The organism is Streptomyces sp. NPDC046122, assembly GCF_056429965.1.
This window is the reverse complement of sequence record NZ_JBWKLQ010000002.1, coordinates 146,353-204,023: the sequence shown is the minus strand read 5'-3', so window position 1 is coordinate 204,023 and position 57,671 is coordinate 146,353. Positions and strand designations below refer to the sequence as shown.

Annotated in this window: 50 protein-coding genes (2 of these 50 only partly in view); 33 read left to right on the top strand and 17 right to left on the bottom strand. The window is 71.6% G+C overall.

Annotated elements, in window-relative coordinates; all coding sequences use genetic code 11:
• Nucleotides 1–729, top strand: partial view of an SWIM zinc finger family protein gene (locus AC07FK_RS05800; protein ID WP_479102902.1) — the 3' portion only. The gene continues 486 nt to the left of window position 1, outside the view; 729 of the gene's 1,215 nt are visible here — the last part of the coding sequence; its start codon lies beyond the left edge, outside the window; its stop codon occupies nt 727–729.
• 124 nt (nt 730–853) lie between these two features.
• Here AC07FK_RS05800 and AC07FK_RS05795 read toward each other — a convergent pair whose 3' ends face one another.
• The 3 genes from AC07FK_RS05795 to AC07FK_RS05785 form a co-directional block, all read right to left on the bottom strand.
• Complete coding sequence (locus AC07FK_RS05795; RefSeq protein WP_479102900.1) at nt 854–1,012, bottom strand: hypothetical protein; 159 nt, start codon at nt 1,010–1,012, stop codon at nt 854–856.
• 3 nt (nt 1,013–1,015) lie between these two features.
• Nucleotides 1,016–3,058 carry a TerD family protein gene (locus tag AC07FK_RS05790; protein WP_479103900.1) on the bottom strand — a complete coding sequence of 681 codons (2,043 nt, stop codon included), beginning with the start codon at nt 3,056–3,058 and terminating at the stop codon, nt 1,016–1,018.
• Nucleotides 3,059–3,307: 249 nt separating this feature from the next.
• On the bottom strand, nt 3,308–3,997 hold the full coding sequence (locus AC07FK_RS05785; protein ID WP_479102899.1) for a DUF2293 domain-containing protein: 690 nt from the start codon (nt 3,995–3,997) through the stop codon (nt 3,308–3,310).
• A 129-nt stretch (nt 3,998–4,126) separates the two neighbouring features.
• On the opposite strand from AC07FK_RS05785, the gene AC07FK_RS05780 reads away from it, so the two are divergent.
• The 4 genes from AC07FK_RS05780 (at nt 4,127) to AC07FK_RS05765 (ending at nt 6,839) form a co-directional block, all read left to right on the top strand.
• The gene (locus tag AC07FK_RS05780) at nt 4,127–4,858 is read left to right on the top strand and encodes a DUF7873 family protein (RefSeq protein ID WP_479102898.1); all 732 of its coding nucleotides are present in this window, start codon (nt 4,127–4,129) and stop codon (nt 4,856–4,858) included.
• A gap of 595 nt (nt 4,859–5,453) precedes the next feature.
• A complete protein-coding gene (locus AC07FK_RS05775) occupies nt 5,454–5,981 on the top strand; it encodes a cupin domain-containing protein (RefSeq protein ID WP_479102897.1) in 528 nt (175 codons plus the stop codon).
• A 10-nt stretch (nt 5,982–5,991) separates the two neighbouring features.
• Nucleotides 5,992–6,198 (top strand): hypothetical protein, encoded by a 207-nt coding sequence (locus tag AC07FK_RS05770; RefSeq protein WP_479102896.1) that lies wholly within the window; start codon nt 5,992–5,994, stop codon nt 6,196–6,198.
• Nucleotides 6,199–6,200: 2 nt separating this feature from the next.
• Nucleotides 6,201–6,839: a nucleoside/nucleotide kinase family protein gene (locus AC07FK_RS05765; protein ID WP_479102895.1), complete on the top strand. Its 639-nt coding sequence runs from the start codon at nt 6,201–6,203 to the stop codon at nt 6,837–6,839.
• 346 nt (nt 6,840–7,185) lie between these two features.
• On the opposite strand, the gene AC07FK_RS05760 is transcribed toward AC07FK_RS05765, so the two are convergent.
• Nucleotides 7,186–8,151: a carbohydrate kinase family protein gene (locus tag AC07FK_RS05760; RefSeq protein WP_479102894.1), complete on the bottom strand. Its 966-nt coding sequence runs from the start codon at nt 8,149–8,151 to the stop codon at nt 7,186–7,188.
• Nucleotides 8,148–9,068 carry a pseudouridine-5'-phosphate glycosidase gene (locus AC07FK_RS05755; protein ID WP_479102892.1) on the bottom strand — a complete coding sequence of 307 codons (921 nt, stop codon included), beginning with the start codon at nt 9,066–9,068 and terminating at the stop codon, nt 8,148–8,150. Before AC07FK_RS05755 ends, AC07FK_RS05760 begins: the two co-directional genes overlap by 4 nt.
• A 90-nt stretch (nt 9,069–9,158) precedes the next feature.
• Between AC07FK_RS05755 and AC07FK_RS05750 the strand changes: the two genes are divergently transcribed.
• Complete coding sequence (locus tag AC07FK_RS05750) at nt 9,159–9,584, top strand: VOC family protein (RefSeq protein ID WP_479102890.1); 426 nt, start codon at nt 9,159–9,161, stop codon at nt 9,582–9,584.
• A 1-nt stretch (nt 9,585) separates the two neighbouring features.
• Here the strand turns inward: AC07FK_RS05750 and AC07FK_RS05745 are convergent, their stop codons facing one another.
• Nucleotides 9,586–11,046: a WGR domain-containing protein gene (locus AC07FK_RS05745; protein WP_479102888.1), complete on the bottom strand. Its 1,461-nt coding sequence runs from the start codon at nt 11,044–11,046 to the stop codon at nt 9,586–9,588.
• Nucleotides 11,047–11,166: 120 nt separating this feature from the next.
• Here AC07FK_RS05745 and AC07FK_RS05740 point away from each other — a divergent pair, with 120 nt between their 5' ends.
• A complete protein-coding gene (locus AC07FK_RS05740; RefSeq protein ID WP_479102886.1) occupies nt 11,167–11,529 on the top strand; it encodes a cupin domain-containing protein in 363 nt (120 codons plus the stop codon).
• On the opposite strand, the gene AC07FK_RS05735 is transcribed toward AC07FK_RS05740, so the two are convergent.
• The 4 genes from AC07FK_RS05735 to AC07FK_RS05720 form a co-directional block, all read right to left on the bottom strand.
• Nucleotides 11,519–12,901 carry an MFS transporter gene (locus AC07FK_RS05735; protein ID WP_479102885.1) on the bottom strand — a complete coding sequence of 461 codons (1,383 nt, stop codon included), beginning with the start codon at nt 12,899–12,901 and terminating at the stop codon, nt 11,519–11,521. The genes AC07FK_RS05740 and AC07FK_RS05735 overlap by 11 nt on opposite strands.
• Entirely contained in the window at nt 12,898–13,221 is a 324-nt protein-coding gene (locus tag AC07FK_RS05730) for a hypothetical protein (RefSeq protein ID WP_479102883.1), read from the bottom strand. The genes AC07FK_RS05735 and AC07FK_RS05730 overlap by 4 nt, the downstream gene beginning before the upstream one ends.
• 151 nt (nt 13,222–13,372) lie before the next feature.
• Nucleotides 13,373–13,927, bottom strand: coding sequence for a methylated-DNA--[protein]-cysteine S-methyltransferase (locus AC07FK_RS05725; protein ID WP_479102882.1), 555 nt, complete (start codon nt 13,925–13,927; stop codon nt 13,373–13,375).
• A gap of 44 nt (nt 13,928–13,971) precedes the next feature.
• Nucleotides 13,972–14,847: a glycerophosphodiester phosphodiesterase gene (locus AC07FK_RS05720; protein WP_479102881.1), complete on the bottom strand. Its 876-nt coding sequence runs from the start codon at nt 14,845–14,847 to the stop codon at nt 13,972–13,974.
• Between the two features lie 252 nt (nt 14,848–15,099).
• Between AC07FK_RS05720 and AC07FK_RS05715 the strand changes: the two genes are divergently transcribed.
• The 5 genes from AC07FK_RS05715 to AC07FK_RS05695 all read left to right on the top strand — a co-directional run bounded on the left by AC07FK_RS05715 (nt 15,100) and on the right by AC07FK_RS05695 (nt 22,224).
• Nucleotides 15,100–15,909, top strand: a complete 810-nt coding sequence (locus tag AC07FK_RS05715) for an MHYT domain-containing protein (protein WP_479102879.1) — start codon at nt 15,100–15,102, stop codon at nt 15,907–15,909.
• A gap of 49 nt (nt 15,910–15,958) precedes the next feature.
• Nucleotides 15,959–18,088 (top strand): excinuclease ABC subunit UvrB, encoded by a 2,130-nt coding sequence (gene uvrB / locus AC07FK_RS05710; protein WP_479102877.1) that lies wholly within the window; start codon nt 15,959–15,961, stop codon nt 18,086–18,088.
• A gap of 186 nt (nt 18,089–18,274) precedes the next feature.
• Nucleotides 18,275–18,841 (top strand): TerD family protein, encoded by a 567-nt coding sequence (locus tag AC07FK_RS05705; RefSeq protein ID WP_069930790.1) that lies wholly within the window; start codon nt 18,275–18,277, stop codon nt 18,839–18,841.
• 171 nt (nt 18,842–19,012) lie between these two features.
• Nucleotides 19,013–21,001 (top strand): TerD family protein, encoded by a 1,989-nt coding sequence (locus AC07FK_RS05700; protein WP_479102875.1) that lies wholly within the window; start codon nt 19,013–19,015, stop codon nt 20,999–21,001.
• 224 nt (nt 21,002–21,225) lie between these two features.
• Nucleotides 21,226–22,224 carry a TerC family protein gene (locus AC07FK_RS05695; protein ID WP_479102873.1) on the top strand — a complete coding sequence of 333 codons (999 nt, stop codon included), beginning with the start codon at nt 21,226–21,228 and terminating at the stop codon, nt 22,222–22,224.
• A gap of 84 nt (nt 22,225–22,308) precedes the next feature.
• Here AC07FK_RS05695 and AC07FK_RS05690 read toward each other — a convergent pair whose 3' ends face one another.
• From AC07FK_RS05690 to AC07FK_RS05680, 3 genes are all read right to left on the bottom strand, one after another.
• The gene (locus tag AC07FK_RS05690) at nt 22,309–23,586 is read right to left on the bottom strand and encodes an MFS transporter (RefSeq protein WP_479102871.1); all 1,278 of its coding nucleotides are present in this window, start codon (nt 23,584–23,586) and stop codon (nt 22,309–22,311) included.
• 133 nt (nt 23,587–23,719) lie between these two features.
• Nucleotides 23,720–24,376 carry an MBL fold metallo-hydrolase gene (locus tag AC07FK_RS05685; RefSeq protein WP_479102869.1) on the bottom strand — a complete coding sequence of 219 codons (657 nt, stop codon included), beginning with the start codon at nt 24,374–24,376 and terminating at the stop codon, nt 23,720–23,722.
• 9 nt (nt 24,377–24,385) lie between these two features.
• Complete coding sequence (locus tag AC07FK_RS05680; RefSeq protein ID WP_479102867.1) at nt 24,386–25,072, bottom strand: maleylpyruvate isomerase family mycothiol-dependent enzyme; 687 nt, start codon at nt 25,070–25,072, stop codon at nt 24,386–24,388.
• A 189-nt stretch (nt 25,073–25,261) separates the two neighbouring features.
• Here AC07FK_RS05680 and uvrA point away from each other — a divergent pair, with 189 nt between their 5' ends.
• A complete protein-coding gene (uvrA, locus tag AC07FK_RS05675) occupies nt 25,262–28,267 on the top strand; it encodes an excinuclease ABC subunit UvrA (RefSeq protein WP_479102865.1) in 3,006 nt (1,001 codons plus the stop codon).
• Between the two features lie 96 nt (nt 28,268–28,363).
• Here uvrA and AC07FK_RS05670 read toward each other — a convergent pair whose 3' ends face one another.
• Nucleotides 28,364–29,275: a carbohydrate kinase family protein gene (locus tag AC07FK_RS05670; protein WP_479102863.1), complete on the bottom strand. Its 912-nt coding sequence runs from the start codon at nt 29,273–29,275 to the stop codon at nt 28,364–28,366.
• A 109-nt stretch (nt 29,276–29,384) separates the two neighbouring features.
• On the opposite strand from AC07FK_RS05670, the gene AC07FK_RS05665 reads away from it, so the two are divergent.
• The 15 genes from AC07FK_RS05665 to AC07FK_RS05595 all read left to right on the top strand — a co-directional run bounded on the left by AC07FK_RS05665 (nt 29,385) and on the right by AC07FK_RS05595 (nt 47,402).
• A complete protein-coding gene (locus AC07FK_RS05665) occupies nt 29,385–29,831 on the top strand; it encodes a Rieske (2Fe-2S) protein (RefSeq protein WP_479102861.1) in 447 nt (148 codons plus the stop codon).
• 111 nt (nt 29,832–29,942) lie between these two features.
• A complete protein-coding gene (gene uvrC, locus AC07FK_RS05660; RefSeq protein WP_479102860.1) occupies nt 29,943–31,985 on the top strand; it encodes an excinuclease ABC subunit UvrC in 2,043 nt (680 codons plus the stop codon).
• Entirely contained in the window at nt 31,982–32,944 is a 963-nt protein-coding gene (gene rapZ, locus AC07FK_RS05655) for an RNase adapter RapZ (protein ID WP_450259717.1), read from the top strand. Before uvrC ends, rapZ begins: the two co-directional genes overlap by 4 nt.
• Nucleotides 32,941–33,975, top strand: coding sequence for a gluconeogenesis factor YvcK family protein (locus AC07FK_RS05650; RefSeq protein ID WP_479102857.1), 1,035 nt, complete (start codon nt 32,941–32,943; stop codon nt 33,973–33,975). Before rapZ ends, AC07FK_RS05650 begins: the two co-directional genes overlap by 4 nt.
• A complete protein-coding gene (gene whiA / locus AC07FK_RS05645; RefSeq protein ID WP_028813910.1) occupies nt 33,966–34,955 on the top strand; it encodes a DNA-binding protein WhiA in 990 nt (329 codons plus the stop codon). Before AC07FK_RS05650 ends, whiA begins: the two co-directional genes overlap by 10 nt.
• A 141-nt stretch (nt 34,956–35,096) precedes the next feature.
• On the top strand, nt 35,097–38,057 hold the full coding sequence (locus AC07FK_RS05640; RefSeq protein ID WP_479102855.1) for a M14 family metallopeptidase: 2,961 nt from the start codon (nt 35,097–35,099) through the stop codon (nt 38,055–38,057).
• Between the two features lie 222 nt (nt 38,058–38,279).
• Nucleotides 38,280–39,284: a type I glyceraldehyde-3-phosphate dehydrogenase gene (gene gap / locus AC07FK_RS05635; RefSeq protein ID WP_479102854.1), complete on the top strand. Its 1,005-nt coding sequence runs from the start codon at nt 38,280–38,282 to the stop codon at nt 39,282–39,284.
• A gap of 104 nt (nt 39,285–39,388) precedes the next feature.
• Nucleotides 39,389–40,600, top strand: coding sequence for a phosphoglycerate kinase (locus tag AC07FK_RS05630; RefSeq protein ID WP_479102853.1), 1,212 nt, complete (start codon nt 39,389–39,391; stop codon nt 40,598–40,600).
• A 6-nt stretch (nt 40,601–40,606) separates the two neighbouring features.
• Complete coding sequence (gene tpiA / locus AC07FK_RS05625) at nt 40,607–41,383, top strand: triose-phosphate isomerase (protein WP_479102852.1); 777 nt, start codon at nt 40,607–40,609, stop codon at nt 41,381–41,383.
• A gap of 121 nt (nt 41,384–41,504) precedes the next feature.
• A complete protein-coding gene (gene secG, locus AC07FK_RS05620) occupies nt 41,505–41,735 on the top strand; it encodes a preprotein translocase subunit SecG (protein WP_028813905.1) in 231 nt (76 codons plus the stop codon).
• A gap of 201 nt (nt 41,736–41,936) precedes the next feature.
• Nucleotides 41,937–42,272, top strand: a complete 336-nt coding sequence (locus AC07FK_RS05615; protein ID WP_479102850.1) for an RNA polymerase-binding protein RbpA — start codon at nt 41,937–41,939, stop codon at nt 42,270–42,272.
• Between the two features lie 111 nt (nt 42,273–42,383).
• On the top strand, nt 42,384–43,616 hold the full coding sequence (locus AC07FK_RS05610) for an MFS transporter (RefSeq protein WP_479102849.1): 1,233 nt from the start codon (nt 42,384–42,386) through the stop codon (nt 43,614–43,616).
• Between the two features lie 58 nt (nt 43,617–43,674).
• Complete coding sequence (pgi, locus tag AC07FK_RS05605) at nt 43,675–45,330, top strand: glucose-6-phosphate isomerase (RefSeq protein ID WP_479103898.1); 1,656 nt, start codon at nt 43,675–43,677, stop codon at nt 45,328–45,330.
• Between the two features lie 24 nt (nt 45,331–45,354).
• Nucleotides 45,355–45,864 (top strand): PH domain-containing protein, encoded by a 510-nt coding sequence (locus AC07FK_RS05600; RefSeq protein ID WP_479102847.1) that lies wholly within the window; start codon nt 45,355–45,357, stop codon nt 45,862–45,864.
• Complete coding sequence (locus tag AC07FK_RS05595; protein ID WP_479102846.1) at nt 45,861–47,402, top strand: PH domain-containing protein; 1,542 nt, start codon at nt 45,861–45,863, stop codon at nt 47,400–47,402. The genes AC07FK_RS05600 and AC07FK_RS05595 overlap by 4 nt, the downstream gene beginning before the upstream one ends.
• Nucleotides 47,403–47,464: 62 nt before the next feature.
• Here the strand turns inward: AC07FK_RS05595 and AC07FK_RS05590 are convergent, their stop codons facing one another.
• Genes AC07FK_RS05590 through AC07FK_RS05580 form a run of 3 tightly spaced genes read right to left on the bottom strand, consistent with a single transcriptional unit; the run spans nt 47,465 to nt 51,109 of the window.
• Complete coding sequence (locus AC07FK_RS05590) at nt 47,465–49,756, bottom strand: ABC transporter permease (RefSeq protein ID WP_479102844.1); 2,292 nt, start codon at nt 49,754–49,756, stop codon at nt 47,465–47,467.
• Between the two features lie 4 nt (nt 49,757–49,760).
• Nucleotides 49,761–50,606: an ABC transporter ATP-binding protein gene (locus AC07FK_RS05585; RefSeq protein ID WP_479102842.1), complete on the bottom strand. Its 846-nt coding sequence runs from the start codon at nt 50,604–50,606 to the stop codon at nt 49,761–49,763.
• Nucleotides 50,603–51,109 carry a PadR family transcriptional regulator gene (locus AC07FK_RS05580; protein WP_479102840.1) on the bottom strand — a complete coding sequence of 169 codons (507 nt, stop codon included), beginning with the start codon at nt 51,107–51,109 and terminating at the stop codon, nt 50,603–50,605. The genes AC07FK_RS05585 and AC07FK_RS05580 overlap by 4 nt, the downstream gene beginning before the upstream one ends.
• A gap of 191 nt (nt 51,110–51,300) precedes the next feature.
• On the opposite strand from AC07FK_RS05580, the gene AC07FK_RS05575 reads away from it, so the two are divergent.
• The 5 genes from AC07FK_RS05575 to AC07FK_RS05555 form a co-directional block, all read left to right on the top strand.
• Nucleotides 51,301–52,578: an ABC transporter substrate-binding protein gene (locus AC07FK_RS05575; protein WP_479102838.1), complete on the top strand. Its 1,278-nt coding sequence runs from the start codon at nt 51,301–51,303 to the stop codon at nt 52,576–52,578.
• A gap of 197 nt (nt 52,579–52,775) precedes the next feature.
• Entirely contained in the window at nt 52,776–54,446 is a 1,671-nt protein-coding gene (locus AC07FK_RS05570; protein ID WP_479102836.1) for a glycoside hydrolase family 13 protein, read from the top strand.
• A 34-nt stretch (nt 54,447–54,480) separates the two neighbouring features.
• Nucleotides 54,481–55,812 (top strand): ABC transporter substrate-binding protein, encoded by a 1,332-nt coding sequence (locus tag AC07FK_RS05565; RefSeq protein ID WP_479102835.1) that lies wholly within the window; start codon nt 54,481–54,483, stop codon nt 55,810–55,812.
• Nucleotides 55,813–55,823: 11 nt separating this feature from the next.
• The gene (locus tag AC07FK_RS05560; RefSeq protein ID WP_479102833.1) at nt 55,824–57,197 is read left to right on the top strand and encodes an ABC transporter permease; all 1,374 of its coding nucleotides are present in this window, start codon (nt 55,824–55,826) and stop codon (nt 57,195–57,197) included.
• Nucleotides 57,194–57,671, top strand: the 5' portion of a protein-coding gene (locus AC07FK_RS05555) for a carbohydrate ABC transporter permease (protein ID WP_479102831.1). It continues 395 nt past the right edge of the window; 478 of the gene's 873 nt are visible here — the first part of the coding sequence; it begins with the start codon at nt 57,194–57,196; its stop codon lies off the right edge, out of view. Before AC07FK_RS05560 ends, AC07FK_RS05555 begins: the two co-directional genes overlap by 4 nt.

Genomic DNA, 57,671 nt, shown 5'->3' with positions numbered 1-57,671 from the left:
ATGCGGGGCCGGACCGAGCGCGAGCTCCTCGAGGACCTCGCCCGCCGCAACGCCGCGCACTCCGCCCGCGAGAAGCCGGCACCGCCGCCCTTCCCGGGCGTACCGGCCGCCGACGCGCTGGCCCCGCGCACGCTCCCGCCCCTGCCGGGCCCGCTGCCCGTACCCGCACACCCGGGCCACGCCTCGGGCGCGTACCCGGGCACGCGGGGCGCGCCGGACCCCCTCTCCCTCGACCTCCTCGTCACGGACGCGGCGGCCCGCGCCCACACGCTCCTCACCACCGGCGCCGACCCCGTCGCCCCGCTCACGTCCTGGCAGGACGCGGTCCGCCTGGCCGCCGCCCAGCCGGGGTCGGGCCTGACGTCCGCGACCCGCAAGCTGTACGCCACCCTCGCCTCGGCGCACGACCGCAGCCCCACCGACCTGGCCCGCGCCGTGGCGGCCTGGCAACAGGGTGGCCTCACCGGCCTGTCCGTCCTCGAAACGCACTGGGACCCACCGGCGGGCCCCTTCGACCGGGCCCGTCCCGCCCTGGCCGCCACCGGCCTTCCCCGCCTGCGCCCCCACCGCAACCGCCTGAGCGACGAGGAACGAGGCATCCAGCTCCGCCTGGGCCACGACGACCTCTGGTACCCCTACGAAGCGGACCCCGGCACGGACGACTGGTGGCCCACAGGCACCCCGGATGCTGACCCGGTGGGCGCCCTGACCGCCCTGCTGGACGGCTGAGCCCGCAGCCCCTGCGCCCGGAAGCCGCTCGACGCCTCACCACCCTCCGGACACCGACGCCCCCGACCCGAAAGGTGAGCCGCATGCGCACCAAGCGATACGGCCGCTTCACCGCCGCCGACTTCTAGCACGGCCACGCCGGAACGACCGGCGGCCCGTCGCCGGAGGTCCCCATGTCCCGTACGACCCACCACGGGCCCCTGAAGCACCGCGACACGAGCTGGTGGTCCACCGGCTCCAGCCGTTCCGCCGGCTCCAGCCGCTCCGCGGAGTGGACGGCCACGCCCTATCGGCGCCCGGCCCGGGGATCCAAGTGGACGATCACACTCGAATAGAAACGGTCCACGGCGTCGTCGACGCTGCGAATGAAGCCGGACTCGGCGTTGCCACGGGAGCTGCCGACGCTCTTGGAAAGAGACAACCGGAAACCGGAGATCTGCCCGGGGTTCCTCGGCACGAGATCGCCGGGTTCCGGCCGCAGCTTCTCCAGCGTGCCGCGGGGCCCTGCCCCCTGACCGTCCAGGAGGGTCTGGACGTGCAGGTCGGCCGGTGCTTCCACGAGCTGCTTCAGCATGCGTTTGACCCTGCTGAGGGGATACACGTGGTCGGGAGCGGCGACGTCGATGGAGGTGCGCAGCTTGCCCAGCCGGAGATCGGCGGTGACCGCCAGAACTCCGGCCGCGCCCTCGATGCGGATCTCGGCGTCCAGCCGCCCGTCCTCACAGAAGCGTTCTGCCAGCGCGGTGCGGCGGGACTGCGGGTCCGTGCCCCGCTTCGCGCGCTGCACCGGCATGACCTTCTCCCCGAGCTCGCCGCCCAACCGCAGGCAGACCTGCCGGATGAGGCGCTCCCAGCTCTCGACGACCAGCACGGCGCGCTCGTCACCCGGGCAGAGGGTCTCCTGGTCGATGCCGTTCCGTACCGGCACCCAGGCCGGTCCCATGTTCTGGAACCCGTGGCAACCGGAATTCTCGTGCTGCAGGTACTGGAGGAGCTCCTGGAGCATCCAGGCACGGATCTCGTTCCGTACGCCTTCGTGGCGGATCAGCATCTGCGCCTGATGGGTGACCTCGGCCCAGGACAGGTGCCACAGGGCCACCTTGTGCTTGCGCCGGCCGTCCACCTTGACGTGGACCAGAGGACTGCCCTCCAGAGCCACGTCGTTGGAGAGGGTGATCACCGCTTCGTACCCGCGCCGGGCGGCGATGTCCATGTAGTCCTGTACCTGCTGGGCCTTGAGCGGATTTCCGTTGGTCTTGGTCTCCACGAGCGCCGTCCAGAGCTTTCCCGCGCGCTCGATGCGGATGATGCCGTCCGGGCGCCTGGGATGCCCGCCGTTCGGCAGCGCGACTTCCGTGAACGTCTCGATGTGGCCGGACGGCGCGCCGAAGCCCGCCGTGAGCCGTCGGCCGAACTCCGGTACGTGGGCCATCACGGACAACAGAATGGAGGTCGCCCTGATCTCGCGTTCCCTGTCGTTCTTGAGGGAGGAAGCGGGGAAGAGCCGGGCGCTGCGCCACGAGTCGTTCTCCGCCAGCGACTTCCTGGGCGCCCTGGGAAGCGTGACCTTCTTCCTCGCGGTACGGAGCCGGCGGGCGGGGGCAGCGGGAGCCGCAGCCGCCTGAGCCGGGACGGCCGGGGGAGCGGCGACCACGGGAACGTCCACGACGGCGGCGGGCGGCCTCGGGGCCGGCACGGTGGCCGGGGCCGGCGTCGCGCCGGCGACGTCCTCGGCCTCCGCCCGGTCGTCACCCGTGGCGCCTGTGGCCTCACCGGCCCCGGCGTCCTGCTCGTCGTCGTCGATCTCGATGCCGTAGTCGGTGGCCAGCCCGGCCAGCCCGGTGTCGTAACCCTGCCCGACCGCCCGGAACTTCCACTCGTCGTTGCGCCGGTACATCTCGCCGAAGACGAAGGCGCTCTCCACGCTCGCCCCGGAGATCGAGAAGCCGAGGAGAGGCTCGCCGCCCGCGTCGGTCAGCGTGATCCGAAGGTTCTCCAACTGCCCGAACGCGGCCCGCTGGTGCCGGCTGGCCGCGACCACGGCCCGCTCGACGTCGGAGGGTAAAGCGGCCAGGTCCAGCTGGATGCGGTCCTCGTTGCCGTTGCCGGTCGGCGTCTGGCCGAGGAGCTGCACGCTGCCGTTGGCCGCGGCCGGGTTGTTGTAGAAGAAGAAGTCGGCGTTGCTGCGCACCTTCCCGTCCGCGCCCAGCAGCAGTACGGAGACGTCCGCGTCGCCGTCCCCGTCCGGGCTGCTCCACCCCAGGCTGACGGTGACGGGTCCGGTGTTGTCGCCGAGCGCCGCCAGACCGACGTTGGCGCCCTTGCTCATCTCGTGCACGTGAAGCCCCCCAGGCAGTGCAAGGGCTGCGCGGCGGAGCCCGGACAGCCCTCCCTGAACGCTTCCGGGATGCCCACGGAAGCGGAATGAGAGCGTATCGGCCAACCGGGTTCCTATGGCATATGTCTGCACTAACTGTCTCGACCCGGTACGAGGGTGGAACACGGCGCGGAGCCGGCCATCCCGGGCCAGAAGGGAAGGGGCCGTACGGCGAGGCCGCACCGGACCCCGGCACCCCGGTCACGCGTCACGTGGCAGGTGGTCCGGAGGCGGCAACGCCGCCCGCCAGATCGTCAAGACCATCTCCATGGCCGGCGCCACGCTCGCCCGTGCCGCCCCTCTCGGGACGCCGCTCATCAGCAGGGCGTCGTACGGAGTGTCCTCGTGGCGGATCGCGGCTCGGACCGCCGCCGTCACCGCGCCCTCGTCCAGTGAGCGGCCCGCCGCCGTGCGGCCCACACGCCCGCTGCCGCGCTGCGAGGTGTGGGCGGCGATGGCCCGGGCCCGGGGGAGCGGGCAGGACGGGAACAGGCGGAGGATCTCGGTGGTCAGCGTGGCCGTGAAGCGAACGTCCTCGGCCGCGCGGCGTGCCGCGTCGCGCTCGCGGCGGCGGGCCCGGGCATCCGCGTCGGCCAGGCAGGCGACCTCGGCACGGGCCAGGGCGGGAGCCTCGACGAGGAGGCCCTGGCGTTCGTAGCGCTTGCGGCGCCGGCTGTGGCGGATCACCACCGCCCACAGCGCACTCGCCTCGCGGGCTCGGCGGGTCAGGGCCGCGTTGCCCCGCGGGAGGTAGACCAGGTGGGCCAGGTCGGCGCAGTCGAGGCAGATGACCGCGTTGAACTCGAGCGTGTGGAAGCGCAGCGGCCCTCGTCGGCACTCGGCGCAGTGCCTGCGCCGGCGTGGTTCCGGTTCGATCGCCACCAGGTCCATACGGGGAACGTACCCAGCCGTAGCGCCCGGGCAGTCACCGCGCGCGGGCCACTCGGGTCGGCGCGCACGTACCCCGCCTCGCGAATAATCGTTCGAGTTCGGCCCGTTGATGTTGCTAGCGTCACGGACGTGGCGAAACTCAATCAGATCATCGCAGTCGAGAAGGGCGTCAAGTCCAGGGCCCAGCAGGACCTGACGACAGCTCAGCACAGCCTCCAGAAGCCGGCCCTGCTCGCGGGCATCTCGCGTACGTACCAGGCGAAGGACGAGGAGGGCGAGCAGCTTCCGCCCGAGTCGACGCGCGTGCAGGTCAGGGCCGAGGACGTGCTGCGCGAGACCGCGAAGTCGCTGACGCGGCTGTTCGACGTGACCGCCACCAAGGACTGGGCCAACTGCACCGCCCGCGCCGACGTGACCGTCGACGGCCGGGTGCTCGTGAGCGAGGCGCCCGTGTCCTACCTGCTCTTCCTGGAGAAGCAGTTGGCGGACATCAACGCCTTCGTACGGAAGCTGCCGGTGCTGGACGCCTCCGAGGGGTGGACGCTGGACCCCTCGACCGACGACTGGAAGACGGACGCCGTACGGACACTCCGTACGAAGAAGGTGCCGCGCAACCACGTGAAGGCGGAGGCGACCGACAAGCACCCGGCCCAGGTCGAGGTGTACTACGAGGACATTCCGGTCGGGTACTGGACGACCGTGAAGTTCTCCGGCGCGCTGACGGCCCGCCGCGTGAACGAGCTGCTCGAGCGGGTCGAGAAGCTCCAGCAGGCCGTGAAGTTCGCTCGGGAAGAGGCGAACGGCGCGGAGGTCACGGACCGGCGCGTGGGCGACGCCGTTTTCGGCTACCTGTTCGGGTAGCCTCATTGACTCCCCGGCCGCCATCGTGCGGCCGGGGTGCGCGAGGAGCGCAAGCTGAAACTGAAGTTCGTCGTGACTGCCGCGGAGCGTAACCGGATCCGGATACGGGCCGCGATCAATCTCAGACTCTTGCTCCAGACTCAGCATTCGCCGCCGATCGCCGGTTCGACCGGGCCCAGGCCCATGCACGTCGAGATGCCGGTTCAATTCCGGCCCGTGGAGCTCGGTCCGCGGTGGTCTAAAGGCATGACACGGCGACATAACGACTGACCTGGTCCCTCACTGGACGGCGTGCCAGATGGGCGGCATCACAGGGCTCGGGGGCCGGCTACGCCCCCGGGCCCGCTTCCGTACTCCCGGCAGGCGCGCGCCCCTGCCCCGGAATCTTCAGCTCCGAACGACGGATCGCAGTTCAGCGCCCTTCATGAGGCGCGAAGGGGGGACGGTCCGCCGAATGACCGGCTCCGGCAGGCCCGATCGTCGCGCACCCTCTGGGGCGTGGCTCGACTCTCGGATACGGTGAGCCCGTTTCGGCGGTTCGGTGATCACTTTGGGCCGAACCCCCGGTCCACGCGCGTGAATTGGAGGGGGACCCATGAGGTTTTCTGCATGGCGGCGGCTGGTGCGCGGCGGCGAGCGGCGTCGGGGGCGCAAGGGCATGGTCCTCGGTGGGTGCGTCGCGGCGCTCGGCATCGTGCCGTCCGCCGCTCTCGCGACGCCCGGCAGCGGCGTGAGCGGCACGGTGCTGGCCACCGGCACGTCAGCGGGGACGATGAAGGTGGAGGCCAAGGGCGTCACCGACGTGGTCGTCCGCACGATCACCATAGCCCCGGGCGGCTCGACCGGCTGGCACCACCACCCCGGGCAGCTCATCGCCGTCGTACAGCAGGGCACGCTGTCGCGGACGCTCGAAGACTGCTCCGTCGAGACGACGACCGCCGGTCAGTCCTTCATCGAGCCGTCCGGGCCCGAGCACCGGCACATAGGACGCAACCTCGGGACGGAGCCGGTCGTGCTGTACGTGACCTACATGCTGCCCGCCGGCAGCCCGCTGTCCGTCGATGCCGAACCGCCGGCCTGTGCGGCGGGCGAGCGGGAAGGGTCGGCCGATACGAGCGACTAGGGTCGGTCGTATGACTTCCGATCTCTGGTCCGCGCTTCCCGCCGCCGTACGCGACAAGGTGGACGAACTCGTCGCCGAGGAGCGTTCGGTCCAGGCCGTCTTCGCCGTCCGTTCCTCGGGCGTCGAGCCGAGGCCCGGGCTGCGGGCCTGCCAGGACCTGGTCGCGGAACGCGCGGCGGTGCTCGGCCGGTCGGACCCGCCCGCCCACACGGGGTGAGCGTGCGGTTCGAGGCGATCACCTGGGAACGGCTCAGCGCCGCCCTCGCCGACCGGCTCAGCGGTGCGAACGAGCAGGCGTCGCCGTGGCTCAAGGCGGCTCTGGACGGCGCCCCGGCCGCCGGCACCGGTGAGCTGGCCGAGCGGCTGGCCGACGAACTGCGGCTACGCGGCCGGACGGTCCTGGTGGTCGGCACGCAGGGCTTCCTCCGCCCGGCCTCGCTGCGCTACGAGTCCGGCAAGGAGGACCCCCACTCCTACTACGACGGCTGGTTCGACACCGGCGCACTGTGGCGGGAGGTCTTCGCACCCCTGGATCCCGGCGGTTCCGGACGTGTGCTGCCCGACCTGTGGGACCCGGCCACCGACCGGGCGACGCGCAGTCCGTACGTCGAGCTGCCGCCCGGCGGCGTACTGCTGCTGCACGGCCCGATGCTCCTGCGGCACTGGTTCCCCTTCGACCTCACCGTGCACGTGAGTCTGTCTCCGGGGGCATTGCAGCGCCGAACCGGAGCGGAAGCCCGGTGGACGCTCCCCGCCTTCGCCCGCTACGAGCGGGAGGCCGCCCCGAGCGAGGCAGCCGACGCCGTCGTACGCGCCGACGACCCCCGCCATCCCGCCTGGACGGGCCTAAGGGCCTGACAAACTCCGGCCGCCGCCTACCCGACCCCGCTCCCGGACGCGCCACCGGTGCTCTTCTGGGCTTAGCCAGGGCCCCTGCTCCGCCGTGCAGGTTGCCTGAGGGGGCGTGCGGCGGTGCTCCCCGCAGGGTGTCGAACACTGTCCCGCCGAACGACCTGAGTGGCCGCCCGTTCGGCACCCGAGGAGACGCCGCAGCGCGACAACGCCCCAACGCTCCGGCGTGAGGCACCAGCCCCAGTGCCCCTGGCGGAGCAGCACCGCCGCCCCCGACGCCTCCGCCGCAGCACGGCACCCCTGCCGTGATGCTCGCCGGCACCTTCCCCGCCCCGGCGGCCGCGCCCCCGGGTCACGGAAGCGGCGGCCGCCCGCCCACCAGGGTCACCGCACGCGCCCCCGCCCCACACCCCGCCACCACCGCCCCCACGTCGTCCGCACCCGCGAGGCGGGCCGCCAGGAACCCGCCCGTGAACGCGTCCCCCGCCCCCGTCGTGTCCACCGCCTCCGCCGGCACGGCCGGCACCCGCTCCCGCACGCTCCCACCGGCGGCGATCAACGCCCCACCCGCGCCCAGCGTGACCGCGACCAGCGGAAAGTGCCGGCTCAGCTTGGCCGCCGCGTCCCCCGCGTCCGGCAGCCCGGTGAGCAGCCGCGCCTCGTCCTCGTTGGGGAGCAGCACATCCGCCCCCGCCACCGCCTCCAGGAAACGGTCCACCCCCAGCCCGGCGATGAACCCCGCCGACGCCGGATCCACGCTCACGCACACGCCCCGCTCCCGCGCTGCCCGCAACGCCAGACGGGCCGTCTCCCGGCTCGTGCCACCGAAGAAGAGGTAGCCGGACAGATGCAGATGGCCGACGCCGTCCAGCAGCGCAGGGGACCAGTCGCCGGGGGAGAGCCGCAGGACGGCGCCGCTGTCCGTCAGGAACGTACGCTCGGCGGCCGCGTCGACCAGGGAGATCACTGTCGCCGTCGCCGCCTCCCCGTCGAGCACGATCTGCGGACGCACGCCCGCTCTCCGCAACCGCTCCGCGTGCCAAGCACCCGCGTCCGTACCCACGCGCGCCAGGAGCCGTACGTCCGCCAGTCCCGTGTACGCCGCCCAGCAGGCCACGTTGGCGCCCGCCCCGCCCGGCAGCGTCCGGATCTCCGCCGGGGTGTCGGTCGCCCGGGCCAGCGGCCGGCGATGGCGGGCCACGACGTCGGTGACCACATCACCGACCACCAGCAGCGCGCCGCCCGAGCCACCGCCACCGCCACCGCCACCGCCTTCGCGCGAACGCGCACGCGTGCCCCCTCCCGCGTCCGGGCTCATGCCCGGGCCCACGCATCGGCGATCCGCGCCGCCAGCCGCACGTTGCCCCGCACCGCCGCCAGGTTGGCCTCCAGCGATGCCCCTTCCGTCCGGCGCGCGAGGAAGTCCAGCAGGAACGGGGTGACGCCCTGCCCCGTGATCCCGCGCCGCGCGCACTCCTCCAGCGCCTCGGCGAGCACCCGGTCGTGCAGCGCCGGGTCGAGCTGCTCGGCCTCCGGTACCGGGTTGGCCACGAGCAGCGCCGTCTCCGGCCCGCCGAGCGCGTCCTGGGCCCGCATCACCGCCGCCACCTCCCCGGGCGTCCGCACGGTCCAGTCGACCGTCTCTCCCGAACTGCTCAGGTAGAACCCCGGAAAGTCCCCGGTGCCGTACCCGAGCACGCCCACCCCGAGCGTCTCCAGCCGCTGCAGCGTCGCCGGCACGTCGAGGATGGACTTGACCCCCGCGCACACCACCGTGATCCGCGTCCGCGCCAGCAGCCCCAGATCCGCCGACTCGTCCTGCGTCTCGGTCCACTCCCGGTGTACGCCGCCGAGCCCGCCGGTGGCGAAGACGCGCAGCCCCGCCCGTGCGGCCAGGAACGCGGTGGCCGACACGGTCGTCGCCCCGCTCGCACCCGTCGCCAGCGCCGGCGCGAGGTCACGATGCCCCAGCTTGCGCACGGAGTCGTCGTTGGCGACCCGCTCCAACTGCGCCTTGTCCAGCCCGATATGAGCGAGGCCGTCCAGGACCGCGATGGTGGCGGGAACGGCCCCCTCGGTACGCACCACCTCCTCCAGTTCCTCGGCGACCCGCAGATTGCGGGGGCGCGGCAGACCGTGCGCGATGATCGTGGACTCGAGGGCTACGACCGGACGGCGCTGCTCCAGCGCTTCCCGGACCTCCCCGGACATCTGCGGTGCGGCGGTGTCAGGCATGTCCCCATTCCTGGCGCGCCGCGCGGGCCCTCAAACGTTCCGCGGCGCGCCCCTTGTGCACGGCGACGATCAAGCAGGAGCCTGGTCCGCATGACACATACACATCTCGATCACGTCGTCCTGTGGGTCGACGAACCCCTCGCCTCAGTGGAGTTCTACGAGAAGACCGTCGGCCTGACCGGTGTACGAGCCGCCGAGTACGCGGAGGGCAAAGCGCCCTTCCCCTCCGTGCGCGTCTCCACCGACTCCCTCCTCGACCTCGTCCCGCGCACCATGGCGGACTCCATGAACGCCGTCCTGGGCGCCGAGGCAACCGCCGGTCACCCGGTCAACCATGTCTGCCTCGCCATGGACAAGGAGGCGTTCGAAGCCCTGCACGGCCGGCTGGAGGCGAGCGGCGTCACCGTCTCGCGGTTCTCCCACAACAGCTTCGGAGCCCGCGGCGCCGCCCCCCGCTCCTTCTACTTCCGCGACCCGGACGGCAACATCGTCGAGGCCCGCCACTACGACGAGTGACCTAGACCAGACGCTTTATCTCGCCCCGCACCCGGTAGAAACCGCCCTGGGAGCTGTGCAGCGCGTCCACCACATACCGGGCGCCGGCCTGGCGTACGGCGCGTGGGAACTGGACGTTCCACGAGGGGTCGTACCCGTGCGACACCACATGCACCCGAAGCCGCCCGCCTGCTCCCTGGACGCATTCGACGACCACTCCGGACCCCGGTGCGGGCGCCGAACTGACCGTGGCGACGGTCGCCGTCGGCACATAAGTGGGCAGCGCGGCGGCCTGCTTGACGTCGAGGGCGACCGGCACGGAACCCGCCTGGGCCGCCGAGATCGCCGCCTCGCTCGCGTCGACGCAGGCCAGCGAGCCGTCGGTGGTGACGATGTAGAGCTTCTCGTCGCGGTACTGCATGGAGAGCGCCGAGCCGTTGCCCGTGCGGAGCTTCCACAGCCGGGTGCCGTCCGCGTCGAAGCAGTACACGGACGAGGACGAGTCGCCCGCGAAGACGTAGCGGCCGCCCGGTGAGGTGGCGCAGGAGTACACCGCCGCGTCGCACTGGTAGGTCGCCTCGATCCGGCCCGTCGCCTTGGACATCCGCTGGACGACGCGCCGGCCGGTGCCCGCGTACACGGCGGTGTCCTCCTGCCAGCCGAACAGGACGTTGCCCGTGGTGGCCGTGTGCCACAGCTCTCCGCTGCCGTCGGTCGCGTAGGCGGTCACGCCCCGCGTGTGCCCGTGGTAGACCGCCTCCTCGTCCGCCCGCACCATCCAGGCGCTGCCGCCGGTCGAGCGGCGCGACCACTGGAACTCGTCCTCGTGGTCGATCACGGTCAGGCCGCCGGCGCGGTCCGCGACGTTCAGCACGCCCTGGTGGATGTCGAGCCAGAAGATGTCGACGTCCTCGGCGATCTCGTAGGCGGCGAACGGCAGTTTGGAGGACAGGTCGTACACCCGGCCGTCGTCGCAGCCCGCGTAGATCCAGAAGTCGTCCGCGACCAGGCACTTCACGCCCTCCGGCAACTGGTACCTGGCCAGCACCTCGCCGTCGTGCCCGAGGGTGTAGACGTCGCCGTTCTGGTTGCCCACCCAGCAGCGGTCCTCCTCGATGTGGATGCCGAGAGCCGTCGCCCCCGTACGGAAGCGCCACAGCACCGGGGCCGTCGCCCGGGCCGTCGACGGCTCGGAGGTCACCTGGCGCCGTGTCACCGCGCGCGCCGCGCGCTGTCCCCGGACGGCGGGCGCGTACCCCTTGCGGACCTTCTCGCCGACCTTCTTCGCCGCGGCGGCCTTCGCCTTCTCCACCGTGGGGAAGGACGAGGTCTGCCGCTGGCCGTCAGCCCCGATGCGTCCGTACCGCACGGCAACGGTCGTCCCGTCGACGGTCACCTCGTAGAACTTGTGCGCACTGCCGTCGTCCTGGGACAGCTCCAGGTAGGTCGTCTCCTGCGTTCCCCGCACACCGGCAGCGGACATGGCGCACCCCTCCCCGAGGACCGGCCGCGGTGGCCGGTTCCACTGATCCCAAAGTAGAGGTCACCACTGACAACGCCCCTCGGCGAAGCTCGCCCGAGGCCCCCGCTAAGGTGACGCGCCATGACGACAATCGATCAGACGCCTGCCTCGTTCTCCGTGCACATACCGGACGCCGGCCTGGAGCCGGAGCCCCTCGACCCGGACCAGATCGTGTCCGGCGAACCGGAGGTGACGGGCAAGCTGCTGTGGGAGTCCCCCGACGGCAAGCAGCTGCGCGGCATCTGGCAGATCACGCCGGGCGTGGTCACGGACACCGAAGCGAACGAGCTCTTCGTGGTGGTCAGCGGGCGCGCCACGGTGGAGGTGGAGGGCGGCGACACCCTCGAGATCGGCCCCGGTGACGCGTGCGTGCTGCGCGAGGGGGACCGTACGACCTGGACCGTGCACGAGACGCTGCGCAAGGCGTACCACATCAGCCTTTAGCGGCCGGTTCCGTCGCGTCGGCGGGGCCCGCGGGGTCGGGAGGGACGACGGTGCCGGCGATGACGCCGGGGTCGTCGGCCGGGCCGGCCGCCCGGGCTTCGGCTCGACCGCCGCGGGTGGCCAGCAGGGCCAGCACGGCCATCGGCAGCAGCAGACAGGCGCCGATCGCGTTCAGCCAGCCGTAGCCCGCCTGCGCGACGATCAGACCGGCTGCCGCGCCGCCGATGCCCGCCGCCGAGTTCATGGTCAGGTCGGACAGCCCCTGCACGGCGGCGCGCGCCGGCTGCGGCACCGAGTCCGTGAGCAGGGCGGAGCCCGACACCAGGCCGGCGGACCAGCCGAGACCGAGGACGAAGAGCCCCGCGGCGGTCTGGGCGTGGCTCGGTCCCGCCGTACCGGCGAGCAGCGCGGCGAGGCAGAGCAGACCGGCGGCCAGGCCGATGACCGCCAGACGCCCCACCCGGTCGGACAGCCAGCCCATGACCGGCGAGAAGGCGTACATGCCGGCGATGTGGCCGCTGATGACGAGGCCGACGAGTTCGAGGTCGGCGCCGTGGTGACCCAGGTCGACAGGGGTCATGACCATGATCGAGACCATGACGGTGTGACTGACGGCCACGGTCACCAGAGCGAGCCGGGCCCGCGACGAAGCGGCCACCGCGGCAAGGCCGGCGCGCAGCGAGCGGCTCTCCGCGGACTGCGACTCCTCCGGGGCCAGTGCCCGCGCCGTGAGCAGCGGGTCGGGGCGCAGCAGTACGGCGACGATCAGACCCGTGACGAGGAAGATCCCGGCGGCCCACAGGAAGGGGCCCGCCGTCTCCGGTATGGAGGTGCCGGTGAAGGCACGGCCCGCCGGGGCCGCGATGTTGGGACCGAAGACCGCGCCGATCGTCGTGGCCCAGACGACCGTCGAGATCGCCCGGGCGCGCCGGTCCGGCTCGGCCAGGTCGGCCGCGGCGAAACGTGCCTGCAGGTTGGCCGACGACGCGGCGCCGAACCCGGCCATGCCCAGCAGCAGCAACGGGAAGCTCCCGACGACGGCGGCGACGACCACCAGTCCCGCGCCGAGCGCGCCGATCAGGTACGCGAGGACCAGTCCGGGCCGTCGCCCGCGCGAGGTCATGAGGGAGGCCAGCGGGATCGACAGCAGCGCGGTGCCGGCGACGGACGCGGTCGGCGCGAGCCCCGAAACGGCTTCGGTGCCGCTGACTTCGACCGCCAGCACGGGCGCGAGCGCGATGCCGATGGGCACTCCCAGCCCGCCGAGGATCTGGCTCACGACGAGTACGACGGAGGTACGCCGCCTCAGGGCGCGCAGCGCCTCGGGGGTGGGCACGGACGCCGCCGCAACCGTCTTGCCGGGAGTGGTCACAGCGCGTACGCCCTTCTCCCGTCGGAACCCACCGCGGCGGCGCACCGCCGGCTCGGCAGGCGGCGCTCTCCGTGGGGCACCCGGGGGAGCAGGGCGTCCCGGCGGACGGAGTGCACCGCGCCGGGCGCCCGCAGGGCCCCGGCGCGCGGACGATTGGCCGGGACGGGTGCCCGGAGGGCCTTGACCCGCGTCTCTCCCGCCGCCGGGAAGACGTGCCGGGCCGCAGGGGAGCCGTCGGACATCGGCAGGCACCCACCGATCGGCGAACGGTCGACGAGGGAGCCGGGGGCGGGCTCGCGCGCAGCAGGAGTGGTAGTCACCGCCGCAGTGTGCCAGTCCTTACGCAGCGACGAAACCGAGAATGCTCACCCGGGTCCCCGGTCCCGCGTCTCCGTCCAGCCGGGCCTCATGGCGGTTCGGTCGCCCGGCCGTTCGCCGGTGCGGCTCCCCGCGCCGCCTCCAGGCCCGGTGTCAGAACAGCGGCTGCGGCAGCACCCCTTCGAGCGCCAGCAGCGCCCGCTTGGTCTCCAGGCCGCCGCCGAACCCGCCGAGTCCACCGTCGCTGTCCACCACCCGGTGGCAGGGCACCACCACCGGCAGCGGATTCGACCCCATGGCGGCCCCGACCGCCTGCGCCGCCCCCGGCTGGCCGACCCGGCCCGCCAGGTCGCCGTACCCGACGACCGCGCCGTACGGAACCCCGGTCGCGAGCTCACGGAGCACCTGCCGGTTGAATCCGGAGCTGAGCGACCAGTCCAGCGGCAGGGCGAAGTCGCGGAGCTCGCCGGCGAAGTACGCCGCGAACTGCCGTATGGGCTCGGCCAGCCTCGGCGAGCCGGGCGCCTCGCGCACCTCGGCGGCCAGGCGTGTCCGCAACTGGGCGACCACCCTCTCCCGTATCGCCGGCGTGGCATGGAAGGCCACGCAGACCAGACCCGCGTCGGTGGCCGCGACGAGCAGCGGCCCCACGCCGCTGTCGCCGCTGCCGATGACCGCCCACTCCACGATCCGCCCGTCACTGTCCATGCGCCCACGGTACGACCGCGCACTGACAACGCCCCGGGCCGGGGTTACCCGCCCACCGCGTCCCGCACGATGTCGGGGTTGTTGGAGATGATCCCGTCGACGCCGAAGTCCTCCACCCGGACAGCGCCGGCCGCCGTGTTCACCGTCCACGTGTTGACCTTCAGCTGCTTGCCGTGCGCGCCCTTCAACCGGTGGACCGCCGCGACGTAGTCGGCCGTGAGCGAGGTGTGCGTCGGATTGATCTGGTCCGTGAACCGGGCGTACCGCGGCAGCTCGGCGACCGGGGGCGTGCCGAGGAAGCCGGTCGTGAGATCGGGCCGCTGCTTGTGCACGGCCTTCACGCTGTCCGCGCCGAAGCTCTGGATGACGAGCCTGTGCTTGACGTGATGGCGGTTCAGCCAGCCCGCCTTGCGGAGCACGCGCAGGGTGTCCTTCTCGATGCCCGGGTAGAGCTCGGGCTTCTTGATCTCCAGGAGAAGCTTCTGGTGGTTGCGCTCGACCCGGTTCACGTACTGCTTCAGGGTCGGCACGCGCGCGCCGGCGAACTTGCGCCCGAACCAGCTGCCCGCGTCCAGCCTGGCGATCTCCGCCGCGGTGAAGTCCTTGACCTTCCAGGGGGAACGGCCGGGGAAGATCTGCTCGACGTTGGTCGTCCTGGCCAGGCTGTCGTCGTGGACGACGACCAGTTCACCGTCCTTGGTGCGCTGTACGTCGTTCTCCACCCAGTCGATGCCCATCCGGTCGGCCAGGTCGATCGCCGCCAGCGTGTTCTCGGGCGCGTAGGCGGACGCGCCCCGGTGGGCGATGACGGCGGGGCCGTCCTGGTGGGCGGCGGGAGCGAATGCCGGGGTGGCCGGGGCGGGCAGCAGCAGTGCGGCGGCGCCCACGAGCGCGGCGGCCGAGACGGTGCGTGCGTACACAAGGACTCCTCGCGTGGAGCGATCACTGACGGTCCGAGAGTGACAGCACATAGTCAACGACGGGCAGGCGAAGGATGGCCACGAAGTGAACGAAACCGGCGTGGCGGCGTCACGTGTCAATTTCCCGGCAACTGTTTTGCCGGAAAAACGTGTACTGATCACCCGGCTCCGCCTACTCTCGCCAAAAACGGCCTCCGTACCACGAGTGGGGCCCTTTCCACCTGGTGACGGCAGCTGAAGGGCGCAAAAGGCATGCAGGGCACTGGCACTGTCGACGGATTCAGCTACGGTCTCGTCACCCCGGTCGCGGCCTACCTCATGGCTTGCCTCGGCGGCGCGCTGGGACTGCGCTGCACCGCGAGAGCACTCATGGACGAACGGCGCGGCCGGCGGGCCGGCTGGCTTGCCCTGGCGGCCGCCGCGATCGGCTCCGGCATCTGGACCATGCACTTCATCGCGATGATGGGCTTCGCGGTGAAGGAGACCCCGGTGGGCTACGACGCGGCCCTGACGTACGCCAGTCTCGGCGTCGCCGTCCTCATGGTCGGCGTCGGCGTCTTCATCGTGGGGCACCGGGGAGTCACCCCGATGGCGCTTGTCACGGGCGGCACGATCACCGGCCTGGGGGTCGCCTCCATGCACTACCTCGGTATGGCCGGAATGCGACTGCGCGGGCAGCTCCAGTACGAGACGCTCACCGTCGCTCTGTCCGTGGTGATCGCGGTGGTCGCCGCGACGACGGCGCTCTGGGCGGCCGTGTCGGTCCGGGGGTTCCTGCCGAGCCTCGGCGCGAGCCTGGTCATGGGGCTCGCGGTGAGCGGCATGCACTACACGGGCATGGCGGCGCTCAGCGTCCACCTTCACGAGCCCGTGGGCGCCGCGGGCGGCGCGTCGGCCACTCCGGCCCTCGCGCCCATGCTGATCGGCCCGCTGATCTTCCTGATCGTGGCGGGCGTGGTCGTGCTGCGCGATCCGCGGCTGGTCGGCGGCCGGCCGCGGGAGCGACGGAGGTCCACGGCCGGCATGCCGCAGCCGGCCGCGGAGGTCTCGTGGCGCCGGTGACCCGGGCGGTCACCACGTGAGTGTCAGTGCCGGGTCGTACGGTTGATGCATGCGGCCCGTTTCAAGCATCGAACGTACGGTGGCGCCCTTCGAGGTCGTCAGCTCCTACCAGCCCAGCGGTGACCAGCCGGCGGCCATCGCCGAGCTGGAGCGGCGTATTCGCGCAGGTGAGAAGGACGTCGTCCTGCTCGGTGCGACCGGCACCGGCAAGTCGGCGACTACGGCCTGGATGATCGAGAAGCTCCAGCGACCCACGCTCGTCATGGCGCCGAACAAGACCCTGGCGGCCCAGCTGGCGAACGAGTTCCGCGAGCTGCTGCCCAACAACGCCGTCGAGTACTTCGTCTCGTACTACGACTACTACCAGCCCGAGGCGTACGTCCCGCAGTCGGACACGTACATCGAGAAGGACTCCTCGATCAACGAGGAGGTCGAGCGGCTGCGCCACTCCGCGACGAACTCGCTGCTCACCCGCCGCGACGTCGTCGTGGTCGCCTCCGTCTCCTGCATCTACGGCCTCGGTACGCCGCAGGAGTACGTGGACCGCATGGTGCCGCTGAAGGTCGGCGAGGAGATCGACCGCGACCAGTTGCTGCGCCGCTTCGTCGACATCCAGTACACGCGCAACGACGTGGCCTTCGCCCGCGGCACCTTCCGGGTGCGCGGCGACACCATCGAGATCTTCCCGGTCTACGAGGAGCTGGCCGTCCGGATCGAGATGTTCGGCGACGAGATCGAGGCGCTCTCCACGCTCCACCCGCTGACCGGCGAGATCATCAGCGAGGACCAGCAGCTCTACGTCTTCCCCGCCAGCCACTACGTCGCCGGACCCGAGCGCATGGAGAAGGCGGTCCGGGGCATCGAGAAGGAGCTTGAGGACCGGCTCGCCGAGATGGAGAAGCAGGGCAAGATGCTGGAGGCCCAGCGTCTGCGCATGCGCACCACCTACGACTTGGAGATGATGCGCCAGATCGGCAGCTGCTCCGGCATCGAGAACTACTCGATGCACATGGACGACCGAGCCCCCGGCACCGCGCCGCACACCCTCCTCGACTACTTCCCCGAGGACTTCCTGCTGGTCATCGACGAGTCGCACGTCACCGTCCCGCAGATCGGCGCGATGTACGAGGGCGACGCGTCCCGCAAGCGGACCCTGGTCGACCACGGTTTCCGGCTGCCGTCCGCCCTGGACAACCGCCCGCTGAAGTGGGAGGAGTTCCAGGAGCGCGTCGGTCAGGCGGTCTACCTCTCCGCCACCCCGGGCGCGTACGAACTCTCGCGCTCCGACGGCTTCGTGGAGCAGATCATCCGCCCCACCGGCCTCATCGACCCCGAGGTCGTCGTCAAACCCACCGAGGGGCAGATCGACGACCTGGTGCATGAGATCAGGAAGCGAACCGAGCGGGACGAGCGCGTCCTCGTCACCACCCTGACCAAGAAGATGTCAGAGGACCTCACCGAGTACTTCCTCGAGCTCGGCATCCAGGTCCGCTATCTCCACAGCGACGTCGACACGCTCCGCCGCGTCGAGCTGCTGCGCGAACTGCGTTCCGGCGAGTACGACGTCCTGGTCGGCATCAACCTGCTGCGCGAGGGCCTCGACCTGCCCGAAGTCTCGCTGGTCGCCATCCTCGACGCCGACAAGCAGGGTTTCCTGCGCTCGGGCACCTCCCTGATCCAGACGATCGGCCGCGCGGCGCGCAACGTCTCCGGGCAGGTGCACATGTACGCCGACAAGGTCACCCCGGCGATGGAGAAGGCCATCGACGAGACCAACCGGCGCCGGGAGAAGCAGATCGCGTACAACACGGCGCACGGAGTCGATCCGCAGCCGCTGCGCAAGAAGATCAACGACATCGTCGCCTCGATCGCACGCGAGCAGGTCGACACCGAGGAGCTGCTCGGTTCCGGCTTCCGGCAGGCCAAGGAGGGCAAGGGCGCGAAGGCCCCGGTGCCCGTACTCGGCAACAAGGCCGCCAAGGGCGCCAGGGCGGCCAAGAAGGGCGACGTGCTCACCGACCGTCCCGCCGCCGAACTGGCCGCCCTCATCGAGGAGATGACGGAACAGATGCGCGGCGCCGCCGCCGAGCTGCAGTTCGAGGTGGCCGCTCGCCTGCGGGACGAGGTGGGCGAACTGAAGAAGGAACTGCGACAGATGAGGGAGGCGGGTCAGGCCTGACGCACCGGGCGCCCGGTGTGTTGCAAGACCGACACAAAGTACGCCGCGACTGTGCGGCCCGGGCCCGACTGCGTAGGGTTCTTGGCAGCCGCACGCACACGGGCGGACCGCGGGGTATGTAAGGAGAGGGGACAGCGCGTGGTGGACGTATCCAAGGGCAGCGCGCCCGGGGGACCTGGCGTCAATCTGACCAAGGGTCAGGCCATCAGCCTGGAGAAGAAGGGCGGCGGCACGCTGACCGCCGTCCGGATGGGGCTCGGCTGGCAGGCGGCGCCCCGGCGCGGTCTGTTCGGCTCGCGCACCCGGGAGGTGGACCTCGACGCCTCGGCCGTCCTGTTCGCGGACAAGCAGCCGGTCGACGTCGTCTTCTTCCGTCACCTCGTCAGCGACGACGGCTCCGTCAAGCACACCGGTGACAACCTGGTCGGCGGCGCCGGTCAGGGCGGGGACGACGAGGCGATCCTCGTCGACCTCCAGCGCGTGCCGGTGCACATCGACCAGATCGTCTTCACGGTGAACTCCTTCACCGGCCAGACGTTCCAGGAAGTGCAGAACGCGTTCTGCCGCATCGTCGACGAGACCAACGGCCAGGAGATGGCCCGTTACACGCTCGACGGCGGCGGCCAGTACACCGCCCAGATCATGGCGAAGGTGCACCGCGCCGGCGCCGGCTGGCAGATGACGGCCATCGGCACCCCTGCCAACGGCCGTACCTTCCAGGACCTGATGCCGTCGATCCTGCCGCACCTGTAGCAGGCGACTGCCGAAGCACGCGCAGCTCCCGGGGGCATCGGCCCGCCGGGAGCTGCACCACATGCGCACCGCGCAGCACACACGCGCACCACGCGGTGCACGCGCACCGGGCACCAGCCACCACCGGCCACCGCTGTGGCCGTCGACGAAGCGACGCGGGGGAGACAGGCGATGACGGCCGAGCTGGTCCGGGGGCAGAACCACCCCTTGCCCCAGGCCCGTTTGGAGATCCGGGTGTCGGCCGGCACGCCGGTCGTGGCCGGAGCCACGCTCTGCGACGAGCAGGGCGCCGTACGCGGCACGGAGTGGGTCGCCCACCCCGGCTCGCCCAGCCTCCCCGGGCTCGAGGTGTCCAAGCAGGCCGCAGCCGACCACCGGCTGGCCGTGGACCTCGGGGCGCTGCCCGAGACGGTGCACCGGCTGAACGTCCTGCTCGCCCTCCCGACGGGAGTGGGCAGCGGTCCGGCGCGCTTCGGCGCCGTCGCGGCCCCCTTCGTCTCCGTCACCGGACTCGACGGCTCCGAAGTGGCCACGTACACCGTGACCGGCCTGGACAGCGAGTCCGCGGTCGTCGCCCTCGAGCTCTACCGCAGGCAGGGCATGTGGAAGGTGCGCGCCGTCGGTCAGGGGTACGCGGGCGGCCTCGCCGACATGCTCCGCGACCAGGGCCTCCCGCAGGCGCGGGAACTCGCCGCCGCCATCCAGGCCGCCGTCAGCAGCGGGATGGCCCGCTCCGTCGCCCCGGCCCCGCCGCGCGCCCATGACGACGACCGGGCACGGCGCACGGCGTCCCACGCCACGAACGGCGGACGCGACGCCCAGAGCGACGCCGCGCCGCCCCACGCGCCCGGCCCCACCCCGGGCCCCACGCCCGTCCCGCCGGTGACCGCGTCGCCGCCCGGCCCGGAGGGTGCTGCCTCCCCGTCCCCGCAGGGTGGTCCCATCGACTACGCGCACCCGCGCCGCCGCGCCGCCGCGCCGCCGCCTCCGCCGCCCACCGCGCCGCCCGTCCCGCCGGGCGGACACCCGCAGCCCGTCGCCGGTGACGCGACCGGCTGGTCCATGGACGAGCGGCTGTACAACCAGGTGTGGGGCATGTTCGAAGACCTGGCCCGCACGGTCTCGGCGTACCGCAGCGCGGTCGACTTCGCCGAGTCCCGCATGGACCAGGAGCTCGACAAGGCCCTCTCCGACCCGCGTAGCCGCATCGGCACCGCGGGCGACACCGCCCGCGCGGCGGCCCAGGCCAAGCACGACCAGCTCGTCGGCCGGGCCCGCGACGTACTGGAGCGCGACCTGACGCAGCTCGTCGCGGAGGCCGACGTCGTCGAGCCCGCCCTGCCGCCCGCCTTCGCCGCGTGGAGCAATCCGGTCTGGCACGGCTACCGGGTGCCCATGGAGATCCCCATGGCCCTGCGTGTCGGCGACCTCCACCTCCCCGAACGGCCCGACCTGCGCATTCCCATGCTGGTGCGGCTGCCGCTGGACCGCGGTCTGTGGATCGACAGCGGCCGTTCCCGTTCCGAGGCCGCGCTCATGATGCAGTCCGACCAGCTGCGCAGGGCGGCCCTGGAGACCGCTGCCGCGCACGCCGCACGGCTGTTCGCGGTCTACCCCGCGGGCGAGTTCACCGTCCACGTCATCGATCCGGCGGGCACCGGCGCGACCGCGCTCGCCCCGCTGACCGAGTCCGGCGTGCTCGCCGCGCCGCCTGCGGCCGGCGCCCAGGGCGTGACGGCGGTGCTGGCGAAGCTCACTCAGCGGGTGGAACTGGTGCAGATAGCGGTCCGCGGCGGAGTCAGCGACTCCCTGCCGCCGGATCTGGACACGGCGGAGCAGCTCCTGATCGTCAACGACTTCCCGCACGGGTTCGACGACCGCGCCGTGACCCAGCTCCGCTACCTGGCCGACGAGGGACCCTCGGTCGGCGTGCACCTGATGGTGGTCGCGGACCGCGAGGACGCGAGCGCCTACGGTCCCGTGCTCGATCCGCTGTGGCGCTCGATGCTGCGCGTCACGCCGGTGCCCGACGACCACCTGATCGACCCGTGGGTCGGTCACACCTGGACGTACGAGCCGCAGCTGCCGCCGCCGGGCAGTCAGGTCGTGCGGCAGGTGCTCGCGCAGGTGGCGGCGGCGAGGCGGTCACTGCCCCGCTGACCCGCGCTTTTGGGAGTGCTTTACCCATCCCTTTACCTGCTCTTGGGTTTTCCTGTACCCTTCGAGGAGCGGAGGGGAGTACTCCCGGCTGCGACGTACCCGTCAATACGGACCGCCATCGGTCCCGGGGCGTCGGCCCGATCGTGCGATTCGCGCTTGGGTGGAAGAGACCTCCGGCAGCGACGACGCTGAGTGAGTTGCCGTAGCTATCTGCCGGAGGCGCAGTGGACGTTTCAATGACCCTTTGGGCGCTGACCATTCTCGGTCTGGTCGCCCTGATCGCCGTCGACTTCCTCATCGGGCGCAAGCCGCACGATGTGTCGATCAAGGAAGCCGGAATCTGGACGGTCGTCTGGATCGTGCTTGCGGTTCTCTTCGGGATCGGCCTGCTGATCTTCGGTACCGCGCAGGCGTCCGGTGAGTTCTTCGCGGGCTTCATCACAGAGAAGTCGCTCAGCGTGGACAACCTGTTCGTCTTCGTCCTGATCATGGCGAAGTTCTCGGTGCCGTCCCAGCTCCAGCAGCGCGTACTGCTCATCGGTGTGCTGATCGCTCTGGTGCTGCGCGCGATCTTCATCGCGGCCGGTGCCGCGGTCATCGCCAACTTCTCGTGGGTCTTCTACATCTTCGGCGCGTTCCTCATCTACACCGCCTGGAAGCTCATCCAGGAGGCGCGGGCCGACGAGGAGGACGAGGCGTTCGAGGAGAACCGTCTCCTCAAGTCGATCGAGAGCCGCTTCGGCGTCGCGGACAGGTACCACGGCACGAAGCTCTTCATCCGGAACAACGGCAAGCGCGTCCTGACGCCGCTGATGGTCGTCATGCTCGCCATCGGCACCACCGATGTGCTGTTCGCGCTCGACTCCATCCCGGCGATCTTCGGCCTCACCCAGGACCCGTACATCGTCTTCACCGCCAACGCCTTCGCCCTCATGGGTCTGCGGCAGCTGTACTTCCTCATCGGCGGGCTGCTCAAGAAGCTGGTCCACCTGAGTTACGGCCTGTCGGTCATCCTGGGCTTCATCGGCGTCAAGCTGGTGCTGCACGCCCTGCACGAGTCCGGGGTGCACGTCCCCGAGATCTCCATCCCCTTCTCGCTGACGGTCATCTGCGGCGTGCTGATCATCACCACGATCACCAGCCTCATCGCCAACAAGAAGACGGAACAGCGCGCCGAGGCAGAGGCCGCCGAGGCCGCGGACAAGGAGAGCGTCGAGTCCTGACCGACCGGCGAAGCACGCAGCACACCGGCCGGTGCGAGCGGACGACCCGCTCGCACCGGCCGGTGTCGCGTCGTACGCCGGTGATCACGCCGGAGCGGGTTCCGCCACCGTGCCGGGCGCCGGCCGTGTCTCCGGCAGCAGAGCGAAGCACCCCAGACTCAGCAGGGCGATGGCGGTGAGGTACACCGCGACCCCCCACGGCGGCCCGCCGCCGTGCGCCACCGCCGTCGCCACCACCGGGGTCAGCGCGCCGCCCAGCACCCCCGCCAGGTTGTAACCGACGGCCGCGCCCGTGCAGCGCACCTTCGGCTCGTACAACTCCGGCAGGTACGCGGCGATCACCGCGAACATGGTGACGAACGACAGCAGCGCTCCCAGCAGGCCGAGGAACATCAGCAGCGGCTCGGCGGTCACCAGCAGGGCGACCATCGGGAACATCGACAGCGCCGCCGCCGCGCACCCCGCCAGGCACAGCGGCCTGCGCCCGTAGCGGTCGCCCAGCATCGCGACGAAGGGGGTGACGACGCCCGTCACCGCCACGGCCGCCATGATGCAGGCGAGCATCACCGTGCGGCTGACGCCCAGGTGTTCCGTCGCGTAGGCGAGCGACCAGGTGGTCACGGCGTAGAAGACGGCGTACCCGACGGCGAGCGCGCCGGCCGTGAGCAGCACCAGCCTCCAGTGGTCGCGTGCGACCTCGACGAGGGGGACGGGGGCCCGCTCGTCGGTCTCGGCAAGCCGCGTGAACTGCGGCGTCTCCGCCAGGGACGTACGCAGGAGGAGCCCGCCCGCCGCGAGGAGGCCCGCCGCCCAGAACGGCACACGCCATCCCCAGGACGCGAACTGCGCGTCGGTCAGCGAGGCCGAGAGGGCGAGCACGGTGCCGTTGGCGAGGAGGAAGCCGACCGGCGGGCCGATCTGCGGGAAACTCGCCCACAGTCCGCGCCGGTTCGCAGGGGCGTGTTCGGCGGTCAGCAGGACCGCGCCGCCCCACTCGCCACCGAGCCCGAGCCCCTGGAGGAAGCGGAGCACGAGAAGGAGCGCGGGCGCCGCCACTCCGATCGACTGGTACGTCGGTACGCAGCCGACGGCGACGGTCGCGATTCCCGTGAGCAACAGGGAGGCGAACAGGACAGGACGGCGCCCATAACGGTCGCCGATGTGCCCGAAGACGACAGATCCGAGCGGTCGTGAAATGAAACCGACAGCGAAGGTGCCGAACGCGGCGAGCGTTCCCGCGAGCGGCGAAAAGGTCGGGAAGAAGAGGGGCCCGAGAACGAGCGCGGCCGCTGTTCCGTAGACGAAGAAGTCGTAGAACTCGATGGCTGTTCCGGCGAGCGACGCGGTCGCGAGGCGGGGCATGGAGGGAGGTCGTTCCTGGCGCATGCGGCCACAACTACCCGGCCGGGCCGGCGGTTACGGGACCCGCCGAAGTAGTCGTACCGGCCCGCCCGGCACGTCACCCTCAGGGCGAAAGCGCACGGTACGGCGCTCCCTACCAGCCGCGCTCGCGCCACTCGGGCAGGTGCGGGCGCTCGTTGCCGAGCGTGGTGTCATCGCCGTGCCCGGGGTAGACCCACGTCTCGTCGGGGAGCGCGCCGAAGAGCTTCTCCTCGACGTCGCGGATGAGGCTCGCGAACGCCTCCGGGTCCTTCCAGGTGTTGCCGACGCCGCCCGGGAAGAGGCAGTCCCCGGTGAAGGCGTGCGGATGCCCGTGCGGGTCGTCGTAGACGAGGGCGACGGAGCCCGGGGTGTGGCCGACCAGGTGGCGGGCCGTGAGTTCGGCGCGTCCGACGCGGACGGTGTCGCCGTCGTCCAGCAGCACGTCGGTCGGCACCGGGATGCCCTCCGCGTCGTACCGGCCCGCGTACGTGCGCGCCCCGGTCGCCGCCACGACGTCGGCGAGAGCCTGCCAGTGGTCGCCGTGGCGGTGGGTGGTGACGACGGACGCGATGCCGTCGTCACCGATGAGCCTCAGGAGGGTGTGCGGCTCCGCGGCCGCGTCGATCAGCAGCTGCTCCCCGGTGTGGCGGCAGCGCAGCAGGTACGCGTTGTTGTTCATGGACCCGACCGCGACCTTGGAGATCATCAGGTCCGCGAGCTCGTGCACGTTCGCAGGACCGCCGACCTTCACCGCTCCGCTGTACGTCATGGGCTCAGCCTATAGCGGCGGCAGCGCGGGGAGCGGGGCGCCGGCGGTGTCGAGAGCGGCGCCGTCGCGCCGGCCCGCGAGCCAGCCCAGCAGGTCCGGAGCGCTGCCGGTGACGTTCACGGGATCGCCTTCGGTGCTTCCCGTGCGCCACTGCCGTCCGTCGGTGGCCGACAGCGCGATCGCGGGCAGGCCGGAGGCCCCCGTGAAGCGCTCCGCCAGGAACGCGATCTCGCGCTCCGTGAAGTCCTCCGGGAGGTCCTCCAGCTCGTACCCGATGCCCAGGTCGACGTGGTGCAGCTCGACCTCGACGAGGCGGCGGAAGGGGATGCGGGAGGCCGAGTCCATGACGCCGTTGCGCAGCTCGACCGTACGGGACCAGTCGGCCGGAACGGCGGCCGCCTCGTCGAACCGGGCCGCGCTGTCGCGCACGTCCTCCAGCTGTACGGAGAGCGGTCGCGGGGCGTCGCGCTCGATGTCGGCGTCACGGACTTCGGCACTGGCGTACATGGGTCGGCCGGACAGGACGTTCAAGAGAGCGTCCGCGTTGCGGGCGAGGTGGGCGAGCACGTGGCCGCGGGTCCAGCCGGGCAGCCGTGACGGTTCCGTCACGTCGGCGTTGTCCAGTTTGCCGGTCGCGGCGAGGAGCCGGTCGGTCGCTTCGCGTACAGAGGCCAGGTCGCGCACGTGATCGTTCATGCCGCCGACATTAGTACCGGTCACACGATCGGGTGAAGCCGTTCGGCCGAGGCCTTAATTCGAATGCACGTGCTATACGCTCGTCAGAGGCATCAGGAATCCTTACGACACCGCTGCGGTTACCCCCATAGTCTGAGAACCCGGGGGGCTCAGTCTTCTCTGCCTCTCTCAAGAAAGGTGCGGACCGGCGTGGCCGACCGTCTCATCGTTCGTGGCGCTCGCGAGCACAACCTCAAGAACGTCTCGCTCGACCTCCCGCGTGACTCCCTCATCGTGTTCACCGGGCTCTCGGGGTCGGGCAAGTCGTCCCTCGCGTTCGACACGATCTTCGCCGAGGGGCAGCGCCGGTACGTCGAGTCGCTCTCCTCCTACGCCCGGCAGTTCCTGGGCCAGATGGACAAGCCCGACGTGGACTTCATCGAGGGACTGTCGCCCGCGGTGTCCATCGACCAGAAGTCGACCTCGCGCAACCCGCGTTCGACGGTCGGCACCATCACGGAGGTCTACGACTACCTCCGCCTGCTGTTCGCCCGCATCGGCAAGCCGCACTGTCCCGAGTGCGGCCGCCCGATCGCGCGCCAGTCGCCGCAGGCCATCGTCGACAAGGTGCTGGAGCTGCCCGAGGGCAGCCGCTTCCAGGTGCTGTCCCCGCTGGTGCGCGAGCGCAAGGGCGAGTTCGTCGATCTCTTCGCCGACCTGCAGACCAAGGGCTACAGCCGCGCGCGGGTGGACGGGGAGACCGTCCAGCTGAGCGAGCCGCCCAAGCTGAAGAAGCAGGAGAAGCACACCATCGAGGTGGTCATCGACCGCCTTACGGTGAAGGACAGCGCCAAGCGCCGACTCACCGACTCGGTGGAAACCGCTCTCGGCCTGTCCGGCGGCATGGTCATCCTCGACTTCGTCGACCTCCCCGCGGACGACCCCGACCGTGAGCGGATGTACTCCGAGCACCTCTACTGCACGTACGACGACCTGTCGTTCGAGGAGCTGGAGCCCCGGTCCTTCTCCTTCAACTCTCCCTTCGGCGCCTGCCCCGACTGCACCGGCATCGGCACGCGCATGGAGGTCGACCCGGAGCTGATCGTCCCGGACGAGGACAAGTCCCTCGACGAGGGCGCGATCAACCCCTGGTCCCACGGCCACACCAAGGACTACTTCGCGCGCCTGGTCGGCGCGCTCTCCGACGCCCTCGGGTTCCGTACGGACATCCCGTGGGCGGGGTTGCCGCAGCGGGCCAAGAAGGCTCTGCTGCACGGGCACAAGACGCAGATCGAGGTCCGCTACCGCAACCGGTACGGGCGCGAGCGGGCGTACACCACGTCCTTCGAGGGCGCGGTGCCGTTCGTCAAGCGACGGCACTCCGAGGCCGAGAGCGACTCCAGCAGGGAGCGCTTCGAGGGCTACATGCGCGAAGTGCACTGCCCCACCTGCAACGGCACGCGCCTCAAGCCCCTCGTCCTCGCGGTCACGGTCATGGAGAAGTCCATCGCCGAGGTCGCCGCGATGTCGATCAGCGACTGCGCGGACTTCCTCGGCCGGCTGACGCTGAACGCCCGCGACAAGAAGATCGCGGAGCGGGTGCTCAAGGAGGTCAACGAGCGGCTGAAGTTCCTGGTCGACGTGGGCCTGGACTACCTGTCGCTCAACCGCGCGGCCGGCACGCTGTCCGGCGGCGAGGCCCAGCGCATCCGGCTCGCCACCCAGATCGGCTCCGGCCTCGTCGGCGTGCTGTACGTCCTGGACGAGCCGTCCATCGGTCTGCACCAGCGCGACAACCACCGCCTCATCGAGACGCTGGTCCGGCTGCGCGATATGGGCAACACCCTGATCGTCGTCGAGCACGACGAGGACACCATCAAGGTGGCCGACTGGATCGTCGACATCGGCCCGGGCGCCGGCGAGCACGGCGGCAAGGTCGTCCACAGCGGCTCCCTGAAGCAGCTGCTGGCCAACAAGGCGTCCGTCACCGGTCAGTACCTGGCCGGCAAGCGGGCCATCGCCATGCCGGACATCCGCCGCCCCGTGGACCCGGCGCGGCAGCTCACCGTGCACGGCGCCCGTGAGAACAATCTGCGCGACATCGACGTGTCGTTCCCGCTCGGCGTCCTGACGGCCGTCACCGGCGTCTCCGGCTCCGGCAAGTCGACGCTGGTCAACGACATCCTCTACACGCACCTGGCCCGGGAGCTGAACGGCGCCCGTACGGTGCCGGGGCGCCACACGCGCGTAGAGGGCGACGACCTCGTCGACAAGGTGGTCCACGTCGACCAGTCGCCGATCGGCCGGACGCCCCGGTCCAACCCGGCGACGTACACGGGTGTCTTCGACAACGTGCGCAAGCTGTTCGCGGAGACGATGGAGGCGAAGGTGCGCGGCTACCTGCCGGGCCGCTTCTCCTTCAACGTCAAGGGCGGCCGCTGCGAGAACTGCTCGGGCGACGGCACCATCAAGATCGAGATGAACTTCCTGCCGGACGTGTACGTCCCGTGCGAGGTCTGCCACGGGGCGCGTTACAACCGGGAGACCCTGGAGGTCCACTACAAGGGCAAGTCCATCGCCGAGGTGCTGGACATGCCGATCGAGGAGGCCCTGGACTTCTTCGAGGCCGTCCCCACCATCGCCCGTCACCTGCGGACCCTCACCGAGGTGGGCCTCGGGTACGTCCGCCTCGGACAGTCCGCGCCGACGCTGTCGGGCGGTGAGGCGCAGCGCGTGAAGCTCGCCTCCGAGCTCCAGAAGCGGTCCACGGGCCGCACGGTGTACGTCCTGGACGAGCCGACCACCGGTCTGCACTTCGAGGACATCTCCAAGCTCATCAAGGTGCTGTCCGGTCTGGTCGACAAGGGCAACTCGGTGATCGTCATCGAGCACAACATGGACGTCATCAAGACGGCCGACTGGGTCGTCGACATGGGTCCCGAGGGCGGCAGCGGCGGTGGCATGGTCGTCGCCGAGGGCACGCCCGAGCAGGTGGCGGCCGTGCCGACCAGCCACACGGGCAAGTTCCTCCGGGACATCCTGGGCGACCGGGTGAGCGACGCGACGCCGGCGAAGAAGAGGGCGCCGGCGAAGAAGGCGGTCGCGGCGGCGAAGGCGGCTCCGGCCAGGAAGACAGCGACGGCCAGGACGGCCACCGCGAAGAAGGCCCCCGGCACGAGCGCGGCGACGAAGGCGGCACGCTCCCGCAAGGCGTGACCCACCTCGCTGCCGTACGCGTCCGCCCATGCCGAGCTGCCCCTCACCCGATCCGGGGTGGGGGGCAGCTCGCCGTCGTGCGCGGCGCCGGCCGCGTCAGGGAGCCAGTTCCTTCGCGTACGGCGGGTTCGCACCCCGGCGCGAGCACGTCAGCGCGGCCGCGCGGGCCGCGAAGGCCAGCACATCGGCCCAGGCGGCCGCCGAGAGCCCCGCCGCGGCCCGCGCCGACAGGGCCCCGTGGGCCGACAGCCGGTGCAGGAGCGCCGCGTTCACCGTGTCGCCCGCGCCGATGGTGTCGGCCACCTGCACCGGCGCCGCCGGGACGCTCACGCCCTCACCGCCGCCCCGCGTCCTCACGGTCATCCCGCGGGCGCCGTGCGTCAGCACCACCGCCGCGGGACCGGCCGCGAGCCACTCCTCCACCGACCCGCCCAGCCAGGCCGCGTCCTCCTGCGAGACCTTGAGCAGCGAGACGTGACGCAGCCAGCTCCGGAACCGGGCACGGTAGGCGTCCGCGTCCGGGATCAGACCGGGCCTGATGTTCGGGTCGAGCAGGGTGAAGAGCCCGCGCTCCGCCTCACGCCGCAGCAGCACCTCGTACGCGCTCGCCCCCGGTTCCAGGACCAGCGAACCGGTGCCGAGGGCCAGGGCCCGCGCCTGCCCGGGAAGCGCGTCCGGCAGCGTGAACAGGCGGTCCGCGCTGCCCTCCGCGTAGAAGCCGTAACCGGCCGATCCGTCCGGTCCCAGCGCCGCGACCGCCAGCGTCGTCGGCTCGGGACCGCGCTGGACCAGCGAGGTGTCCACTCCGGCCGCCCGCAACCCGTCGACCAGAGTCTCGCCGAAGCCGTCCGTCGAGATCCGGGAACAGAACGCGGCGTCGGAGCCCAGCCGCCCCAGGGCCACAGCGGTGTTGTACGGCCCCCCGCCGAGCCGCGGCGACAAGGGCGCCAGCGCGCCCGTCCCCTGCGGCACCAGGTCGATCAGGGACTCTCCGGCGACGACGATCACGGGCCGAACGTAACCCATCGCCGCCCTCCGGGACAGCCCGCGCGAGAGCCGCCGATGTCCGCCGGTATCGTCGGGTCTGTCACCGACCCCCCTGACCAGTGGAGACCGCATGTCCGGCCAGTCAGCCCCCCGCCGCACCGTGCTGAAGGGCGCTGTCCTCGCCGGCGCGGCCGGACTGGGCGTGGCGGCCTGCTCCACCGAGTCGAAGCTCGGCCACGCGAAGCCGCTGCCGTCCACGCCCGTGAACCTCGGCGCGGCGGACGAGGTCCCGGTCGGCGGCGCCAAGCTCTACCGCGAGCAGCGCATACTCGTCAGCTGCCCGGCGGAGGGGAAGTACAAGGCGTTCAGCGCGCAGTGCACGCACGCGGGCTGCGTCCTGGACAAGATCGAGAAGCTCGAGGGCAACTGTCCCTGCCACGGCAGCCGTTTCGACGTGACGACGGGACGGGCCCTCCAGGGCCCGGCGACCGTGCCGCTGCCCGAGATACCGGTCAGGGTGGAGGGCGGCGACCTCGTCACGGGCGACTCCGGCGCGGCCACCGGCCCGGACGCCTGACCCTCCCGCCGGACCCGCCGCCGCCCCTCCCGGCCCCACCCCCGGGGCCGGGGCCGCTCGTGCCACCCGGCCGCACCCGCGTTGTCACTGCCCGCAAGTAGGGTGTGAGGCATGGCAGACCCCTCCAGCTACCGCCCCAAGCCGGGACAGATCCCCGACTCGCCGGGGGTCTACAAATTCCGCGACGAGCACCGCCGGGTGATCTACGTCGGGAAGGCGAAGAGCCTGCGCCCGCGCCTGTCCTCGTACTTCCAGGACCTGGCCAATCTGCACCCGCGCACCCGCAGCATGGTCACCACGGCCGCGTCCGTCGAGTGGACGGTCGTCTCCACCGAGGTGGAGGCGCTCCAGCTGGAGTACTCCTGGATCAAGGAGTTCGACCCCCGCTTCAACGTCAAGTACCGCGACGACAAGAGCTATCCGTCGCTCGCCGTGACGCTCAACGAGGAGTTCCCCCGCGTCCAGGTCATGCGCGGTCCCAAGAAGAAGGGCGTGCGTTACTTCGGCCCGTACGGCCACGCCTGGGCGATCCGCGAGACCGTCGACCTGATGCTCCGCGTCTTCCCCGTACGCACCTGCTCGGCAGGTGTCTTCAAGAACGCCGCCAGGACCGGCCGCCCCTGCCTCCTCGGCTACATCGGCAAGTGCTCCGCCCCCTGTGTGGGCCGCGTCACCCCTGACGAGCACCGCGAACTGGCCGAGGAGTTCTGCGACTTCATGGCCGGCCGCACGGGCCAGTACCTCAAGCGCATCGAGCAGGAGATGCGCGAGGCCGCCGAGGACATGGAGTACGAGCGCGCCGCCCGCCTGCGCGACGACATAGGGGCGCTGCGCCGTGCCCTGGAGAAGAACGCGGTGGTGTTCAACGACGCCACCGACGCCGACCTGATCGCCGTCGCCGAGGACGAGCTCGAAGCCGCCGTGCAGATCTTCCACGTACGCGGCGGACGGGTCAGGGGCCAGCGCGGCTGGGTGACCGACAAGGTCGAGGCCGTCGACACGGCGGGCCTCGTCGAGCACGCGCTCCAGCAGCTGTACGGCGAGGAGCAGGGTGACGCCGTGCCCAAGGAGGTCCTGGTGCCCGCCATGCCCGAGGACGCCCCGGCGGTCTCCCAGTGGCTGGCCGGGCGGCGCGGCTCGAACGTGTCGCTGCGGATCCCGCAGCGCGGCGACAAGAAGGACCTCATGGCGACGGTCCAGCGCAACGCCCAGCAGTCCCTCGTCCTGCACAAGACCAAGCGCGCGTCCGACCTCACCACCCGCTCCCGCGCCCTGGAGGAGATCGCGGAGGCGCTCGGCCTGGACTCCGCCCCGCTGCGCATCGAGTGCTTCGACATCTCCCACCTCCAGGGCGACGACGTGGTGGCCTCCATGGTCGTCTTCGAGGACGGCCTGCCGCGCAAGAGCGAGTACCGCCGCTTCCAGATCAAGACCTTCGAGGGCCAGGACGACGTCCGGTCCATGCACGAGGTGCTCACCCGCCGCTTCCGGCGCTATCTCCAGGAGAAGGAGAAGACGGGGGAGTGGATCGAGGAGAACGGGGCGACCGAGGTGCCCGCGGAGCCGCTGCCGGGCGCGGAGGACGACGGACGGCCCAAGCGTTTCGCGTACCCGCCGCAGCTCGTCGTCGTCGACGGCGGGCAGCCCCAGGTGGCCGCAGCCCAGCGCGCCCTCGACGAGCTCGGTATCGACGACGTCGCCGTCTGCGGCCTCGCCAAGCGCCTGGAGGAGGTCTGGGTGCCCGGCGAGGACGACCCGGTCGTCCTGCCCCGCAGCAGCGAGGGCCTGTACCTCCTCCAGCGGGTCCGTGACACGGCTCACGACTTCGCCATCCGCTACCAGCGCACCAAACGGGCCAAGCGCTTCAGGGCGGGCCCGCTCGACGAGGTGCCCGGCCTCGGAGATACGCGCAAGCACGCCCTGATCAAGCATTTCGGTTCGGTGAAAAAGCTCCGGTCCGCCACAATCGACCAGATCTGCGAGGTTCCGGGGATAGGCCGCAAGACGGCCGAGACCGTCGCCGCGTTCCTCGCACAGGCCGCACCGGCCGCACCCGCCGTGAACACGGCGACAGGAGAGATCATTGAAGACGACGAGGAATCCGCGGCCGCCCCGGCCGCGTTCTCCCCGTCGGAACGGGGGCAGCAGGAATGACCGAGCACGACGGAGACGGAGCACACGTGAGTACGGGCACGACCGGGGAAACCGGCGAGACCGGGCACAACGGGCACAACGGTGAGGCGGCCGAGGCGGCCATCCCCGAGCTGGTGATCATCTCGGGCATGTCGGGAGCCGGCCGCAGCACCGCCGCGAAGTGCCTGGAGGACCTCGGCTGGTTCGTCGTCGACAACCTGCCGCCCGCGCTGATCCCCACCATGGTGGAGCTCGGCGCCCGCTCGCAGGGCAACGTCGCCCGTATCGCCGTCGTCGTGGACGTCCGCGGCCGGCGCTTCTTCGACAACCTCCGGGAGTCACTGGCCGACCTCGACGCCAAGGAGGTCACCCGGCGGATCGTCTTCCTGGAGTCCTCGGACGACGCCCTCGTACGCCGTTTCGAATCCGTACGCCGCCCCCACCCGCTCCAGGGCGACGGCCGGATCACCGACGGCATCGCGGCGGAGCGCGACCTGCTGCGCGAGCTGCGCGGCGATGCCGACCTGGTCATCGACACCTCCAGCCTCAACGTCCACGAGCTGCGGGCCAAGATGGACGCCCAGTTCGCGGGCGACGACGAGCCGCAGCTGCGCGCCACCGTCATGTCCTTCGGATACAAGTACGGCCTGCCGGTCGACGCCGACCTCGTCGTCGACTGCCGGTTCCTGCCGAACCCCCACTGGGTCCCGGAGCTGCGCCCCTTCACCGGCCTCAACGAAGAGGTCTCCGGGTACGTCTTCAACCAGCCGGGCGCCAAGGAGTTCCTCGACCAGTACACCGAGCTGCTCCAGCTCATCGCGGCCGGTTACCGCCGTGAGGGCAAGCGCTACGTGACCATCGCCGTCGGCTGCACGGGCGGCAAGCACCGCAGCGTGGCCATGTCGGAGAAGCTGGCCGCGCGTCTGTCCTCGGAAGGCGTCGAGACCGTCCTCGTCCACCGGGACATGGGGCGCGAGTGACCGGACGCAACTTCCGCCTGCGGCGGCTGCGCGGCGGTGACGCCGCGCGGCCGCAGCGCAAGCGCGGCGCACAGCCCAAGGTCGTAGCCCTCGGCGGCGGGATGGGCCTCTCGGCGTCGCTCACGGCGCTGCGCCGCATCACCGGCGACCTGACCGCGGTGGTCACCGTCGCGGACGACGGCGGCTCCAGCGGGCGGCTGCGCGACGAGCTCGGCGTACTGCCGCCGGGTGACCTGCGCAAGGCCCTCGCCGCGCTGTGCGGGGACGACGACTGGGGCCAGACCTGGTCGCGCGTCATCCAGCACCGCTTCTCCAGCCGGGGCGACCTGCACGAGCACGCGGTGGGCAACCTGCTGATCGTCGCCCTGTGGGAACAGCTCGGCGACCACGTCCAGGCCCTGGACCTGGTCGGCAGGCTCCTCGGCGCGCACGGCCGCGTGCTGCCCATGTCGGCGGTGCCCCTGGAGCTCCAGGCGCTCGTACGGGGCCACGATCCCCTGCGCCCGGAGGACGTGGACACCGTCCGCGGCCAGGCGACCGTGGCGCTCACGCCCGGCGAGGTGCAGTCCGTGCACCTCGTCCCGCAGGACCCGCCCGCCGTGCCGGAGGCCGTCGCCGCGGTGCTCGACGCGGACTGGGTGGTGCTCGGCCCGGGCTCCTGGTTCTCCTCGGTGATCCCGCACCTCCTGGTGCCGGAGCTGCTCGACGCGCTCGTCGAGACGAAGGCCCGCCGCGTGCTCTCGCTCAACCTCGCGCCGCAACCCGGAGAAACCGATGGCTTCTCTCCGCAGCGTCATTTGGAGGTTTTGGGACGACACGCCCCTAAACTCGCCCTGGACGTGGTGTTGGCCGACGAGGCTGCCGTGCCCGACCGCGAGTCTCTCGCCGATGCCGCCAAGCGGCTCGGCGCGGCGGTCGAGCTGGCGCCGGTCGCCGCGCCGGACGGCTCCCCGAAGCACGATCCGGAGCTGCTGGCCGCCGCGTACGACCGTATTTTTCGGATGCATGGAAGGATCGGCCCATGGCGATGACGGCAGCGGTGAAGGACGAGATCTCCCGGCTTCCCGTCACCCGGACCTGCTGCAGGAAGGCGGAGGTCTCGGCGATTCTTCGGTTCGCGGGCGGGCTGCACCTGGTGAGCGGCCGGATCGTGATCGAGGCGGAGCTGGATGTGAGCTTCGCGGCCCGCAGACTCAAGAAGGACATCCTTGAGATCTTCGGGCACCACTCGGAGCTGGTGGTGATGGCGCCGAGCGGCCTGCGGCGCGGGTCGCGTTACCTCGTACGGGTGGTGGCGGGCGGTGATCAGCTCGCGCGCCAGACGGGACTGGTCGACGGCCGCGGCCGTCCGATCCGCGGTCTGCCCCCGCAGGTCGTCTCCGGGGCCACCTGCGACGCCGAGGCCGCCTGGCGCGGCGCGTTCCTCGCGCACGGCTCGCTCACCGAGCCCGGACGCTCCTCCTCGCTGGAGGTCACCTGCCCGGGACCCGAGGCCGCACTCGCCCTCGTCGGCGCCGCCCGCAGGCTCTCCATCGGCGCGAAGGCGCGCGAGGTGCGCGGGGTCGACCGGGTCGTCGTACGGGACGGTGACGCCATCGGCGCCCTGCTGACCCGCCTCGGCGCGCACGAGTCGGTGCTGGCGTGGGAGGAGCGGCGGATGCGCCGCGAGGTCCGCGCCACCGCCAACCGCCTCGCCAACTTCGACGACGCCAACCTGCGCCGCTCGGCGCGCGCCGCGGTCGCCGCCGGCGCCCGGGTGGGGCGCGCGCTGGAGATCCTCGGCGAGGAGGTGCCCGAGCACCTCGCCGCCGCGGGCCGGCTGCGCATGGACCACAAGCAGGCATCCCTGGAGGAGCTCGGCGCGCTGGCCGACCCGCCGCTCACCAAGGACGCCGTGGCGGGCCGTATCCGCCGGCTGCTGGCCATGGCCGACAAGCGCGCCCAGGACCTGGGCATCCCCGGCACGGAGTCCACGATCACCGAGGAGATGGCCGACGGCCTCGTCGGCTGACGCGTCACGGGCCCGCCGCCGACGTCCTCCGGGGCTTCGGCGGGTGGCCCGTCCGCCCGGTACGCCCTATTGACATGACCATGGACTGTCATGAGCCTGTCGTCTGTTCACTGACGTGGCAGGCAACGGCAAGGGGGGCTCATGAGGCGCAGAGCGAGATCGATCCTCGCAGCGGGAGCATTGCTGATCGGAGGCATGACGGCGGCACCCGCCGCTCAGGCCGACGGGACAGGACGGGCCGGGGCAGACACGGGCGCCGACGCCGTCAAGGTGTTCAACGCCGACGTCACGAGGGAGCAGATCCCCCTGCTCCTCGCGGCCGGCCAGGACGCCCACGAAATGGGCGAACGCGCCCCGGAGAAGGGCACGGCCCGCGTCGAGCTCTTCCTCACCGACGCCCAGGCCCGGGAACTGGCCGCCAAGGGCGTCAGGAACCTCACGGAGCGCAAGGTCTCGGCGAAGACGGAGTCCCGCCTCGCCGCGGCCGGGGACGGCGTCTACCGCCCGTACAGCGGCAAGGGCAATCTCCAGGAGGAGATCGTCAAGACCGGCCAGGCGCACCCGGACCTCACCAAGGTCGTCTCCATCGGCAAGACCCTCCAGGGCAAGGACATCCTCGCCCTCAAGCTCACCAAGGGCGCGAAGAAGACCAAGGACGGCGCCAAGCCCTCCGTGCTGTACCTGTCCAACCAGCACGCCCGTGAGTGGATCACCCCCGAGATGACCCGGCGGCTGATGCACCACTACCTGGACCGGTACGGCAAGGACCGCCGCATCACGAAGATCGTGGACTCCACCGAGCTGTGGTTCGTGCTCTCCGCCAACCCGGACGGCTACGACTGGACCCACGACCCGGCCGGCGACCGCCTCTGGCGCAAGAACATGCGCGACATCGACGGCGACGGCACGTACACCGCGAGCGACGGCGTCGACCTCAACCGCAACTTCGCCTACAAGTGGGGCTACGACAACGAGGGGTCCTCGCCCAGCCCCGCCAGCGCCACCTACCGCGGCGCGTCCCCCATGTCCGAGCCCGAGACCCGGGTGCTCGACCGCTTCCAGAAGCGCATCGGCTTCGAGTACGGCATCAACTACCACTCCGCCGCCGAACTGATCCTCTACGGAGTCGGCTGGCAGGTCGCCACGCCCACCCCCGACGACGTGCTCTACAAGGCGCTCGCGGGAACGCCCGAGAAGCCGGCCGTTCCCGGGTACCACCCGCAGGTCTCCTCCGAGCTCTACACCACCAACGGCGAGGCCGACGGGCACGCGGCCAACGTCAACGGCACGATGATGTTCACCCCCGAGATGACCACCTGCCAGACGGCGTCGAACATCGACCCCGACGACCGGTGGAAGCCCGAGGACTGCCAGTCCGGATTCAACTTCCCCGACGACGAGAAACTGATCCAGGCCGAGTTCGCCAAGAACGTGCCCTTCGCGCTCTCCGTCGCCGAGACCGCCGCACACCCCGACCGCCCGTCCTCGTCCGTCGGCATGGCAGCCCCCGACTTCACGGCGGACGCCTTCACGACCTCCTACGCGCGGGGCGGCGACCAGGAGGTCGCCGTGACGGCCCGCAGGTCCGTACGGGACAAGGAGCTCAACTACCGCGTCAACGGCGGACGTACGCACCAGGAGGACCTGGAGCGCTGGAAGGGCGGCGAGACCTACGGCGGCGAGGACAACCTCTGGTTCGACGAGTACCGCGCCGAGGTCGAGGACGCCGAACCGGGCGACACGGTGGAGGTGTGGTTCACCGGACGCACCAAGGCCGGCAAGCGCACCTCCAGCGAGCACTTCACGTACGCGGTCGCGGAGCGTTCCCGGGCGGACACCCTGCTGATCGCCGAAGAGGGCGCCCCGGCGGAGCACGCCCAGAAGTACGTCGACGCGCTGCGGGCGAACGGCCGCCGCGCCGTCGTCTGGGACGTCGCCGCGCAGGGCGCGCCGCATGCGCTCGGCGTCCTCTCCCACTTCCGCACCGCTGTCCACTACACCGGCGCGAAAGCGCCGGGCGGCCCGACCCAGCTCGCCGTACGGGCGTTCCTGAACGAGGGCGGCAAGCTGATCGAGGCCGGTGAACTGGCGGGCGGCAACGCGGTCGTCGGCCCGGCCGTCACGAACGACTTCAGCCAGTACTACCTCGGCGCCCACGGCCGAGCGAACGCCACCGGAGCCACCGGGTTCAAGGGCGCCGGGAGGCTCGCCGGAGCGGACAGTCCGCTCACCGGCGCGGCCGGCAACCCGCTGGACGCGGCGGGCGCGTACACCGTCACCTCGGACGCTCTGCCGGCCGAGCAGTTCCCGCAGTTCCGGAGCGCGCACGCGGGCCTGTACACGGGCGTCGTCAATCCGTACGCCCCGTACGCGGGCCAGTGGATGGCCGCCGCCGCACACGAGGACGGCGACTGGAAGCGCCTCTCCCGCACGGTCGACCTCACCGGGGTGAGCGCCGCTGACAAGCCGCAGCTGCGGCTCGCCCTCAACTGGAACACGGAAACCGCCTACGACCACGCCGTCCTGGAGGCGCACACCGAGGGCGCCGACGACTGGACCACGCTGCCCGAGGCGGGCGGCGCCACCCGGACGACCGTCCCGGCCGAGTGCGACCAGGGCTACTTCATCAACGGCCACCCCTTCCTGCGCCACTACCTCACCCTGGAGGCGGGCGGCTGCCGGGCGACCGGAACCAGTGGCGCCTGGAACAGCTTCACCGGCTCGTCCGGGGGCTGGAAGCAGGTCGCGTTCGACCTCGGCGCCTACGCGGGCAAGAAGGTCGAACTGGCGCTCAGCTCCATCACCGACCCCGGCAGCGGCGGCCGCGGCGTCTTCGCCGACGACGCGCGTCTGACCGTCGGCGGGGCGGACAAGGAGAGCGAGGGCTTCGAGACGTCGCTCGGCGCCTGGACGGTCCCGGGCGCTCCGGCGGGCAGTCCCGCCGTCGGCGGCGACTGGGCCAGGTCCGGCGAGCTGTTCAAGTCGTACGGGGCGGTCACCACTCGTGACACCGTGCTCCTCGGCTTCGGTCTGGAGCACGTGCCGGGCGCCGGCGAGCGGGCGGCGCTGCTCGGGAAGGCGCTGGGTTCGCTGCGGCGCTGACCACCCGGTTCCGGCCGCCCCGCCGACTGTCGGTGACCGGTCCCGCGGGCACCGCGCCCGGCGGTCCGTATCCCTACTGGGGAGTACGGGCCGCCGGGCCGTGTCCGGGCCCGCTCGATGTCACCCACAGCGCCGCGTAGAGGTAGGGTCGGAAGCGGTCGGGGACATCCCATACATCTCGCCGGCGTCGAAACCCGGCGTACCAACGAGGAGATCGGTTTCGTGACGATCCGCGTAGGCATCAACGGCTTCGGCCGCATCGGCCGCAACTACTTCCGGGCGCTGCTGGAGCAGGGTGCGGACATCGAGATCGTGGCTGTCAACGACCTGGGTGACACTGCGACCACGGCACACCTGCTGAAGTACGACACCATCCTCGGCCGCCTGAAGGCCGAGGTGTCGCACACGGCCGACACCATCACCGTCGACGACCACACCATCAAGGTCCTCTCCGAGCGCGACCCGGCGGACATTCCGTGGGGCGAGCTGGGCGTCGACATCGTGATCGAGTCCACCGGCATCTTCACCAAGAAGGCGGATGCGGAGAAGCACCTGGCCGGTGGCGCGAAGAAGGTCCTCATCTCGGCTCCGGCCAAGAACGAGGACATCACCATCGTGATGGGCGTCAACCAGGACAAGTACGACCCGGCCAGCCACCACGTCATCTCCAACGCCTCCTGCACCACGAACTGCGTGGCGCCGATGGCCAAGGTTCTCGACGAGAACTTCGGCATCGTCAAGGGCCTGATGACGACGGTGCACGCGTACACCAACGACCAGCGCATCCTGGACTTCCCGCACTCGGACCTGCGTCGCGCCCGCGCCGCGGCCGAGAACATCATCCCGACCACCACGGGTGCCGCCAAGGCCACCGCCCTGGTCCTCCCGCAGCTCAAGGGCAAGCTCGACGGCATCGCGATGCGCGTCCCCGTCCCGACCGGCTCGGTCACCGACCTCGTCATCACGCTGGAGCGCGAGGTCACCAAGGACGAGATCAACGCGGCCTTCCAGAAGGCGGCCGAGGGCGAGCTCAAGGGCATCGTCGAGTACACCGTCGACCCGATCGTGTCCTCCGACATCGTCAACGAGCCGGCTTCCTGCACCTTCGACTCGTCGCTGACCATGGCCGAGGGCACTCAGGTCAAGGTCATCGGCTGGTACGACAATGAGTGGGGCTACTCCAACCGGCTCGTAGACCTCACGGTCTTCGTCGGCGGCCAGCTCTGATCCGTACGGCAGGCACCTCCATGTGAGTACAGGGCCCGGCAGCGCAACGCGGCGCTGCCCGGGCCCTGTCATGTGTCTTGTCTCCCCAAGGAGTCCAGTAACAGATGAAGACGATCGACGAACTTCTCGACGAAGGGGTCGCGGGCAAGCGGGTTTTCGTCCGCGCCGACCTCAACGTGCCGCTCGACGGCACGACCATCACCGACGACGGACGCATCCGCGCCGTCCAGCCGACGATCGAGAAGCTCGCCGCCGCGGGCGCCCGGGTCGTCGTCGCCTCGCACCTGGGCCGCCCCAAGGGCGCCCCGGACCCGGCCTTCTCGCTCGCACCGGCCGCCGCGCGCCTCGGTGAACTGCTCAAGACCGAGGTCGCCTTCGCGAGCGACACGGTCGGCGAGTCCGCCAAGGCCGTCGTCGCCGGCCTTGGCGACGGCCAGGTCGCCGTCGTCGAGAACCTCCGCTTCAACGCCGGCGAGACCTCGAAGGACGACGCCGAGCGCGGCGCCTTCGCGGATCAGCTGGCCCAGCTCGCCGACGTGTACGTCGGCGACGGCTTCGGCGCCGTGCACCGCAAGCACGCCTCGGTCTTCGACCTCCCGGCGCGCCTGCCGCACGTCGCGGGCGGCCTCATCGCCACCGAGGTCGGCGTCCTGAAGAAGCTCACCGAGGACGTCTCCCGGCCGTACGCCGTGGTCCTCGGCGGCGCCAAGGTCTCCGACAAGCTCGGCGTGATCGACCACCTGCTGGAGAAGGCCGACCGCATCCTGGTCGGCGGCGGCATGGCGTACACCTTCCTCAAGGCCCAGGGCCACGAGGTCGGCATCTCGCTGCTCCAGGAGGACCAGATCCCGACGGTCCTGGAGTACCTGGAGCGCGCCGAGGCCAAGGGCGTGGAGTTCGTCCTCCCCGTCGACGTACTGGTCTCGCCGGAGTTCCCGGACCTCCAGACGAAGGCTCCGGCGAACCCCACGACGGTCGCCGCGGACGCCATCCCGGCCGACCAGGAGGGTCTGGACATCGGTCCCGAGACCCGCAAGCTGTACGCATCGAAACTCGCCGACGCGGCCACCGTTTTCTGGAACGGTCCGATGGGCGTCTTCGAGCACCCCGATTACGCCGAGGGCACCAAGGCGGTTGCCCAGGCCCTCGTCGACAGTCCGGCCTTCACGGTGGTCGGCGGTGGCGACTCCGCCGCCGCCGTCCGCATCCTGGGCTTCGACGAGAACGCATTCGGCCACATCTCGACCGGTGGCGGCGCCAGCCTCGAATACCTCGAGGGCAAGACGCTTCCCGGCCTCGCCGCACTGGAGGACTGACCCAGCATGACCACGCGCACCCCGCTTATGGCGGGCAACTGGAAGATGAACCTCAACCACCTCGAGGCCATCGCACACGTCCAGAAGCTCGCCTTCGCACTCGCGGACAAGGACTACGACTTCGTCGAGGTCGCCGTCCTGCCCCCCTTCACCGACCTGCGGTCCGTGCAGACGCTGGTGGACGGCGACAAGCTCAAGATCAAGTACGGCGCCCAGGACCTCTCGGCGCACGACTCCGGTGCGTACACCGGCGAGATCTCGGGCGCGATGCTCGCCAAGCTCAAGTGCACCTACGTCGCCGTCGGCCACTCCGAGCGCCGGCAGTACCACAACGAGACCGACGAGATCTGCAACGCCAAGGTGAAGGCCGCGTACAAGCACGGTCTGACGCCGATCCTGTGCGTCGGCGAGGGCCTGGACGTCCGCAAGGCCGGCAACCAGGTCGCCCACACGCTCGCACAGCTCGACGGCGGCCTGAAGGACGTACCGGCCGAGCAGGCCGAGTCCGTCGTGATCGCGTACGAGCCGGTGTGGGCCATCGGCACCGGCGAGGTCGCCACCCCCGAGGACGCGCAGGAGGTCTGCGGTGCGATCCGCGGCCGTCTCGCGGAGCTGTACTCGCAGGAGCTGGCCGACAAGGTCCGCATCCAGTACGGCGGCTCGGTCAAGTCCGGGAACGTCGCCGCGATCATGGCGCAGCCGGACGTCGACGGGGCCCTGGTGGGCGGTGCGGCGCTGGACTCCGACGAGTTCGTCAAGATCGTCCGGTTCCGCGACCAGTGAGTAGGCCGTAGGGCCGATCCGTCGTACCCTGGCGGGGGCCGGCACGGCTGTCAGCAGCCGTCCGGCCCTCGTCGTCCGTCTCCGAAGTCCGAAGTCCGAGGAAGTTGGTCCAGCCGTGGTTATGGGGTTCTCGATCGCCCTGATCGTATTCAGCCTGCTGCTGATGCTGCTGGTTCTGATGCACAAGGGGAAGGGCGGCGGTCTCTCCGACATGTTCGGTGGCGGCATGCAGTCGTCGGTCGGTGGGTCCTCGGTCGCCGAGCGCAACCTCGACCGCATCACCGTGGTGGTGGGTCTGATGTGGTTCGCGTGCATCATCGTGCTCGGCCTGCTGATGAAGCTGGACAGCTGACCCGACGTCCGGTACGGAGACGGGAGCGCGGCCTATCATGGGGTTGCGACTCGCGTCTGCGGGGACGGGGTGCAACTCCGGCCACTGGACGCGCGTTGAGCCCTACGTAGACTGGGGCGCTCGCAGCTGAGCTGTTCGACGACTCCGCGGCGGCAGCCGCTGACTGATGCAGTCCAGCACATCACGCAGGGAGTTACGACCGTGGCAAGTGGCAACGCGATCCGGGGAAGCCGGGTCGGAGCGGGGCCGATGGGCGAGGCTGAGCGCGGCGAGTCCGCGCCCCGTCTGCGCATCTCCTTCTGGTGCTCGAACGGGCACGAGACGCAGCCGAGCTTCGCCAGTGACGCTCAGGTCCCGGACACGTGGGACTGCCCGCGCTGCGGGTTCCCGGCCGGACAGGACCGGGACAACCCGCCCGCTCCACCGCGCACCGAGCCGTACAAGACGCATCTCGCGTACGTACGGGAACGGCGCAGCGAAGCGGACGGCGAGGCGATCCTCGCCGAGGCTCTCGCGAAACTGCGGGGCGAAATCTAGGATTCGTGGTCCGGCCGGACGCCTTCGGGTGTCCGGCCGGAGCGCTTTCGGCGGCCGATTGTCAGTGGCGGCCCCTACGGTTCTCGAAGCAGGGGAACCGGAGGGGGAGTTGTGACGACGCACCAGGACGCGACGGCTGAGCCGGCCGCGACGAAGAGCCCGGCGCCGGCCTGGCGCGGGGGTTTCGGCCGGCTGTGGACGGCGGCCGTCGTCTCGAAGTTCGGCGACTCGCTGCGCGCCGCCGCGCTGCCGCTGCTCGCCGCCTCGCTGACGTCGGACCCCGTGCTCGTGGCGCTGGTGACGGCGTGCGGCTACCTGCCCTGGCTCCTGTTCGGGCTCCTCGGCGGCGCCGTCGCCGACCGGGTCGACCAGCGGCGGGCGATGTGGACCGTGGATCTGGTGCGGGCCGCGCTCATGGCTGCCTTCGCGGTGGCGGTCGCCCTGGGCCACGCCTCCATCGCGCTGCTGATCGCCCTCGCCTTCGCGCTCACGACGCTCCAGACGCTCTTCGACAACGCGGCCACGGCCCTGCTGCCCTCGCTGGTGCCGCAGGCCGCGCTGGGCAGTGCCAACGCCCGCCTGCTGAGCGGGCAGCAGATCGCGGGCGGTTTCCTGGCCGCCCCACTGGTGCCTGCGCTGCTGCTGGCCGGCGCGGCCTTCCCGTACGCCGTGGACGCCGCGACGTACGTCGTGGGGGCGGTGCTGATCGCCTCCCTGCGGGCGCCGGCACCGGAGCGGGCACCGAGACCGGCGGGCTCGACGCTGCGCGGGGACATCGCCGAGGGCCTGCGGGCGCTGTGGCGGGACCGGGTGCTGCGCGGGCTCTGCGTCGCCACGACCCTGTGCAACATCGGCATGGCCGCGCTCATCGCCACGCTGGTCCTGCACGTCACCGGGTGGCTCGACGGCGGACACGGCGGTTACGCGGCGGCCGTCACGGCGTACGGCGTGGGCAGCGTGGCGGGCGGGATGCTCGCGGGACGGCTGTCCGCGCGCATCGGACGGGTCGGCAGCGTCCTGGCCGCAGGCGCGGTACAGACCGGCTGCCTGGCCGCGATGGGGCTGGCCCATGAGCTGTGGGTGGCGGTCGCCGCGCTCGCGTTGTTCGGCTTCATGGGGCTGGTGTGGAACACCCAGCAGGTGACGCTCATGCAGGAGCGCAGTCCCGCGGCGATGCTGGGGAGGATCGGCTCGGCCTTCCGCACGCTCGCGATCGCCGGGGCTCCGCTCGGCGCGCTGCTCGGCGGCGCCGCCGCCTCCGCCTGGGGGCTGAACACGCCCGCGCTGCTGGCGGCGGGGCTCTTCGCGGCCGCCACAGCATCGCTGGCCGTTCTGATCAATTAGGTTGGAGGAGCAGCGGGGCATGCACGCAGGTACGAGAAGAAGTGGGCTGATGTCCGAGATGAACGCAGAAAGCCGTACCAGGCTCAACCGGATGCCCGAGTGGGCCGCTCTCGCGAAGCACCGTGAGCAGCTGGGCCAGACGCATCTGCGAGAACTGTTCACCGCCGATCCGGAGCGGGGCAGCGGGTACACGCTCAAGGTCGGCGACCTCTATCTCGACTACTCCAAGCACCTGGTGACGGACGAGACGCTGGGGCTGCTGCGCGAACTGGCCGCGGCGGCGGGGGTGGCGGAGCTGCGGGACGCCATGTTCCGGGGCGAGAGGATCAACACCACCGAGGACCGCGCGGTGCTGCACACCGCCCTGCGGGCCCCGCGCGACGCGGTGATCGAGGTCGACGGCGAGAACGTCGTCCCTGCCGTGCACGCGGTGCTCGACAAAATGGCCGCCTTCGCCGAGCGGGTCAGGTCGGGGGAGTGGACCGGCCACACCGGAAAGCGCATCAAGAACGTCGTCAACGTCGGCATCGGCGGCTCCGACCTCGGGCCCGCCATGGCGTACGAGGCGCTGCGGTCCTTCACCGACCGGGACCTGACGGTCCGCTTCGTCTCGAACGTCGACGGGGCCGACCTGCACGAGGCGGTACGCGATCTGGACGCGGCCGAGACCCTGTTCATCATCGCCTCCAAGACCTTCACGACGATCGAAACCATCACCAATGCCAGGTCGGCGCGCGACTGGCTGCTGACGAATCTGCGGGCGGACGCCGGCGCCGTCGCCAAGCACTTCGTGGCCCTGTCCACCAACGCCGAGAAGGTCGCCGACTTCGGCATCGACACGGCCAACATGTTCGAGTTCTGGGACTGGGTCGGCGGACGCTACTCGATGGACTCGGCCATCGGCCTGTCGCTGATGATCGCCATCGGCCCGGACCGCTTCCGCGAGCTGCTCGACGGCTTCCACCTCGTCGACGAGCACTTCCGCACCGCGCCCCCCGAGGAGAACGCGCCGCTGCTGCTCGGTCTTCTCGGCCTCTGGTACGGGGCGTTCTTCGACGCGCAGGCCCACGCGGTCCTCCCGTACAGCCACTACCTGTCGAAGTTCACCGCGTACCTCCAGCAGCTGGACATGGAGTCCAACGGCAAGTCGGTGGACCGCGAGGGCGACCCGGTCGACTGGCAGACGGGGCCCGTGGTCTGGGGCACCCCCGGGACGAACGGGCAGCACGCGTACTACCAGTTGCTCCACCAGGGCACGAAGACGATCCCGGCGGACTTCATCGGCTTCGCCCGGCCGGTCGCCGACCTGCTGCCGGGCCTGGAGGCCCAGCACGACCTGCTGATGGCGAACTTCTTCGCCCAGACGCAGGCGCTGGCCTTCGGCAGGACGCCCGAGGAGGTGCGCGCGGAAGGGGTCGCCGAGGAGTTGGTGCCGCACAAGACGTTCCTCGGCAACCACCCGACCACGACGATCCTCGCGGACGACCTGACACCTTCGGTGCTGGGGCAGTTGATCGCCCTGTACGAGCACAAGGTGTTCGTACAGGGCGCCGTGTGGAACATCGACTCGTTCGACCAGTGGGGCGTCGAGCTCGGCAAGGTGCTCGCCAAGAAGATCGAGCCGGTGCTGACCGGGGCCGACGCGGACGGCGAGCAGCTGGACAGCTCGACCGCGACGCTCGCCGCCACGTACCGGACGCTGCGCGGTCGCTGACCGGGCGGAGGGGGGAGGCCGGCCGTGACCGGTACCGGGTCCGGGGGGACCGTGCGGCTGCGGCCGCCGAACAACACGCTGGACCGGCGGGTCGTCGGCTGGTGGCGGACCCGGTGCCTGCTGCTGACCGCGGGGCCGGTGGCCGCAGCAGCCGTGCTGGGCGCGTTCCTCGCGCCCGCACGGCCGTGGCTGCTGATGGCCGCCGGGGCGGTGGCGGTGCTCGGCGCGGCCGCCTCCGCCCTGCTGCCTCGGTGGTGGTTCGGGGTGCACCGCTGGGAGGTCACGGACGACGCGGTGTACGTGCGTACCGGTTTCTTCCGGCAGGAGTGGCGGATCGCGCCGATGTCGCGCATCCAGACCGTGGACACGGTGCGCGGACCTCTGGAGCAGGCGTTCGGGCTGTCCACGGTCATCGTGACCACCGCGTCGTCCAAGGGCGCGGTGACGATCGAGGGGCTCGACCACGAACGCGCCGCCGGACTCGCCGACCGGCTGACCGTGCTGACGCGGGCCACACCCGGGGACGCGACGTGAGCGACCGGGGGAACGGGGAGCGGCCGGCCGACGGTGACGGCTGGCGGCGGCTCGCCCCGCGCACCGTCCTCGCCGCCGCGCTGGTCATGGCGGGCATCGCGGCCGGTGCGGGGCTGCCCGTGTTCGCCGGACTCGCCGGCGGCAGGCCCGTGTGGCAGGCGCTGGCCTGGGCACTCGGCGCGGCCGTGCTGCTGATCGCGGGCGGCTCGGCGCTCGACTGCGTGCGGTGGCACCGCACGCGGTACCGCCTGGGCGCCGAACGCGTCGAACTCCGCACGGGGCTGCTGCTGGTCAAGCGCCGTTCGCTGGCGCGAGAGCGCATCCGCAGCGTCGACCTGACGGCGAACGTGCTGCTGCGGGTGCTCGGGCTCGTGAAGGTCCGCATCGGTACGGGCGAGAACACGGGCGGCGGCGAGTCCACCCTCGAACTCGACGCCGTCACGCGCGCGGAGGGCGAGCGCCTTCGTACGGAGCTGCTGGATCGCGGACCGGCCGCCGCAGGGGCCGGCCCGCACCGGGAGGGTGAACTCGCGGTCCTCGACCCGGCCTGGATCCGGTACGCGCCGGTGTCGTTCGTGGTCCCGGCGCTGGGTGGCGCCGCGGTGGGCGGGCTGATGCAGGTCAGCGAGTGGTTCGGCGCACGGGGACGGCTGATCGGTTGGGTGCGGGACCGGTTCCAGGACACGCCGGTGCTGTGGATCGCCGTCGTGCTCGTCGCGGCGGCGTGTGCGGCGGGGGTCGTCGGGGCGCTCGGCCTGTGGGTCGAGATGTGGTGGAACTACCGGCTGGAGCGGGAGCCGGGAGGTACGTTGCGGGTCCGCCGCGGCCTGTTCACCACCCGGTCGGTATCCGTCGAGGAGCGCAGGCTGCGCGGTGTGGAGCTCGTCGAGCCGCTCGGCGTGCGCATGGTGGGCGCGGCGCGGGTCGACGCGGTCGCCACGGGACTGTCGACGGGGGAGGACAGCGGTGGTCACGCGGATCACAAGACCCTGCTGCCCGCCGTGCCCCGGGCCACGGCGGAGGGGGTGGCGGCCCACGTCCTGCGCGAGGCCGCCTCGCCCACGCGCGCGGCCGGCCTCACGCCGCACCCGCCGGCCGCGCGCAGGCGCCGGCTGCGCCGGGCGGTGGGGGCGGCGCTGGCCCCGGTGCTCGTCCTCGCCGGCCTCGGTGTGCTGCTGACCGACGTCCTGCTGTACGCGGCCGTGGCGGTCGGCATCGTGCTGGTGCCGCCTGCGGCGCTGCTGGGGCGCGACGCGTACCGCAGCCTGGGGCACGGGATCAGCGGCGGCTACCTGGTCGCGCGCTCGGGGACGGTGCGGCGTACGACGGTCGCGTTGCAGCGGAGCGGGGTGATCGGCTGGACGGTCAAGCAGTCCGTGTTCCAGCGGCGGGCCGGCCTGGTCACGCTCATCGCGACGACCGCCGCCGGGGCGGGCGCGTACGCGGTGTACGACGCCGACGAGAGCGAGGGCCTGCACTTCGCCGACACGTCGGTACCGGGCCTGCTGACGCCCTTCCTGGAACGGACCGGCGACTGACAGGGCCGAGCGCGCCTGCCGGGGGCCGGCGAAACCCGGCGGGCCGGGTCAGGTGGCCGTGGTCAGGGTGTCCGCGGGCGGTGGTGCGTCGCCCGGGCGGCGGGGAGGGCGGCGGCCGCGACCGCGCCCAGGACCGCCGCCGTCACCACCGCCAGCAGGACGAGGGGCGAAGGGGCGTGCGCGATGCCGGCGCCCACGCCGCTCGACGCGCCCTGCGCGTCGATCAGCGCGTCGGCCAGCAGCACTCCGAGCGCCGTACCCCCCGCCGCGGCGGCCAGTGCCGTGAGGGCGGCGGAGGTCACGATCATCGCCGTGACCTGGCGCGGGGTCAGGCCCACCGCCTTCAGGGCCAGCAGGTCGCGTTCACGCTCGCGCACGCTCGCACCGATCACGGTGAGCAGCTCGGTCAGGCCGATCAGGGCCAGTACGGCGATCAGCCCCACGACCACGCCCCGGGCGGGAGCCAGCCCGTCGGCGGGTCCCGTCGCCCCGCCGACGTCCAGCCGGCCGTCCAGCGCGCTCGCCAGTTCCGTGCTCACCGCGCCCGCGTCCGCACCCGGCCGCAACCGCACCTGGTAGAAGGCCCGTGCGAGTGCGGGGTCGCGCTCGCGGAGGGTGTCGAGGTCGGTGGTGACGACCCGGCCGGCGTTCTCGGGTTCGATCACGCGGCCGACGACGTGCAGGATCTGCGGCCGCCCGCCGACCGTCATCCGCACCCAGTCGCCGACCTCGATGTTGAGAAGGTCGAGCAGCCCCTGGCCCGCCACCGCCTCGTCGGGCCCCCGAGGCGCACGCCCCTCGGCAGGGGCGAAGGCGTAAGGCCGGGCCCGGGAACCGAGGCCGCGCAGCGCGATCGTGCCCGTCTGCCCGGGGACCAGCGCCGCGACCTCCACCCCGGGGTGGGCGGAAGCGACCCCGGGGTTCGCGTCCAGTACGTCCCTTACTTCGTGGTCTTCCAGGCCCTCCGCCGCACGTACCGTCAGTTCCGCCGCCGCGCCGTTCGCCCGGCCCTGGAGGCCGTCCAGCGTGGACCAGGCGCTCAGCGCGACCGTGATCAGCAGAACCGGCAGGGCCAGTCGCGCGATCGAGGACAGCGCGCGTGTCCGGCGGCCGAACGCCGCGTGCCAGCCCAGCACCGCCGCGGGCGCGACGCCCAGCCCGAGCGCGCGCCGGGCCGCCGCCGGCATCCGGCCGAGCACGGGCTCGGCGGACCGCAGCGCCGGCACGGGCGGCACCCGCCCCGCCCGCCACGCGGCGAGGCCGGTGGCCGCGCCGATGACCAGCAGCGCGGCGGCCGGCAGCGACAGGAGTACGGCCGTGTGGGCGGGGAGGTCCTGCCACACGCCGACCGCCTCGCCGATCCGGCCGGGCAGCCGCGAGCCCAGCGTCTCCACCAGCGCCGTTCCCAGCACCACGCCGGTCAGGGCGAAGGCGAGGTGCTGGACGAGGAAGATGCGTACCACCTGGGCGGGCGTGAAACCGATCGCCTTCAGGACGGCGATGTCCCGCAGGTGGCCGCGGATCCGGGTGCTGATCGCGCCGGTCACCGCCAGCGCGGCGGCCAGCAGCGCGCCCAGTCCGAAGACGCCCAGGAGCAGGCCGAGCAGCCGGCTGTCGCTCTGCGCCTCGGCGCGCGCCTGGTGCCAGTGGGAGACCTCGGCGACCTCCCCGGCGCCCAGTGCGGTGACCGCCCGCTGCACCGCGAAGTTTGTGTCGTCGGGGTCGTCGAGCCGCACTCCCACGACCTGCCCCGCGCGGTCGGCCGGCGCGCCGGTGAGGGCCGGTTCGCCGGGCAGCACCCAGCCGGTGCCCGGCCGGTCGCCGGGCCGGTAGGGGGACTCGGCGCTGTCCGCGACGCCGAGCACGGTGAGCCGGCGTACCGACGCCCCGCCGGCGGCCGGCAGCGACAGGGTGTCCCCGGGCCCCGCCCACAGCGCGCGGGCCAGACTGCTCTCCAGTACGACGCCCCCCGTCGCCCCTGGGTCCAGCCAGCGTCCCGAGGTGACCAGGGGGCGGCCCGTCACGGGGCGGTCGGCCGCGCCGCGCAGTTCGACGGCGGCCTCCGCGCCCTGGGACCGCAGGGTCGTACGGGCCGTGCGGTACGGACCGGAGAGCGCGTCGACCCCGTCGAGCCGGGCCAGTCCCGCCGCGTCGGCGGAACGGCTGGTGTGGATCCACACATGGGCGCCGCGCGACTCGTTGAACACGCGCTGCCAGGGGTTCGCGGCGTAACCGAGGAGCGCGCCGGCCAGGAGCAGCGAAACGATGATCCCGGCGGTGGCGAGCACGATGAACAGCGCCTCGCCGCGGTGCGTGCGCAGGTCGGCGTGTGCCCAGCGCAGGGTGGCCCGCACCGCGTCAGTCCTTCAGTTCGAGCACGCCGGCGACGCCTCGGCGGCCGCCGGCCCTGCCGCCGAGCACCGCGTCGTCGGCCACGCGCCCGTCGAAGAAGCTGATGACCCGGTCCGCCGAGCTGGCCAGCCGGTGGTCGTGCGTGACCAGCAGGATGGTCTGGCCGCGCTGGTGGAAGCGGGAGAGCAGCCGCATCACCTCGCGGGTGCCCTTGCTGTCCAGGCTGCCGGTCGGCTCGTCGGCGAGCAGCAGCCCGGGGTGGTTGACCAGGGCGCGCGCGAGGGCGACGCGCTGCTGCTCGCCGCCGGACAGCTCGCCCGGCATGCTGCGCTCCTTGCCCTCGAGGCCCAGCTCGGCGAGCAGCTTCTCGCGCTCGGCGCGGGCCTGGCGCGCGTTGCTCCCGGCGAGCAGGGCCGGCAGTTCGATGTTGTCGGCGACCGTCAGGTTGGACACCAGGTTGAAGAACTGGAAGACGACGCCGATACGGCGGCGGCGCAGCACCGCCCAGCGGGCCTCGCTGTGGCCGTCGACCCGCACGCCGTCCAGCCAGATGCCGCCGCTGTCCGGCCGCTGGAGGCCGCCGAGCAGATGCAGCAGCGTCGACTTCCCCGCACCGGACGGGCCGGTGACCGCGACGAACTCGCCCGGGTGGACCGTGAGGTCGACGCCGCGCACGGCGTAGACGGGGGCGCCCTCGCCCCGGTGGGTCTTGACGAGCCCTTCGGCGCGCAGGACGGGCGCGGGCGCGTCGGCGCGAGGCGCGGCGGGGGAAGGCGCGACGGAAGCGGCATTGGAGGGCACGGTGGAGGAAGGCGCGGAAGCGGGCACGCCGGAAGGTGCTTCGTCGCTCATTCCAGCTCCTCCTGACAGCGTTCCAGCCAGTCGAGGTCGGCCTGCAGATGCAGCATCGCGCCCTCGATCAGCAGCTGGGAGATCCGGTTGTCCCGGTCCTCGGCGGCGGCGAGTTTCGACAGGTCCCGCAGGGTGTTGAGGTACTGCCGCCGCTGTTTGTTGATGAGAGTGATCTGGTCGGCCATGCCGGAGGCCGGTGCGAGAGCGAGCTTCATGAAGAACTCGTCGCGTACGCGCGGCTCGTCGGTCGGATCCTCGAACCAGACATGCAGTGCTTCCCGCCCGGCGTCCGTCAGCCGGTAGATCTTCTTGTTCGGCCGGCTCGACTGGGCGATCTCCTCGCCCTCGATCAGTCCGGACTTCTCCAGCCGGCCGAGGGTGACGTAGATCTGGCCGACGTTCGGCTGAGGGTACGCGGCGCCCAGCAGTTGCTCAAGCCCCTGCTTGAGCTCGTACCCGTGGGCCGGTCCGCGGGCGAGGAGGGCGAGAAGGGGCAGGCGCACGCGTGCTCTCCTCCCCGTTCCGTACGTGATCCGTACCTGCTCGTCGCGGCCGGACCCGACCGCCGCCGGAGTGTGGCCCGTATCGCCCTGGTGTTGTCCGGTGGGCTCTAGTATCGCCCATGCCCAACGGGTATACATGGCCCCTGACGCCACTCGACGACGAATGACGCCGGTGCCCGAGGAGTGAACCTATGCGGTGGATACGAGCCGCCGGAAGGGGACTCCTGGCCGTCGCCGTGGTCGTGGCCGGTTACGCGGGCGGCGTCGCGCGCCCCGGCGGGCCGCCGGGCGGCGGGGACGGGCGCGGGCCCATGACGCTGGCCACGGCCGGCGATCTCACCGGGTATCTCGGTCCGCTGCTGGACGGCTGGAACCGTACGCACCCCGACGAGAAGGTCACCCTCGTCGAGCTGCCCGACTCGGCCGACGAGACGCGGGCGCAGATGATCACCGAACTGCGGACCGGCCGGGGGCGATTCGACGTCCTCAACATCGACGTCGCCTGGACCTCGGAGTTCGCCGCCGCCGGATGGATCTCCCCGGTCGACCGCGACCGGTTCCCGCTCGACGCCTTCCTGCCTCCGGTGGTCGACACCGCGACCTTCGACGGACGGTTGTACGCCGTCCCCTATGTAACGAATGCCGGACTTCTCTATTATCGCGAGGACATCCTGCGGCGCGAGGGCGAACAGCCGCCCCGCACCTGGGCCGACCTGGAACGGCAGGCGTCGACGATCGCCCCGAAGTACGGAATCGGCGGATACGCCGGGCAGTTCCTGCCGTACGAGGGGCTGGCCGTCAACGTCACCGAGGCGGTGCACTCGGCCGGCGGATCATTCCTCCGCGACGACGGCGAGCGGGTCACCGTGGACTCCGCCGCCGCCCGCACCGGGCTGGGCTTCCTGGCCCGGGGCGTGCGGGACGGCTGGATTCCGCAGGGGGCGCTGCGCTTCAAGGAGGAGGAGTCGCGGCAGGCCTTCCAGGACGGCCGGCTGCTCTTCCTGCGCAACTGGCCGTACGTCCACGCCGCGGCCGGCGGCAAGGACTCCGAGGTCACCGGGAAGTTCGGCGTGACGCCGCTGCCGGGGCCCGACGGCGCGGGCGCGAGCGTGCTGGGCGGCTCGAACCTCGCGGTCAACGCCGACTCGCGCCACCGGGAGTCGGCCGTCGATCTGATGACTTACCTGACCAGCGAGCCCGTGCAGCGCAAGGTGCTCACCGAGGGCTCGCTGCCGCCGGTGCGGGCCGCCCTGTACGCCGATCCGCAGCTCGTGCGCGCGTACCCGTACCTGCCGACGCTGCGCCGGAGCGTGCTCGCGGCGGAGCCGCGGCCCAAGAGCCCGCGCTACGACCAGGTGAGCCTGGCTGTGCAGGCGGTGGCGTACGACGCCCTGGCGCTGCGCCAGACCCCGGAGCAGGCCGTGGACCGGCTGGCGCGGGAGCTTCGGGCCGTCGCCCGCCGAGGCTGAGGCGCCCTCGCGGCCCCCTAAGTAGTTACCTGTTATCTATCTGAGCTGCATCATAACCCTGGACATACCTACGTAACTCCGGGCGGCTTTCGTTCGCATCGTTGACACCCTCTCGTCACACCTACCTAACATGCATGCATAACGGGGGCCCGCTCTGGGCACTCCCGCACGCACAAGTAGGAACAGGTCCACGGGTGATGCTCACTGCCCCGGCCGACAACGGCCTCCCCCTTCGCGTCGCACGCCACTGGTGGCGGGACGCGGTCATCTACCAGGTGTACGTCCGCAGCTTCCTGGACAGTACCGGTGACGGCATCGGCGACCTGGCCGGCGTACGGGCGGGGCTGCCGTACCTCAAGAAGCTCGGCGTCGACGGCATCTGGCTGAGCCCGTTCTACCCCTCGCCGCAGCACGACCACGGCTACGACGTCGCGGACTACTGCGACGTCGACCCGGTCTTCGGAGACCTCGCCGAGTTCGACCTGCTGATCACGGCCGCCCGGCGGCTCGGCGTCAAGGTGCTGCTGGACATCGTCCCCAACCACTGCTCCAGCGAGCACGCCTGGTTCCGCGAGGCGCTCGCCGCCGGACCCGGCAGCGCCGCCCGCGCCCGCTTCCACTTCGCCGACGGCAGGGGGCCGGGCGGCGACGAGCCGCCCAACAACTGGCGGGCGATGTTCGGCGGTCCCGCCTGGTCGCGCGTGACCGGCGAGGACGGCGCCCCCGGCCAGTGGTACCTCCACATGTTCACCCCCGAGCAGCCCGACCTGAACTGGCGCAACCCCGAGGTCGGCGCCCACTTCGACCACGTCCTGCGTTTCTGGCTCGACCGGGGCGTCGACGGCTTCCGCATCGACGTCGCCGCGGGGCTCTTCAAGCACCCCGCGCTCCCCGACTCCCCGGACCCCGAGGCCGACGAGCGGACCCGCGACTCCGTCAACCCCCTCGCCTGGAACCAGCCCGAGGTGCACGGCGTGTGGCGCCACTGGCGCGCCGTCTGCGAGGAGTACGCGGCCCGGGACGGCCGGGAGCGGCTGCTGGTGGGAGAGGTCTCCGTGCCGACTCCGCGCGAACACGCCCTGTACGTACGCCCCGACGAACTGCACCAGGCGTTCTTCTTCGACCTGCTCGGCGCCCCCTGGGACGCGGACGCGTTCCAGAAGATCATCTCTGGCGCGATGGAGGACATCGCCGGCACCGGCTCCACCGTCACCTGGGTCCTCAACAACCACGACCAGGTACGCACCGTCACCCGCTACGGCGAGTCCGCCGCCGACGGCAGCGGCCTCGGCTCCGCACGCGCCAGGGCCGCGGCGCTGCTGATGATGGCGCTGCCGGGATCGGCGTACATCTACCAGGGCGAAGAGCTCGGCCTGCCCGAGGTCGTGGACCTGCCCGACGACGTCCTGACCGACCCGATATTCCGCCGTACGGGCAGCCGCAAGCGCATCCGCGACGGCTGCCGGGTCCCCCTGCCGTGGTCGGGCCACGCCTCCCCGTTCGGCTTCACGTCGGGCATGGAAGGGGCCGCCAGGCCGTGGCTGCCGCAACCCGAGTGGTTCGCCGAACACGCCACGGACCGGGCGCTCGCCGACACCCGCTCCTTCTGGCACCTCTACCGCGACGGCCTGCAACTGCGGCGTGGGCTCCCGCAGTTCGCCGACGGCGGTCTGCGCTGGCTGGACAGCCCGCCCGGAGTGCTCGCCTTCGTCCGGGGCGACGGGCTGGTGTGCGCCGTGAACTTCGGCACCGCCCCCGTACCCTCTCCGGTCGCCGGCCCCCCGCTGCTCGCCAGCGGCCCCTGCGCCGACGGCGTACTGCCCGGGTCCACCGCCGCCTGGTGGATCAGCGACAGCGCCGCCCTGTGACCCCTCCCACTCCACCCCTTCGGAAGGAAAAGCCATGATGAGAGTGCAACGACGGACTGTGGCAGCCTGCTCCTCGGCGCTCGCCCTCGCGCTGGGCGCGACCGCGTGCGGCGGCGGTGACATCGCCCCCGCGGGAAGCGGCGGCGGGAAGCTCGACGGCAGCAAGGTGGTCGTCGCCGGTGTGTGGTCCGGCACGGAACAGAAGAACTTCCGCAAGGTGCTCGACGCCTTCTCCGAGAAGACCGGCGCCACGGTGGAGTTCATCTCCACCGGCGACAACGTCTCCACCGTCGTCGGCAGCAAGATCGAGGGCGGCAACGCACCCGACGTGGTGATGGTGCCGCAGGTGGGCGTGCTCAAGCAGTTCGCGCGCAAGGGCTGGCTCCAGCCGCTCGGCGAGAAGACCGAGCAGACCGTCACCGACAACTTCGCACCGGTCTGGAAGAACTACGGCACCGTCGACGGGGAGTTCTACGGCCTGTACTTCAAGGCCGCCCACAAGTCCACGGTCTGGTACAGCCCGGACGCCCTCGACCAGGCGGGCGTCAAGCCGCCGAAGACGTACGCCGAGATGCTGAAGAGCTCCGCCACGGTCGCCGACTCCGGACTGCCGGCCTTCGCCGTCGCCGGCGAGGACGGCTGGACGCTCACCGACTGGTTCGAGAACATCTACCTCTCCCAGGCCGGCCCCGAGAAGTACGACCGGCTCGCCGCGCACGAACTGCCGTGGACCGACGCGAGCGTCGTCAAGGCGCTCAGCACCCTGGGCAAACTGTTCTCGGACAAGGACCTCGTCGCGGGTGGCCGGTCCGGCGCGCTGAGCACCGACTTCCCCAGCTCCGTCGGGCAGGTCTTCGGCCCCGAACCCGAGGCCGCGATGGTCTACGAGGGCGACTTCGTCGGCTCCATAGCCAAGGAGGAGCACGGCCGGAAGATCGGCGAGGACGCGGCGTTCTTCCCGTTCCCCGCCGTGGACGGCGGCAAGGCCCCGGTGGTCAGCGGCGGCGACGCCGCCGTGGTCCTGAAGGACGGCCGCAACCGCAAGGCGGCCATGGCGCTCATGGACTACCTCGCGACCCCCGAGGCAGCCGAGGTCTGGGCCGCCGAGGGCGGCTTCCTGTCGCCCAACAAGAAGGCAGACCCCGCCGCGTACGGCGACGACACCGCGCGCAGCATCGCCGAGTCGCTCGTCGAGGCCGGGGACACCGTCCGCTTCGACATGTCCGACCAGGCCCCGGCGGCCTTCGGCGGCACCAAGGGCATGGGGGAGTGGAAGATCCTCCAGGACTTCCTGCGCGACCCCGCCGACCCGAAGGGCACCGCGGCCGCGCTCGAAGCCGCGGCGGCCAAGGCATTCAAGAACTGAGGGCGACTGCCATGACCGCCCTCACCAGCCCCTCCCGTACCCCCGCCCGGTCCTCACCGGCCGGTCCGCCGGCCGCCGCTCCCCGGCGCCGCGCCGCCCGCCGCCGCTGGTTCGTGGCCGTGGTGTTCGCCCTTCCCGCCCTGCTGCTGCTCGGCGTACTGGTCGTCTACCCGATGCTGTTCTCCGTAGGACGCAGCTTCTTCGACGCGACGGGCACCCGTTTCGTCGGCGGCGACAACTACACCGAGATGTTCCGCGACCCGGCGACGCTCAAGGCCATCCGCAACAGCACCATCTGGGTGGTCGTCGCCCCCACCCTGCTGACCGGCCTCGGGCTGATCCTCGCCGTGCTCACCGAGAAGGTCCGCTGGGCGACCGCCTTCAAGCTGCTGCTCTTCCTGCCGATGGCGGTCTCCTTCCTCGCCGCCGGCATCATCTTCCGGCTCGCGTACGAGGAGGACCCCGACCGCGGCGTGCTGAACGCGGTGGCGGTCGGCGTCCACGACGCCTTCCAGGACTCCTCCTCGTACCCCACCGCCCGCGCCCGCGACGGACAGGGACTCGCGAAGGCCGCTGACGGCTCCTTCCGTACGACCGCCGAGGCGGGTCCGGGACGCACCGTCAACCTCGGACTCGTGGGCGTACGGCCGGACGAACTGCCCGCCGGGGCGGCGCCCGCCGCCCGCGCGGCGGGCGCCGAGGCCGCCCTGGACGAGCTGCGCGGTGTCGTCTACCTCGACTTCACCCCCGGCGGGGGCGGGGCCCAGGGCGAGGTCGACGCGCAGGAGAGCGGCCTGCCGCGGATGGAGGTCGAGGCGGTGCGCGACGGTGAGGTGGCCGCACGGGCCACCACCGGCGCGGACGGCTCCTACCGTTTCACGGGCCTGGACGCCGGGTCGTACCAACTCCGGCTGCCCGCCGCGAACTTCGCCCCGCCGTACGAGGGTGTCTCCTGGCTCGGCCCCGCCCTCGTCACGCCGGCCGTCATCGGCGCGTACCTGTGGATCTGGACCGGCTTCGCCATGGTGCTCATCGGGGCCGGGCTCTCCGCGCTGCCCCGGGAGACCCTGGAGGCGGCCCGGATGGACGGCGCGAACGAGTGGCAGATCTTCCGCAGGATCACCGTGCCGCTGCTCGCCCCGGTGCTGACGGTGGTGTTCGTGACCCTGGTGATCAACGTGATGAAGGTCTTCGACCTCGTCTACATCATCGCGCCCGGCCCGGTGCAGGAGGAGGCCACCGTACTGGCCACCCAGATGTGGCTGGTGTCCTTCGGCGGCGGTCAGGACCAGGGTCTCGGCAGCGCGCTCGGGGTGCTGCTGCTGGTGCTGGTGGTGCCCGCCATGCTCTTCAACGTCCGCCGCTTCCGCAGGAGCCAGTCATGACCGCCCCCACCGACCGGCGCCGGGCCTGGCCCGCGCGGCTGACCAGCAGACTCGGCAGCGGAGTCGTCCAGGCGGTGCTGGTCGTCACGGGACTGGTCTGGATCACACCGCTGGCCGGCCTCTTCCTCTCCTCGCTGCGCTCCGAGCGGGACAACGCGGGCAGCGGCTGGTGGACCGCGCTGGCCGCCCCCGGACAGCTGTCGTTCGACAACTACAGCACCCTGCTGGCCGATACGGGCATCACCCAGGCGTTCTGGAACACGGTGCTCATCTCGGTGCCCGCCACCACGCTGGTCGTCGTGCTCTCCGCGCTCGCCGCGTACGCCTTCGCCTGGCTGGAGTTCCCGGGGCGCGACGCGCTGTTCCTCGTGGTGGTGGCGCTGCTCGTGGTGCCGGTCCAGGTCGGACTGCTGCCGGTGGCCAAGCTGTTCGGACAGCTCGGGCTCTTCGGCACCATCCCGGGCGTCGTGCTGT

What these genes read in the sequence shown, in the direction of transcription:
- AC07FK_RS05585 (WP_479102842.1), bottom strand. Translation starts at nt 50,606, where the DNA reads ATGAGCGACGAAGCACCTTCCGGCGTGCCCGCTTCCGCGCCTTCCTCC.
- uvrB (WP_479102877.1), top strand. Translation starts at nt 15,959, where the DNA reads ATGCGGCCCGTTTCAAGCATCGAACGTACGGTGGCGCCCTTCGAGGTC.
- AC07FK_RS05680 (WP_479102867.1), bottom strand. Translation starts at nt 25,072, where the DNA reads ATGAACGATCACGTGCGCGACCTGGCCTCTGTACGCGAAGCGACCGAC.
- AC07FK_RS05640 (WP_479102855.1), top strand. Translation starts at nt 35,097, where the DNA reads ATGAGGCGCAGAGCGAGATCGATCCTCGCAGCGGGAGCATTGCTGATC.
- rapZ (WP_450259717.1), top strand. Translation starts at nt 31,982, where the DNA reads ATGACCGAGCACGACGGAGACGGAGCACACGTGAGTACGGGCACGACC.
- pgi (WP_479103898.1), top strand. Translation starts at nt 43,675, where the DNA reads ATGAACGCAGAAAGCCGTACCAGGCTCAACCGGATGCCCGAGTGGGCC.
- AC07FK_RS05715 (WP_479102879.1), top strand. Translation starts at nt 15,100, where the DNA reads ATGCAGGGCACTGGCACTGTCGACGGATTCAGCTACGGTCTCGTCACC.
- AC07FK_RS05665 (WP_479102861.1), top strand. Translation starts at nt 29,385, where the DNA reads ATGTCCGGCCAGTCAGCCCCCCGCCGCACCGTGCTGAAGGGCGCTGTC.
- AC07FK_RS05630 (WP_479102853.1), top strand. Translation starts at nt 39,389, where the DNA reads ATGAAGACGATCGACGAACTTCTCGACGAAGGGGTCGCGGGCAAGCGG.
- AC07FK_RS05785 (WP_479102899.1), bottom strand. Translation starts at nt 3,997, where the DNA reads ATGGACCTGGTGGCGATCGAACCGGAACCACGCCGGCGCAGGCACTGC.
- AC07FK_RS05725 (WP_479102882.1), bottom strand. Translation starts at nt 13,927, where the DNA reads ATGGACAGTGACGGGCGGATCGTGGAGTGGGCGGTCATCGGCAGCGGC.
- AC07FK_RS05740 (WP_479102886.1), top strand. Translation starts at nt 11,167, where the DNA reads ATGACGACAATCGATCAGACGCCTGCCTCGTTCTCCGTGCACATACCG.
- AC07FK_RS05745 (WP_479102888.1), bottom strand. Translation starts at nt 11,046, where the DNA reads ATGTCCGCTGCCGGTGTGCGGGGAACGCAGGAGACGACCTACCTGGAG.
- AC07FK_RS05560 (WP_479102833.1), top strand. Translation starts at nt 55,824, where the DNA reads ATGACCGCCCTCACCAGCCCCTCCCGTACCCCCGCCCGGTCCTCACCG.
- AC07FK_RS05790 (WP_479103900.1), bottom strand. Translation starts at nt 3,058, where the DNA reads ATGAGCAAGGGCGCCAACGTCGGTCTGGCGGCGCTCGGCGACAACACC.
- AC07FK_RS05755 (WP_479102892.1), bottom strand. Translation starts at nt 9,068, where the DNA reads ATGCCTGACACCGCCGCACCGCAGATGTCCGGGGAGGTCCGGGAAGCG.
- AC07FK_RS05775 (WP_479102897.1), top strand. Translation starts at nt 5,454, where the DNA reads ATGAGGTTTTCTGCATGGCGGCGGCTGGTGCGCGGCGGCGAGCGGCGT.
- AC07FK_RS05565 (WP_479102835.1), top strand. Translation starts at nt 54,481, where the DNA reads ATGATGAGAGTGCAACGACGGACTGTGGCAGCCTGCTCCTCGGCGCTC.
- secG (WP_028813905.1), top strand. Translation starts at nt 41,505, where the DNA reads ATGGGGTTCTCGATCGCCCTGATCGTATTCAGCCTGCTGCTGATGCTG.
- whiA (WP_028813910.1), top strand. Translation starts at nt 33,966, where the DNA reads ATGGCGATGACGGCAGCGGTGAAGGACGAGATCTCCCGGCTTCCCGTC.
- AC07FK_RS05700 (WP_479102875.1), top strand. Translation starts at nt 19,013, where the DNA reads ATGACGGCCGAGCTGGTCCGGGGGCAGAACCACCCCTTGCCCCAGGCC.
- uvrC (WP_479102860.1), top strand. Translation starts at nt 29,943, where the DNA reads ATGGCAGACCCCTCCAGCTACCGCCCCAAGCCGGGACAGATCCCCGAC.
- AC07FK_RS05760 (WP_479102894.1), bottom strand. Translation starts at nt 8,151, where the DNA reads ATGAGCCCGGACGCGGGAGGGGGCACGCGTGCGCGTTCGCGCGAAGGC.
- tpiA (WP_479102852.1), top strand. Translation starts at nt 40,607, where the DNA reads ATGACCACGCGCACCCCGCTTATGGCGGGCAACTGGAAGATGAACCTC.
- AC07FK_RS05575 (WP_479102838.1), top strand. Translation starts at nt 51,301, where the DNA reads ATGCGGTGGATACGAGCCGCCGGAAGGGGACTCCTGGCCGTCGCCGTG.
- AC07FK_RS05770 (WP_479102896.1), top strand. Translation starts at nt 5,992, where the DNA reads ATGACTTCCGATCTCTGGTCCGCGCTTCCCGCCGCCGTACGCGACAAG.
- AC07FK_RS05570 (WP_479102836.1), top strand. Translation starts at nt 52,776, where the DNA reads ATGCTCACTGCCCCGGCCGACAACGGCCTCCCCCTTCGCGTCGCACGC.
- AC07FK_RS05690 (WP_479102871.1), bottom strand. Translation starts at nt 23,586, where the DNA reads ATGCCCCGCCTCGCGACCGCGTCGCTCGCCGGAACAGCCATCGAGTTC.
- AC07FK_RS05685 (WP_479102869.1), bottom strand. Translation starts at nt 24,376, where the DNA reads ATGACGTACAGCGGAGCGGTGAAGGTCGGCGGTCCTGCGAACGTGCAC.
- AC07FK_RS05750 (WP_479102890.1), top strand. Translation starts at nt 9,159, where the DNA reads ATGACACATACACATCTCGATCACGTCGTCCTGTGGGTCGACGAACCC.